Raw genomic sequence first — 56326 nt, 5'->3', positions numbered from 1 at the left:
AATAACGGTGAAAAAGTCGCCTTTAGCGGCGGGGAATTTCAGCTGAATGCCGATAAAGACGGCAATGTTGTTTCACTGTCAGGCGAAGCGCAAAGCGGCCTGGTGGATGCCGTCAACGAATATAACCAGAAAGTCCAGATTACTTTTAATAACCTGAAAACCGACGGTTCCAGCACCCTGGCCAGCTTCGGCGAGCGTATTGGCAACCAGACGCTGTCGCTGGAAAAAATGACGGTATCGGTAGAAGGTAAAGAGATGGCCGTGCTGGAAGGCATGGTGATCGACGGTAAGTCCGATCTCGTCAACGACGGCAAAACCATCAATAGCCAGCTGGATTACTCGCTGAACAGCCTTAAAGTGCAGAATCAGGATCTGGGTAGCGGCAAGCTGACGCTGAAAGTGGGACAGATCGATGGCGAAGCCTGGCACCAGTTTAGCCGCCAGTATAACGCTCAGACTCAGGCGCTGATGACGCAACCCGAGGTGGTGCAAAATCCTGAGCTTTATCAGGAGAAAGTAACCGAAGCGTTCTTTGGCGCCCTGCCGCTGCTGATGAAGGGCGAACCGGTGATTACCATCGCGCCGTTAAGCTGGAAGAATGCTAAAGGCGAGACCGCGCTGAACCTCTCCTTGTTCCTGAAAGATCCGGCCGCAACCACTGAAGAATCGCAAACGCTGACTCAGGAAGTGGATCGTTCCGTTAAATCTCTCGATGCGAAGCTGACGATCCCGATGGATATGGCCGTTGAGTTTATGACCCAGGTCGCCAGACTGGAAGGTTATCAGCAGGAAGATGCCGATAAGCTGGCGAATCAACAAGTCAAAGGGTTAGCCGCGATGGGGCAAATGTTCCGCATCACCACGTTGCAGGATAATACCATCGCCACCAACCTACAGTATGCCAATGGTCAGGTAACGCTCAACGGGCAAAAAATGACGCTGGAAGAGTTTGTCGGCATGTTTGGTATGCCTGCGCTCTCCGTGCCGGACGCTCCGGCTATTCCTCAGCAGTAAGTTTTCTGTACGTCCCGCGCCCGGCGGGACTTTCCCGTCGGGCCGCTATTCAAACACCTGCCCCGCCACGCTATTTTTGCGTCACCAGACGAGCGGAAATGGTCTGGCTGCGCGAGTGGCTCTCTTCATGACCAATCCGTTGCAGGATGCGCTCCGCAAGGGTATAGCCAATTTCGCGGGCTGGCGTGCTGGCCCAGATAATCGGCAGATCGTCCAGCGCGTTTTCCGCCACATCAGCAAACGCCGCCAGCGAGATCTGTTGTTCAAAATAGCGATCAACGCCAATTTCACCACTCTGCCGCCCCGCTTTCATCAGGCCAAACCATGCTCCCATCGCAATGGTTTCGTTGTAGCACACCACTGCGCTGATGGTCGGGTTATGCCGCAGTAATGCGGTAATGGCTTCGGCGGCCTGCTTCTGGCTGGATGCGCACTCCAGCACCCAGTCGCTGTGAAAAGGCAACCCAAACTTCAGCAGCGTCGCGCAATAGCCGCCGACGCGCTCCGCGCGCGTTAATGAGGAGCTTTGCCCTCCCAGCCACGCGATCCGCTGATGCCCAAGGCGAATCAGATGTTCCGTCAGTAGCTGCGCCGCCTGCATGTTATCCGGCCGGACAGTATCCACCTCTTCCAGATAACTGGCGCGCGAGGCAAACACCACCGGAATCCCTTTTTCTTCTGCCCGTTCCCAGAGCGCATCGCTGTTACCCGCCGCTCCGGCGATCACCACGCCATCCACACCCTGATTAAGGAGCATAGCGAAACGCTGACTCAGCTGTTCGCCATCCTGACCGCCGTGCAACAAAAAGACCATGCGCCCCTGCGCTTCCAGCGCCTCTGTCAACCCGGCCGTGAGTTCCGCATAAAAAGGCGCAGACAGATCGCGCACAATCAGCCCGATGACGCCGCTCTGCCCACCGCGAAGCGCCGATGCCTGGCGGTTACGCACAAAGCCCAGCTGTTCAATCGCCGCGTTAACCCGCTCGCCGGTGGCTGACGAAATCCGCCCTTTGCCACTGAGCACTAATGAGACGGTACTGACGGAGACGCCAGCCGCCAACGCGACATCATGGATGGTGGTTTTTTTGGCTATAGCCATGAAAAAAGAAAGCTCCCTGATAACGTGACAGATAAAACGTTTTATCAATCACTTATATTTATACGCTTTATTATCGTTCGATAATGTGATTTGCGCCGCACTAAAATTAGGTAAAACGTTTTATCTTCTCGCTCAAATAATTGACCACAGCCTTCTTTTTCACGAGGAGTCGTTAGATGACGACGAAGACAACACCAAAAATAACATTATGGGAATTTTTCCAGCAGTTGGGTAAAACGTTTATGCTGCCCGTGGCGCTGCTCTCTTTCTGCGGGATCATGCTGGGGATCGGCAGCTCGTTAAGCAGCCACGATGTCGTCACCCTGCTCCCGGCGCTGGGCAACCCGGTGCTACAGGCCATCTTTACCTGGATGAGTAAAGTCGGCTCGTTCGCTTTTAGCTTCCTCCCGGTGATGTTTTGTATCGCGATTCCGCTCGGTCTGGCGCGTGAAAACAAAGGCGTCGCCGCGTTTGCCGGTTTCGTCGGTTACGCCGTAATGAACCTTGCCGTGAACTTCTGGTTAACGGCGAAAGGCATTCTGCCGACGACTGACGCCGCCATTCTGAAAGCCAATAACGTACAGAATATTCTCGGGATTCAGTCTATCGACACGGGGATTCTGGGGGCGGTGATCGCCGGTATCGTTGTCTGGATGCTGCATGAACGTTTCCACAATATTCGTCTGCCCGATGCGCTGGCTTTCTTTGGCGGTACGCGTTTCGTGCCGATCGTCTCTTCCGTGGTGATGGGACTGGTCGGGCTGGTCATTCCGCTGGTATGGCCTGTTTTTGCAATGGGCATCAGCGGTCTGGGCCACATTATCAATAGCGCGGGTGATTTCGGTCCGATGATCTTTGGTACGGGTGAGCGCCTGCTGCTGCCGTTCGGCCTGCACCACATTCTGGTCGCGTTAATTCGCTTTACCGAAGCGGGCGGTACGCAGGAAGTCTGCGGCCATAGCGTGAGCGGCGCGTTGACCATTTTCCAGGCGCAACTGAGCTGCCCGACAACGCACGGCTTCTCTGAAAGTGCGACCCGCTTCCTGTCTCAGGGTAAAATGCCTGCCTTCCTCGGCGGCTTGCCGGGCGCCGCGTTGGCGATGTACCACTGTGCGCGTCCTGAAAACCGTCACAAAATTAAGGGGCTGCTGATTTCTGGTCTTATCGCCTGTGTCGTTGGCGGTACCACAGAGCCGCTGGAATTCCTGTTCCTGTTCGTCGCGCCTGTGCTGTATGTGATTCACGCCCTGCTGACAGGTCTGGGATTCACCATCATGGCGATCCTCGGCGTCACCATCGGCAACACCGACGGCAACATCATCGACTTTGTGGTATTCGGGGTCCTGCACGGTCTGTCAACCCAGTGGTATCTGGTTCCGGTGGTCGCCGCCGTCTGGTTCGCGGTGTACTACGTCATCTTCCGTTTCGCCATTACGCGCTTTAATCTGAAAACGCCGGGCCGCGATACCGAAATCGCCAGCAATATTGAAAAAGTCATGGCGGGCACGCCAGGGAAATCAGGCTATAACGTCCCGGCGATTCTGGCCGCGCTTGGCGGCAGTGAAAATATCGTCAGCCTGGATAACTGCATTACCCGTCTACGCCTGTCGGTGAAGGATATGTCGCTTGTGAATGTACAGGCGCTGAAGGACAATCGCGCTATCGGCGTAGTACAGCTGAATCAACATAACTTACAAGTGGTTATTGGCCCTCAGGTACAGTCCGTTAAGGATGAAATGGCGGGTCTGATGAACACGGTTGAGGCATAAGGACAACGATATGTTCGATTTTTCAAAGGTGGTGGATCGTCACGGTACGTGGTGCACGCAGTGGGATTATGTCGCCGATCGCTTTGGCGCCCCTGACCTGCTTCCGTTTACGATCTCGGATATGGATTTCGCTACCGCGCCGTGCATCCTGGAGGCCATCAACCAACGTCTGGCGCACGGCGTGCTGGGTTACAGCCGCTGGAAAAACGATGAGTTTTTAGGGGCGATCGCCCACTGGTTCGCAACCCGTCACCACACCACGGTCGACCCGCAGTCGATCGTGTACGGCCCCTCCGTGATCTACATGGTGTCGGAGCTGATCCGCCAGTGGTCATCCGTCGGTGAAGGGGTGGTGATTCACACCCCCGCTTACGATGCGTTCTATAACGCCATCGAAGGCAACCAGCGTACCGTTATGCCGGTTACGCTACAGAAAAACGCGGACGGCTGGCACTGCGATATGGCCGCGCTGGAAGCGGTGCTCGCCCGGCCAGAGAGTAAAATTCTCCTGCTGTGCAGCCCGCAGAACCCTACCGGAAAGGTATGGACGCGCGATGAACTGGAGACGATGGCTGAGCTATGCCATCGTCACGGCGTGCGGGTCATCTCCGATGAAATCCACATGGATATGGTATGGGGCGCGCAGCCGCATATCCCCTGGAGCAATGTAGCGCGTGGTCGTTGGGCGCTGCTGACCTCCGGGTCAAAAAGCTTCAACATTCCGGCGCTGACCGGCGCCTACGGGTTCATCGGCGATGAGGAAAGCCGCAATCGTTACCTCAGCGTATTGAAGGGGCGTGACGGGCTGTCGTCACCCGCCGTTCTGGCGCTTAGCGCGCACATTGCCGCTTATCAACAGGGCGCGCCGTGGCTGGATGCCCTGCGCGAGTATCTTGCTGATAACCTGAATTATATCGCGCATGCGTTAAACACCGCGTTCCCGACGCTAAACTGGCAGGTTCCGCAATCGACCTATCTGGCCTGGATTGATCTGCGAGCGCTGAATATTGACGACCACGCCTTACAGGATGCGCTGATTCATCAGCAGAAAGTGGCCATCATGCCCGGGTATACTTATGGCGAAGAAGGTCGCGGGTTTGTTCGTCTAAATGCCGGTTGTCCACGTTCGAAACTCGAAAAAGGCGTTAACGGCCTGATCAACGCGATCCGCGCTATACGCTGACAATGATTGCGCAATAAAATTATTTATTGCGCAACATAGATTTTACGCCCGTTTTATTTTTATAATGGCGAGCACTTTTATATTAAAAAAGAGTGCGACCATGATTGATACTTCCCTTCCGTTAACTGACGTTCATCGCCACCTTGATGGCAACATTCGTGCCCAAACTATTCTTGATCTTGGCCGCCAGTTCAATTTAGCCCTTCCGGCACAAACGCTTGACGCGCTCATTCCGCATGTGCAGATCACTTCAACGGAGCCTGACCTGGTCAGTTTTCTGGCAAAGCTCGACTGGGGCGTTAAAGTTCTGGCGTCGCTGGATGCCTGTCGTCGCGTGGCCTTTGAAAATATTGAAGATGCCGCCCGCAACGGCCTGCATTATGTCGAACTGCGTTTTTCTCCGGGTTATATGGCGATGACGCACCAGTTGCCTGTTGCAGGCGTGGTCGAAGCGGTCATCGCTGGCGTACGTGAAGGGTGCCAGACTTTTGGCGTTGAAGCTCGTCTGATCGGCATCATGAGCCGTACTTTCGGCGAGGCGGCCTGTCAGCAGGAACTGGAAGCGCTGCTGGCGCACCGCGATCACATTACTGCGCTTGACTTAGCGGGCGATGAACTTGGCTTTCCGGGCAGTCTGTTCCTCTCTCACTTTAACCGCGCGCGTGATGCGGGCTGGCATATTACCGTACATGCTGGCGAAGCGGCGGGACCGGAGAGCATCTGGCAGGCCATTCGCGAACTGGGCGCCGAGCGTATCGGTCATGGCGTGAAGGCCGTGGAAGATCGCGCGCTGATGGATTTTCTGGTCGAGCAGCGAATCGGTATCGAATCCTGTCTGACGTCTAATATCCAGACCAGCACCGTTGCCTCGCTGGCTGCACATCCGCTGAAAACGTTCCTTGAGCATGGCGTGCAGGCAAGTTTGAATACGGATGATCCCGCGGTACAGGGTGTGGATATTATTCACGAATACACGGTAGCGGCGCCGGCGGCAGGATTAACCCGCGAGCAGATTCGTCAGGCGCAGATCAATGGTCTGGAAATGGCGTTTTTAAGCGAAGCGGAAAAACGCACATTGCGTGAGAAAGTCGCTGCGGTTTAAGCACGCAACGCCTGATGGCGCTGCGCTTATCAGTCCTGTAACGACACAACCGTAGGCCGGATAAGGCGTTTACGCCGCCATCCGGCAACACCCGGCGCCAGAAGAGTACACCGTCATCACGCGAGGCACAGCGTAGAGCGATGCTTCGCTGATTCAATCCCCAGCTCAATCAACTCCATAATCTGGATCGCCTGGCTCGCCGGAACCGGGTTTTCACCGTTGCCATTCAGCGCGTCACGGATGCCCGCATAATAAGCCGGATAATTACCCGGCACCGTCAGCCAGGTCTCTTCCACACGGTCTTCGCCTTCCACGCGCGTCAACACGCCGTCACGCATGTCGTAACCCCAGTCTTCCTGCGGCAGTCGCTCACCGTTTTTCAGCCGCTCCTCTTGTGGATCGAGGCCATATTTCACGTAACTGCCGCGCGAGCCATGCACGATATAACGTGCTGATTCTGCCGCTGCCAGCATCGTACCGTGCAGAATCACCCGACGCTGCGGGTAGGATAATATCGCGTGGAAATAATCCGTCGACTGCGCGCCAGGACGAAGCTGCGCCAGATCCACCGTCATGCTGACCGGCAAACCGAACAGATTGATCGCCTGATCCAGCAGATGCGGCGCCAGATCGTACCAGATACCGCTGCCAGGGCCGCCCTGTTCGCGCCAGCGATCGCGTACCTGCGGGCGGAAACGGTCGAAATGGGATTCAAAGTAAGCCACTTCCCCCAGAACGCCATCGGCCAGCAATCCTTTCAACGTCAGGAAATCACTGTCCCAACGGCGGTTATGGAACACAGAAAGCACGCGTCCCAGGCTGCGCGCCAGGGCGTCGAGTTCACGGGCTTGTGACAGTGTCACGGTAAAGGGTTTATCCACAACCACATGTTTTCCCGCTTCAAGCGCGGCTTTCGCCAACGGAAAATGGGTGTCGTTGGGCGTAGGAATGACGATAAGGTCGATATTCGGATCGTTAAAAAGATGCTTAGGCTCTGAGACAACCGCCACAGAAGGCCAGTCCGCCTTCACTTTTGTTTCATCACTACTGGAAACCACCGCCAGTTCCAGACCCGGCGTCCCTACGATTAAGGGCGCATGGAAAGTCTTGCTGGCATAACCATAACCAATTAGCCCTACCCGGATGTTGTCACTCATGTCTTTGCCTCTCATGTCAGAACGGGGTCATTTCACACTATCCCTTAACCACTCACAATAGTTTAATAACCGCCAGGTTATAAAGGTTGTTGCTTAACTTAAGTCAAACATCAGTGACTTCGGGCTCTCCTGCGGCGAAAAAGTCGCTGAAATCGTTCCCGACACCCTTGCCGTCTTATTTATTGATGAGTAACATTTGCATCCTGTGTTTATGGATAAATCAAAGCAAAAAAATGTCGTCAGTAATGAATCGCCTTATTGAATTAACCGGTTGGATTGTTCTCGTTGTCTCAGTGATCCTCTTAGGCGTCGCCAGCCATATCGATAATTACCAGCCCCCTGAACCGACGGCCTCCGTTCAGAAAAAATAAGCGTGTCCTGGCCAGTTGCGGCATAGCGGCATATCGTCAGAAATGGTTTCGGTTTACAGCCAGAAAAATCAGGAAAAGATGAAAAGCGGCAAAAAAAGCGAAATATGCCGTCTGCTGGCCGCACGCTTATTGCCAGTTGTCATGAAGCGCGTTACCCTTCCGGCAGGTGCTCTGCTCACCTGATTCATGACACGTAAGAATACGCTTATTTACCCTTGCGCGCCGATTATTCTTTTCGGTGTCGTTTTGTTTATTTTTATATTCACTACTCCGTTGGTGTTATTTGTTTAATATGGATCGCTATTTATGACAGTTCAGGATTATTTATTAAAATTCCGCAAAATCAGTTCGCTTGAGAGCCTGGAAAAACTGTTTGATCACCTTAACTACACCCTCTCTGACGATCGGGAGATCATCAATATGTATCGCGCCGCAGATCATCGTCGCGCGGAGCTGGTCTCGGGCGGTCGTCTGTATGATGTCGGTCAGGTGCCAAAATCAGTCTGGCATTACGTACAATAAAGAAAGTAGCGATCGGCGTTAAAAGCTTTATAATACTGGCCCCAAAATGAAATAGTCTGCCTGTTCGCGCTGGCAAATCTGGAGAAGATATGACCACAACACCGGCACAACGCATCGGGGGCTGGTTGCTTGGCCCACTGGCCTGGCTGTTAGTCGCGTTACTGAGCGCCTCGCTCGCGTTATTGCTCTATGCTACTGCGCTGGCTACGCCGCAGACATTCCATATGCTCAGTGAGCAAAGTACCGGCAACCTGTTGTTGTGGGGCGTTTCGTTTATTACCGCCATCGCAATGTGGTATTACACCTTATGGTTGACCATCGCCTTCTTCAAGCGCCGCCACTGCGTGCCTAAACATTATATTATCTGGCTGCTGGTGTCGGTCTTGCTGGCAATTAAAGCCTTTGCCTTTTCGCCAGTCTCAGACGCGTTTGCGGTTCGCCAGCTGTTGTTCCCGTTACTGGCGGCCGCGCTGATCGTACCCTATTTCAAACGCTCGGCGCGCGTTAAAGCAACGTTTGTGAACCCGTAATACCCTTACAGTTAACCTGTTGTCGCCTGCTGTAGATTGACAGATAATAGGCGGCTTTTTTATTTCAGGCCGAAAAATGACTGATTACCTGCTGCTCTTTGTCGGAACTGTGCTGGTCAATAACTTTGTACTGGTCAAGTTTCTGGGTCTTTGCCCGTTTATGGGGGTTTCCAAAAAGCTGGAAACCGCAATGGGTATGGGGCTCGCCACCACGTTTGTGATGACGCTGGCGTCTATCTGCGCCTGGCTGATTGACACCTGGATTTTGATTCCGCTCGATCTCATCTACCTGCGAACGCTGGCGTTTATTCTGGTCATCGCGGTGGTAGTGCAATTTACTGAGATGGTGGTGCGTAAAACCAGTCCGGCATTGTACCGCCTGCTGGGGATCTTCCTGCCGCTCATCACCACCAACTGCGCGGTGCTCGGCGTGGCGCTGTTGAACATTAACCTCGGTCATAATTTTTTGCAGTCGGCGTTGTACGGTTTCTCCGCCGCCGTCGGCTTCTCTCTGGTGATGGTGCTGTTCGCGGCGATTCGCGAGCGCCTCGCCGTGGCAGACGTCCCTGCCCCTTTTCGCGGTAACGCGATTGCACTGATTACCGCAGGTTTAATGTCTCTGGCCTTTATGGGCTTTAGTGGTTTGGTGAAGTTGTAATGAATGCTATCTGGATTGCCGTAGTCGCCGTGAGCCTGCTGGGCCTGGCATTCGGCGCCATCCTGGGGTACGCCTCCCGCCGGTTTGCCGTGGAAGACGATCCCGTAGTCGAAAAAATCGACGAAATTTTACCGCAGAGCCAGTGTGGGCAGTGCGGCTATCCTGGCTGCCGCCCTTATGCTGAAGCCATCGGTAGTCAGGGTGAAAAAATTAACCGCTGTGCGCCAGGCGGCGAAGCGGTGATGTTGAAAATCGCAACGTTACTGAACGTCGATCCGCAACCTATCGATGGTGATGAACAGGAAGTTGCGCCAGTGCGTATGCTGGCGGTCATCGATGAAAACAATTGCATCGGCTGCACTAAATGTATTCAGGCATGCCCGGTGGATGCCATTGTGGGCGCCACGCGCGCGATGCATACGGTCATGAGCGATCTCTGCACCGGCTGTAACCTGTGCGTTGACCCGTGCCCGACGCAATGCATTGAATTACGCCCGGTAGCGGAAACACCTGACAGTTGGAAGTGGGATTTGAACACCATCCCCGTTCGTATCATTCCCGTGGAACAACATGCTTAAGTTATTCTCTGCATTCAGAAAAGATAAAATCTGGGATTTCGATGGCGGCATTCATCCGCCGGAAATGAAAACCCAGTCAAACGGTACGCCTCTGCGACAGGTTCCACTGGCGCCGCGCTTTATCATTCCTCTTAAGCAGCATATTGGCGCTGAGGGCGAGCTGTGCGTTAACGTGGGCGATCGCGTCCTGCGAGGCCAGCCGCTGACCCGTGGTCGCGGCCGCATGCTGCCCGTCCATGCGCCGACGTCCGGGAAAGTTATCGCGATTGAGCCCCACTCTACCGCGCACCCGTCGGCCCTGGCTGAGCTTAGCGTGATGATTGATGCCGATGGCGAAGATCGCTGGATCGAACGCGACGGCTGGGCGGATTATCAGCGCCGCAGCCGCGAAGAGCTAATTACCCGAATTCACCAGTTCGGCGTTGCCGGGCTCGGCGGCGCGGGGTTCCCGACCGGCGTCAAATTACAGGGCGGCGGCGATAAGATTGAAACGCTGATCATCAACGCGGCGGAGTGTGAACCCTATATCACCGCTGATGACCGCTTAATGCAGGATTGCGCCGCGCAGGTGGTGGAAGGCATCCGTATCCTTGCCCATATTCTGCAACCGCGTGAGGTCCTGATAGGTATCGAAGATAACAAGCCGCAGGCCATTTCAATGCTGCGTGCCGTTCTGGCCGATGCGCATGATATCGCGTTACGCGTTATCCCAACGAAATACCCTTCCGGCGGCGCAAAACAACTTACCCAGATCCTGACCGGGAAACAGGTTCCGCACGGTGGTCGCTCTTCTGATATCGGCGTGCTGATGCAAAACGTTGGTACGGCTTATGCCGTCAAACGCGCAGTGATTGACGGGGAACCGATCACCGAGCGCGTTGTGACCTTGACCGGAGAGTCCGTCAGCCGTCCCGGTAACGTCTGGGCCAGGCTGGGGACGCCTGTCAGCCACCTGCTTAATGATGCGGGCTTCTGTTCTTCAGCCGATCAAATGGTGATTATGGGCGGCCCGCTGATGGGCTTTACCCTGCCCTGGCTTGATGTTCCCGTCGTGAAGATCACTAACTGCCTTCTCGCGCCTTCCGCTACGGAAATGGGCGAAACGCCGGAAGAGCAAGGTTGTATCCGCTGTAGCGCCTGTGCCGATGCCTGTCCCGCCGATTTGTTGCCCCAACAGTTGTACTGGTTCAGCAAAGGCCAACAGCACGATAAAGCCACCGCGCATAACATTGCCGACTGCATTGAGTGCGGCGCTTGCGCCTGGGTATGCCCCAGCAGCATTCCGCTTGTGCAGTATTTCCGTCAGGAAAAAGCGGAGATTTACGCGATCGCGCAAGAAGAAAAACGCGCGGCTGAAGCGAAAGCGCGTTTCGAGGCCAGACAGGCGCGACTGGAGCGTGAGAAAGCCGCACGCCTTGAGCGCCATAAAAATGCGGCCGCACAACCTGCGGCAAAAGATCAGGATGCCATCGCCGCAGCGCTGGCGCGCGTAAAAGAGAAACAGGCACAGGCGACTCAGCCTGTTGTCATCAACGCGGGAGAGAAGCCGGATAACAGCGCGGTTATTGCTGCCCGTGAAGCGCGTAAAGCGCAGGCGCGCGCCAGACAGACGGAGAACGCCGCTGCGGAACCCGCCGAGCCGGTCGACCCGCGCAAAGCCGCCGTCGAAGCGGCAATTGCCCGCGCCAAAGCACGCAAGCAGGAACAGCAGGCCGCTGCGGAACCTACCGAACCGGTCGACCCGCGTAAAGCCGCTGTCGAAGCGGCAATTGCCCGCGCCAAAGCGCGCAAGCAGGAACAGCAGGCCGCTGCGGAACCCGCCGAACCGGTCGACCCGCGCAAAGCCGCTGTCGAAGCAGCAATTGCCCGCGCCAAAGCGCGCAAGCAGGAACAGCAGGCCGCTGCGGAACCCGCCGAACCGGTCGACCCGCGTAAAGCCGCCGTCGCAGCGGCGATTGCCCGCGTTCAGGCAAAAAAAGCAGCACAGCAGCAGGTTGTTAACGAGGAATAAATGGTATTCAGAATCGCAAGCTCGCCTTATACCCATAACCAGCGCCAGACATCGCGTATCATGATGCTGGTGTTAATCGCCGCGCTGCCGGGGATTGCCACCCAGCTATGGTTTTTCGGTTGGGGCACATTGTTCCAGATTATACTGGCCGCAGTCAGCGCGCTGGCCGCAGAAGCCGCCGTGCTTCAACTGCGTAAACAGCCAATCGCCGCTATCTTAAAAGACAATTCAGCATTGCTGACCGGTTTACTGCTCGCTGTGAGCATACCGCCTCTCGCTCCGTGGTGGATGGTGGTATTAGGCACCGTATTTGCCGTCATTATCGCCAAGCAGCTTTACGGCGGTCTGGGGCAAAACCCATTCAACCCAGCGATGATTGGTTATGTTGTTTTGTTGATTTCATTCCCGGTACAGATGACAAGCTGGCTCCCGCCGCATGACATCGCCGCAACGGCGCCAGGCCTTCTGGATGCGTTGCAGGTCATCTTCACCGGACACACCGCCAGCGGCGGCGACATGAATACGTTACGCATGGGCATTGACGGCATCAGCCAGGCTACGCCGCTCGATACGTTCAAAACCTCGTTACATGCCGGGCACGCCGTTGAACAGATTATGCAGTACCCTATCTACAGCGGCATGCTGGCCGGTGCGGGCTGGCAGTGGGTAAACATCGCCTGGCTTATTGGCGGCGTGTGGCTGCTCTGGCAAAAAGCGATCCGCTGGCACATTCCGGTCAGCTTTTTAGTGACGCTGGCTGTCTGCTCCACTCTGGGATGGGCATTCGCCGGGGATTCACTGGCGTCTCCGCAGTTGCATCTGCTTTCTGGCGCGACAATGCTGGGCGCGTTCTTTATTCTGACCGATCCCGTCACCGCCTCGACAACCAATCGTGGTCGTCTGATTTTTGGCGCGCTGGCGGGTTTGTTAGTGTGGTTGATTCGCAGTTTCGGGGGATACCCGGACGGTGTGGCGTTCGCCGTACTGCTGGCGAATATCACGGTGCCTTTGATTGATTACTACACCCGACCTCGCGTCTACGGGCATCGCTAAGGACACCCCATGCTGAAAACGATTCGTAAACACGGTATCACGCTGGCGCTGTTTGCCGCAGGCTCGACGGGGCTGACGGCGGCCATTAACCTGGTCACTAAATCGACGATTGCCGAGCAGGCGGTTCTCCAGCAAAAAGCGTTATTTGATCAGGTTCTGCCTGCCGATCGCTACAATAATACCTTGCAGGACAGCTGCTTTCTGGTGAATGCTCCGGCGCTGGGCAAAGGTACGCACCGCATCTATATCGCCCGTCAGGACGATAAGCCCGTCGCCGCCATTCTTGAAGCCACGGCGCCGGACGGCTATTCTGGCGCCATACAGCTCCTGGTTGGCGCTGATTTCAGCGGCACTGTGCTGGGTGCACGCGTGACAGAACATCATGAGACGCCTGGCCTGGGCGATAAAATTGAGCTGCGCTTATCCGACTGGATCACCCACTTCAGCGGGAAGACGATCGGCGCTGAGAACGATGCTCACTGGGCAGTGAAAAAAGACGGCGGTGATTTTGACCAGTTTACCGGCGCAACCATTACCCCTCGGGCAGTGGTCAACGCGGTGAAGCGTGCGGGCCTGTACGCGCAGACCTTACCGGCGCAACTTCCTCAACTTACCGCCTGTGGAGAATAAACCATGAGCGAAATTAAAGACGTTATCGTTCAGGGCTTGTGGAAAAACAACTCAGCGCTTGTACAGCTGCTTGGCATGTGCCCGCTACTGGCAGTGACCTCCACCGCCACGAACGCATTAGGCCTCGGCCTCGCCACCACGCTGGTGTTGACGCTGACCAACCTGACAATTTCCGCCCTGCGCCGCTGGACGCCAGCGGAAATCCGCATCCCAATCTACGTAATGATCATCGCGTCCGTGGTCAGTGCAGTACAGATGCTGATCAACGCTTATGCCTTCGGCTTGTATCAGTCGCTGGGGATCTTCATTCCACTGATTGTGACCAACTGCATCGTTGTGGGGCGCGCAGAGGCTTTTGCCGCGAAAAAAGGCCCGGCGCTGTCCGCGCTGGACGGTTTTTCCATTGGCATGGGGGCGACCGGTGCCATGTTTGTCCTCGGCTCCATGCGTGAAATCATCGGCAATGGCACGTTGTTTGATGGCGCTGACGGTCTGCTGGGCGACTGGGCGAAAGTGCTGCGCGTGGAGATTTTTCATACCGACTCGCCTTTCCTGCTGGCGATGCTGCCGCCCGGCGCTTTTATTGGCCTGGGGCTGATGCTGGCCGTGAAGTACCTTATTGACGAGAAAATGAAAAAACGCCGCGCCGAAGCCGTTGCCGCTGAGCTTCCGTCAGGTGAAACAGGGAATGTGTAATGAACAAAACAAAACGACTGGAAATATTAACGCGCCTGCGTGACAACAATCCACACCCCACAACGGAGTTAAATTTCACCTCGCCGTTTGAGCTACTCATCGCCGTATTGCTGTCAGCACAGGCCACGGACGTCAGCGTGAATAAAGCGACCGCAAAACTTTATCCCGTCGCCAATACCCCGGCGGCTATGCTGGAGCTTGGCGTCGAGGGCGTAAAGTCGTATATCAAGACTATCGGCCTGTTCAACAGCAAAGCGGAGAATGTGATTAAGACCTGCCGGATGTTGCTTGAACTGCACAATGGCAAGGTTCCAGAGGATCGGGCGGCTCTGGAAGCGCTGCCCGGCGTCGGGCGTAAAACAGCTAACGTGGTGCTCAATACCGCATTTGGCTGGCCAACTATCGCTGTCGATACGCATATTTTCCGCGTCTGTAACCGGACACAGTTCGCCCCCGGTAAAAACGTCGAGCAGGTGGAAGAAAAACTGCTCAAGGTCGTTCCAGCGGAATTTAAAGTCGATTGCCACCACTGGTTAATTCTGCATGGCCGCTACACCTGCATTGCCCGTAAACCACGCTGCGGCTCCTGCATTATTGAAGATCTTTGCGAATACAAAGAGAAAGTCGATATCTGATGCGCCAGGGGCGACGCCGTACGCCCCGACGCATAACAATTTGTTATCCACTTCGGCTCACCTGTTTACCCGACTATGATACCGGCCCGCTTCGCTTTCTTAATGCAATGTTCTTTTGATTTAACACTTCACCAGGTTAATCGTTTTTTTAGAAACTGAAATTTCTATCTATACGTGATCCAGATCACGTTGATAACTTCGTGTAAAATTTTTTATCAAATACGGTTAAAATTACAACCAGATGACCTGATGATGCCTTTTCAATACAAAACATTACACTGGCTATTTTTCAGATAATGGCCTATATCACTACTTTAAACCTCAAATAGCAGAACATATCGCCACCATCCGCTTTTTCGCCCATCCCTGTAGTGTAAAAAACTGCCATTTTACAAATGAAGAAATTTAACGCTACATAACATTTCTCAGTCCCGATGATTCCACCACGCAAGATATATGTAACAGAATATTACAAACCCCTTGTATGGAAGGGAAAGATAGTGAACATTACTTGCCGTTTCCCCTCCCACTATAACAATCGGACGGATGAACTTGACTCATCACGCGCCAGAACACCCCCGTTAATATGGGATGTAAAAAAAGAGGTAAAAGTGTCTACTGCAAACAATAAACCAACTGAAAGCGTCAGTTTGAACGCTTTCAAACAACCGAAATCGTTCTATCTCATTTTCTCTATTGAGTTATGGGAGCGTTTTGGTTATTACGGCCTGCAAGGAATTATGGCCGTCTACCTGGTTAAACAACTGGGTATGTCAGAAGCGGATTCCATCACCCTTTTCTCTTCCTTTAGCGCCCTGGTGTATGGTCTGGTCGCCATTGGCGGCTGGTTAGGGGATAAAGTTCTGGGCACCAAACGCGTCATTATGCTGGGTGCTATCGTACTGGCGATTGGTTATGGCCTGGTCGCCTGGTCCGGTCATGATGTTGCGATCGTCTATATGGGGATGGCGACCATCGCCGTAGGTAACGGTCTGTTCAAAGCGAACCCGTCTTCTCTGCTGTCGACCTGCTATGCCAAAGATGACCCGCGTCTGGACGGTGCATTCACCATGTACTACATGTCCATCAACATCGGTTCCTTCTTCTCTATGCTGGCGACGCCGTGGCTTGCCGCAAAATTCGGCTGGAGTGTGGCGTTTGCCCTGAGCTTCGTCGGTATGCTCATCACGGTGGTTAACTTCCTGTTCTGCCGCAGTTGGGTTAAAGATTACGGCTCAAAACCAGACTTCGAAGCGGTACATTTCGGTAAATTGCTGGCGACTATCGCAGGCGTTATCGTGCTGATCGCTATCGCGACCTGGCTGCTGCACAACCAGGGCATTGCACGTATGGTTCTGGGCGTGATCGCTCTGGGTATCGTGATTATCTTTGGTAAAGAAGCGTTCGCGATGCAGGGCGCGGCACGTCGTAAAATGATCGTCGCATTCATCCTGATGCTGGAAGCGATTATCTTCTTTGTGCTGTACAGCCAGATGCCGACGTCACTGAACTTCTTCGCAATCCGTAACGTTGAACACACAATCCTCGGTATCGCGGTTGAACCGGAGCAGTATCAGGCGCTGAACCCGTTCTGGATCATCATTGGTAGCCCGATTCTGGCGGCCATCTATAACAAGATGGGTGATACGCTGCCGATGCCGACTAAATTCGCTATCGGTATGGTTCTGTGCTCTGGCGCGTTCCTCGTTCTGCCGCTGGGCGCGAAATTCGCTACAGATGCAGGCATTGTGTCTGTTAACTGGCTCATCCTCAGCTACGGTCTGCAAAGTATCGGTGAGCTGATGATCTCCGGCCTGGGTCTGGCAATGGTTGCCCAGCTGGTTCCGCAGCGTCTGATGGGCTTCATCATGGGTAGCTGGTTCCTGACTACGGCGGGCGCCAACCTGATTGGTGGCTACGTGGCTGGCATGATGGCGGTGCCGGAAAACGTTACTGACCCGCTGATGTCTCTGGAAGTTTACGGTCGCGTATTCCTGCAAATCGGTGTCGCCACTGCGGTTATCGCCGCGCTGATGCTTATCACCGCGCCGAAACTGAATCGTATGACTCAGGATGATGAAGAAAACGCGAAGGCCGCCAAAACCGCTACCGCGTAATTTTCAGGGAAACTGATATTCAGGCCGCTAACGTGCGTTAGCGGCTTTTTTTTTGCCTGATGCCGCACTACCATACGTTAAACCTCAGCAAAAAGGAGTTACCGATGAAACTGTTCTACAAACCGGGCGCCTGTTCTCTTGCTTCTCACATCACCCTGCGGGAAAGCGGTATTGATTTCACGCTGGATGGCGTTGATCTGGCGAAAAAGCGTCTGGAAAACGGCGATGATTATTTCGCGGTAAACCCAAAAGGACAGGTTCCGGCTCTGCTGCTGGACGATGGCACCTTACTGACCGAAGGCGTTGCGATTATGCAATATCTGGCAGATAGCGTGCCCGATCGTCAGCTGTTGGCACCGACAGGCACCATCTCCCGCTACAAAACGCTGGAATGGCTCAACTATATTGCCACGGAGTTGCACAAAGGTTTTACGCCACTCTTCCGCCCGGATACGCCAGAGGAATATAAACCGATTGTCCGTGCGCAGCTGGAGAAAAAATTGCACTACGTGAATGACGCGCTCCAGGAAGGCCTGTGTCTTTGCGGCCAGCGTTTCACGATCGCAGATGCCTACCTTTTTACCGTGTTGCGTTGGGCGAAAGCGGTGAAGCTGAATATGGAAGGATTAAGCCATATCGACGTTTATATGGCGCGGGTCGCTGAACGCCCCTGCGTGGCGGCGGCGCTGAAGGCGGAAGGTTTGAACTAATGGTTGTTGCGCCGGATGGCGGCTACGCCTTATCCGGCCTACAGAACACCCCGTAGGCCCGGTTAGCGTTAGCGCCACCTGGCACTTTGCCGGATGGCGGCTGCGCCTTATCCGGCCTACAGAACAACCCGTAGGCCCGGTTAGCGTTAGCGCCACCGGGCACTTTGCCGGATGGCGGCTGCGCCTTAATCCGGCCTACAGAACAACCCGTAGGCCCGGTAAGCGTTAGCGCCACCGGGCGCTTCGGTAAAACTCACAGCTGCGTCGCGCTGAAATAGTGTTCAGGTTTAGCAATGCGATCCTGCGCGGCCACCACCTGCAACTCGTATTCCTGCATATTTTTCGTGGCGATCATAATTTCATATACCGCCGCAGTAACGTGTTCAAGCGCTTGCTGCAACGTTGCGCCCTGCAACAGTTTTACCAGCAACAAACCGCTGGTCACATCCCCGACACCCACCGGCTGACACATCCCGAAATCAACAAGCGGACGGCTAATATGCCAGGCTTCATCCGCCGTCACCAGCAACATCTCAAAGCGGTCGGGGCTGTATCCTGCCCGGGCGAGATGTTTAACCAGCACGACTTGCGGCCCTTCAGCAATCAGCTCCCTGGCAGCCAGTACGGCTTCATTAACATTATTGACCGCATGTTCACAGAGAATTTCCAGCTCCACCAGATTGGGCGCGATAATGTCGCTGGCCGGGAGCGCATGGCGAACGAGGAACTCAGCGACGCCAGGCGCCACGATGCACCCTTTTTCAGGATGACCCATAACCGGATCGCAGAAATATTTCGCCTGTGGATTCGCCGCTTTTACTTTACGGACAATCCCCAGAATATGCTCACCCTGCTCTGCGGAACCCAGATAGCCGCTAAGAACCGCATCGCACGTCTGAAGTTTATCGATATCCGCAATACCCTGAACAATTTCAGTCAAATGTTCGGGCGGCATAACGCAACCGGTCCATTTGCCATACTGCGTGTGGTTAGAAAACTGAACGGTATTCAGCGGCCAGACATTCGCGCCAAGGCGGCGCATCGGAAATTCAGCAGCACTGTTGCCCGCATGGCCGAACACAACATGCGACTGGATGGCGAGGATATTCTTCATGTTTACCATAACCCTAAAATAATAAAGGGGCGTGGTTTCCCACGCCCCTGCTGACTTTTTATTATTTCCAGCAAATCAGACAGTAATTCTTTTTACCGCGGCGCAACAGCGTGTAGCGCCCGAATAAAATGTCGCTGTCCTGGAAGAAATATTCCGGGTCTGACTGTTTTTCACCGTTGATGGTCACCGCATTAGAGGCGATGGTTTTACGTGCCTGACCACGAGACGGTTGCAGTTCGGAATCCACCAGCGCCTGCATCAGATCGGCGCCTTTTTCCATCTCGATCATCGGCACGCCATCCTGAGCCAGTTGTTCGAAATCGGCTTCGCTGAGATCGCTCAGATTACCGTTGAACAGGCTTTCAGTGATACGTTTCGCCGCAACCAGACCTTCTTCGCCATGCACCAGGCGCGTGACCTGCTCTGCCAGCACATACTGGGCACGCGGCGCTTTACCGCTGTGCTTATCTTCTTCTTCCAGCGCATTGATCTCGGCAATGTCCATGAAGGTGAAGAATTTCAGGAAGCGGTACACGTCAGCATCTGCGGTGTTGATCCAGAACTGGTAGAACTTGTACGGACTGGTCTTTTTCGGATCCAGCCATACCGCGCCGCCTTCGGTTTTACCGAACTTGGTGCCATCCGCTTTGGTGATCAGCGGTACGGTCAGACCGAACACCTGGTTCTGATGCAGACGACGGGTCAGATCGATACCGGAGGTGATGTTGCCCCACTGGTCAGAGCCGCCGATTTGCAGCGTAACGCCGTGCAGTTTATTCAGGCAGGCAAAGTCATAACCCTGCAACAGGTTATAGGAGAACTCGGTAAAGGAGATACCCTGATCGTCACGGTTCAGACGTTGCTTCACCGCTTCTTTGTTGATCATCTGATTGACGGAGAAGTGCTTGCCGATGTCGCGCAGGAAGGTCAGCACATTCATGCCGCCAAACCAGTCGTAGTTATTCGCGGCAATGGCGGAATTGTCACCACAGTCAAAATCGAGGAACGGTGCAACCTGCTTGCGGATTTTATCCACCCACTCCTGCACAGTATCTTCGGTGTTCAGTTTACGCTCAGCGGCTTTAAAGCTCGGGTCGCCAATCAGACCGGTCGCGCCGCCTACCAGCGCAACAGGCTTGTGACCTGCCTGCTGGAAGCGTTTCAGGCATAACAATGGAACAAGATGCCCCAAATGCAAGCTGTCAGCGGTAGGGTCGAAGCCGCAATAGAGCGCGATTGGGCCTTGCGCCAGTCGCTCTGCTAACGCTTCCTCGTCCGTTACCTGGGCCACCAGCCCCCGCTCTTGCAATTGTTTAATCAAGTTACTGCTTGCCATCAAAATCTCCATGTATAAAACGACTGCACCTTTGCCGGTACACGACTTTTCGCCAGACGCGAAAGGTATATAGAATAAAGCGCTGACGCACGCAGCGCTAGCGCTTAACACAACAAATTTCGGGGTTTAAGGAGCAAGCCGGTCAATTTTCCACGCGTTGTTTTCGCGCTGGTATAAAAAGCGGTCGTGTAAACGGTGTTCGCCGCCCTGCCAGAACTCCATCTGTTCAATATTGACACGGAATCCGCCCCAGAAGCTGGGCAACGGGACTTCCCCTTGCTGGAACTTCTGCTTCAGCTCAAGGAATTTGCTTTCCAGAATGCCGCGCGCAGAGATTCGGCTGGATTGTTTAGACACCCAGGCGCCAATCTGGCTGTCGCGCGGGCGGCTGTGGAAGTATTTCACCACTTCAAGCGTGGAAAGGCGTTCCGCTTTGCCAGTCACCATCACCTGCCGTTCCAGCATATGCCACGGGAACAACAGACTGATGCGCGGATTATTTTCGAGGTGATGCGCCTTACGGCTGCCCAGGTTGGTGTAAAACACCATCCCTTTTTCATCGTAATGTTTAAGCAGCACAATGCGTTGATAAGGCTGACCGTTTTCATCGACGGTGGCGACCACCATCGCGGTCGGGTCCGCCAGTCTGGCATCACATGCCTGACCCAGCCAGCGTTCGAAAAGGGTTAACGGTTCAGCGGGAAGATCGTTGCGACGCAGGCCGCCTCTGGTGTATTCACGGCGCAGATGCGCGATTTGCTGCAATTCGTCGTTATCAGACATGGTGTTCGCTACGGATTGTCAGTGGGTGGCGCTATTGTGCGCCGCCCAGGTGAAAATCTCAACGCTTCGGGTTTTGTAACTGGCAGTTATTCAGCACAATTCTGTCGCGTTTATAGACCGTTGCGCCATCGCCTTTTGACCAAAAGACGTAGATGCCGTCCGTGTAACGTGCTCCCGACGCAGACATGCCCTGTTTGAGGTTCAGCAGTTTATTGTCGTAAACAAAATTCACCTCTTGCCGGGTATTGTTCATTTTTACGGTAAGCGGTTTTTCATCACACTGATATTCCAGCGTGTCCGTTTGCATACGCTCAAGCAATTGGTTGTAGACGCTACAACCGCTCAGGAGCACAGGCAGACATACAATGAGCAGTTTTTTCATAGACATATCCCGAAGACTTTCCTGGTCCGAAGGGCAAATACGCCCTTCCTAACCCTTTCAGTTTAACGGCAGACAGGCCCGGAAAAATTCAGTTAACTCTGAGTTCGCGGGTTCGCCGGGAAAATGGCCCCCAGAATGCTGGATTCTGTGGCCCCCGTCACCGAAGGGAGGTTCCCCGGCAACCCGGCGAGCGTGCGCCACGCCAGCCAGGCAAACGCCAGCGCTTCCATATCATCGCCACTGATCCCGGCTTCATCCGTGCTGGTAACTTCCGTACCCGGCAGCAACCCGGCCAGACGCGCCATCAGCAAAGGGTTACGACTCCCGCCGCCGCACACCATCAGCCGCTCGCAGCCGCCGCTTAACAGAACCTGTTCAGAAATTGTCACCGCGGTCAGCTCAGCCAGCGTTGCCTGAATATCGCGGGGAGCGAGGCCAGGAAAGGCCGAAAGGTGGCGTTCTATCCAGCCATAGTTGAAATACTCACGCCCGGTGCTTTTCGGCGCGGGCGCTGAAAAATAGGGATCGCTCAACATATTTTGCAGCAGCGGAATTATCACTTTCCCTTCGCTGGCCCATTGCGCGTCTTTATCATAAGGCTTAGCGCACTGCCGCCAGATCCAGGCATCCATGAGCATATTGCCTGGCCCGGTATCGTACCCTCTTACCGGTTGACCCGGTATGAGCAAAGACAGGTTGGCGATACCGCCAATGTTCAGCACCATCCGACGCTCTGTCGGGTGCGCCAGCAACGCCTGGTGAAACGCGGGAACCAGCGGCGCGCCTTGCCCGCCCAGCGCAATATCGCGACGACGAAAATCACCGACAACCGTTATCCCGGTTCGCGCGACAATTTGGTTGTTATCACCGATTTGTAAGGTATGCGGCGCAGCGCCGGTAGGTTCATGCCAGACCGTCTGACCATGACAGCCGATGGCGACAATATCCCGCGGCCGCAGTTTTTCCTGCGCCAGTAGCGCGTTCACCGCGTCGGCAAAAAGCTGCCCGAGCTGCGTATCCAACTGGCCAAACTGGGAAAGCGTGAGTTGTTGCCCCTGGCAAATATCCAGAATGGCTTGTTTAAGATGAACGGGGATGGGCCAGGTCAGGCTCGCCTGCTGTGCGACCATCGTTTCATCAATTGCCGCCAGCACAACATCGACGCCATCAAGGCTGGTTCCAGACATAACGCCGATAAAACGGCCCGATTTCATACATCTTCCTTTTAGCGTGTTAAGCATGATTTTAGCGTTACCACTCAACCACAAAGTTTCCGCTAATACCATGCTTCATTAAGCATTTTTACCCTTCGATGCAGACGCTGACACTCTGTTCTGATAAATCTCATGGATGATTCGTTTATACTTGGTTAACCCAAATCTGATTATGATTTTCACATTGTTCCAGCAGAACATGTGCCTTTACGGTCGTATATGCCATATAATTTAACCATGAGGGATGCTTTGTGGCGTTTCATGGTGAACAGGAGATTTATAGATGATTAAACGTGTGCTGATCGTTTCACTGATGGGCTTATCTTTAGCGGGTTGTGTGAATAACGATAGCCTGTCCGGTGATGTCTATACCGCGTCCGAGGCGAAACAAGTGCAGAATGTCACATACGGCACTGTCGTTAACGTCCGTCCGGTGCAAATCCAGGGCGGTGATGACTCCAACGTGATCGGCGCTATCGGTGGTGCAGTGCTCGGTGGTTTCCTCGGTAATACCATCGGTGGCGGGACGGGTCGTTCACTGGCGACGGCCGCTGGCGCAGTCGCTGGCGGCGTAGCGGGACAAGGCGTCCAGGGCGCGATGAACAAAACTCAGGGTGTGGAACTGGAAATCCGTAAGGATGACGGCAACACCATTATGGTGGTACAGAAACAGGGCGATACCCGTTTCTCCGCAGGTCAGCGTGTTGTTCTGGCCAGCAACGGCAGCCAGGTTACTGTTTCTCCGCGCTAATCCAACAGACGTGTGGTCAGCCTCTGGCCACACGCCTTTCTTCTGCTCTTAGTTCTGAGACTGCAACTCAATAATATTGTGCTCAAGTTTCGCAATCAGCTTAATTAACAGCTCAAGTTCCTGCGGCGAAATCCCTTCCAGAATCTCTCCACGCGTTTTATTGATCACGGCTTCCATCTCTGTGATGAGCGGTTCCGCCTTCTCCGTCAGCTTAATTCGCTTGGCGCGACGATCGCTGGCGCAGGTTTGTCGTGAGATAAGCCCTTTGTCTTCAAGCTGATCCAGCGTACGCACCAGAGACGGTTGTTCAATGCCAATCGCTTTGGCTAACTGTATTTGCGACTGATCCGGCGGAAGTTGGTGAATATTATGCAGCGTTACCCAGTGTGTCTGCGTCAACTCCAGAGGTTTCAGGCGATGGTCAATCAGAGCACGCCAAATGCGCACCAACCGTGCCAGATCAGAACCTAGTGGCGATTCCAATTTCATCTCCTTATAATTAGCTTGCTAAGATATTATACTGATTTTAGAATAGTGTGCAGCATTTATATGCTCAAAACAAATGTATTGCTAAATTTGCTTACAGGTAGACATTTTTTCAGACATTATGCGGAAAAGACGTGCTGTACCTCGGTTTTTACTAAACCTATAGCAACGCTGTTTAACGCAAAGGATTCTTGCTTGTGACGTTTATACCCACTGCAACAGGATTGCCCCTACAAGATCTGGTGATCGGCGCATCTGTCTATTTCCCTCCGCTTTTCAAAGCATTCGCGCTTGGATTTGTTATCTGGCTGCTGGCGCATCGCCTGCTACGCGACTGGATTTACTCGGGTGAAATCTGGCACCCCCTGCTGATGGATCTGTCGATATTTGCACTTTGCGTGTGCCTGAGCCTTATTTTGCTGATTGCGTGGTGATTATGTCGCTTAAAACAATGAAATACTTTTCAACGATTGTGGTTGCGGCCATCGCGGTTCTGGCCGGTTGGTGGCTATGGAATTACTACATGCAGTCTCCGTGGACGCGCGACGGTAAAGTACGGGCGGAACAGGTGAGCATTACGCCTCAGGTCTCCGGCAGCATCACCAAACTCAATATAAAAGATAACCAGTTCGTGAATGCAGGCGATCTGCTCTTTTCTATCGATAAGACCCCTTTTCACATCGCTGAGCTTAATGCGCAGGCAGAACTGGCTAAAGCCCGCTCCGATTTAGCGAAAGCCAATAATGAAGCCAACCGGCGTCGCCATTTATCACAAAATTACATCTCTGCCGAAGATATGGACACCGCAAACCTGAACGTTAAAGCGATGCAGGCCAGCGTCGAAGCGGCGGAAGCGTCATTAAAACAGGCGCAATGGCAATTAGCCCAGACCGACGTTCGCGCGCCGGTCGCGGGCTGGGTGACAAACCTCTCAACGCGCACGGGGGATTACGCCTCCACCGGCCAACCGCTGTTTGCGCTGGTCGACAGCCACTCGTTCTACGTCATGGGATATTTCGAAGAGACGAAACTGCGCCATATTCGCGAAGGCGCTCCGGCGCAGATCACCCTCTACAGCGGCAACGTAAAGTTACAGGGTCACGTATCCAGTATTGGCCGGGCGATTTATGATCAAAGCGTGGAGAGCGATTCCGGCCTGGTCCCTGACATTAAACCTAACGTTCCCTGGGTTCGTCTGGCGCAGCGCGTGCCGGTGCGTATCGAATTTGATGCGTTACCCCATGATGTCACGCTGGTTTCGGGCACAACATGCAGCGTGGCTATCGGTCAGCGCTAATGAAGCTCCCTCACCTGACCTGGCGCGATACGCCCTGGTTCAAAGCAACCTCTGGGCAATGGCGCTATGCATTGCGCAATACCCTCGCCATGTGCCTGGCGCTGACGTTCGCCTACTACATCAACCTGGATGAGCCATACTGGGCGATGACCTCTGCCGCCGTGGTAAGTTTTCCGACGGTAGGCGGCGTGATCAGTAAAAGTCTGGGGCGTATTGCCGGGAGTTTACTTGGCGCCACCGCCGCGCTCATCATCGCAGGTCACACGCTAAACGAACCCTGGCTCTTTTTATTAAGCATGGCGGCCTGGATTGGCTTTTGCACCTGGGCCTGCGCCCATTTCACCAATAACGTCGCCTACGCCTTCCAGCTGGCGGGTTACACGGCCGCCATCATCGCCTTTCCCATGGTCAACATCATCGAGGTCACTCAGTTGTGGGATATCGCCCAGGCCAGGGTCTGCGAGGTGATCGTCGGTATTCTTTGCGGCGGCATGATGATGATGATCCTCCCCAGCACCTCTGACGGCACGGCGCTGTTGACCGCGCTGAAAAATATGCACGCACGGTTGCTGGAGCACGCCAGCCTGCTCTGGCAGCCGGAAACCACCGATGCGATACGTTCTGCCCATGAAGGGGTTATCGGCCAAATTCTGACGATGAACCTGCTGCGCATTCAGGCATTCTGGAGTCACTACCGTTTTCGTCGCCAGAACGCGCTGCTTAACGCTCTGCTGCATCAGCAGCTTCGCCTGACCAGCGTCATTTCCAGCCTCCGCAGGATGTTGCTGAACTGGCCCAACCCGCCGGAGCAGACCCGCGATGTGATTGAACAACTGTTGACCGCGCTGGCTAATCCGCGTACCGACAGTTATACCGTCGCGCGCATTATTGCCCCGCTACATCCGAAAAACCGACAGGATTACCGCCACGTCGCCTTCTGGCAGCGATTGCGCTATTTCTGCCAGCTCTACTTACACAACAGCCATCAGCTACGGTTGCTGGAAAACGGCGCCGCAGTCGATGAGATCAAAGTAACGCACAGCCCCGGTCTGGCTCGCCATACGGACAACGCCGAAGCGATATGGAGCGGATTGCGCACATTTACCACCCTCATGGTGATTGGCGCGTGGAGTATCGGTTCACAATGGGAATCCGGTTCAGGGGCGTTAACGCTGGCGGCCATCAGCTGCGTACTCTATTCCGCCGTCGCCACGCCGTTTAAATCACTCTCTTTATTGATGCGCACGCTGATTCTGCTCTCGTTGTTCAGCTTCGTCGTCAAATTCGGTTTGATGGTGCAGATAACCGATCTCTGGCAGTTTTTTCTGTTTCTGTTTCCTTTGCTGGCCACGATGCAACTGCTGAAGCTGCAAATGCCGAAACTCGCCGGGCTTTGGGGGCAGTTGATCGTTTTTATGGGATCGTTTATCGCCGTCACCAATCCCCCCGTGTATGACTTTGCTGATTTTCTTAATGACAATACGGCTAAAATTGCCGGGGTCGCGCTGTCGTGGCTGGCGTTTGCGATCCTGCGTCCGGGTTCGGATGCCCGCAAAAGCCGTCGCCATATCCGCGCATTGCGCAGAGATTTTGTCGATCAGCTCAGTCGTCATCCATCACACAGCGAGAATGAGTTTGAATCGCTGACCTATCATCACGTCAGTCAACTCAGCAATAGCCAGGATGCGCTGGCGCGACGCTGGCTGTTACGCTGGGGAGTGGTACTGCTGAATTGTTCACATGTGGTGTGGCAACTGCGTGCCTGGGAAACCCGCTCCGACCCGCTTTCGCGCGTCCGGGATATCTGTATTGCCTTGTTGCGCGACGTGATGAGCGAGCGCGGCGTGCAGCAACGGCCGCTGGCGACCACGCTCCAGGAGCTACAGCGTATTTGCAACGCGCTGTCGCATCATCATCAACCTGCGGCTCAGGAACTGGCGGCGCTCATCTGGCGATTACACTGCTCGCTGTCGCAGCTTGAGCAAGCGCCGCCGCAGGGTTCACTGACATCCTGACTATTTGATGACGCCGCAGGCGTAACGCTCGCCACCACCGCCAAGCGGTTTCGGCTGATCGGACATGTTATCGCCGCCGACGTGGATCATCAGCGCTTTATCTTTGATTTCATCAAGAGATTTCAGGCGCGGCGCAGTAACAGGCGTGGTGGCTATCCCGTCATTATTGACCACCAGCACGGGAAGATCGCCCATATGCCCGGCGCCTTCCGGCCCCTCGTGCTTCCCGGTATTGTGCGGGTCGAAATGCCCGCCCGCCGCTTCTGCCGCCGAGGCTTTACCCTCTTTAATCGCAGGCTGGCAACTGCCGTTAGCATGGATATGAAAACCATGCTCACCCGGCGGCAGCGCTTTCAGATCGGGAGTAAACTCCAGCCCTTTATCCGTTTCGGCAATAGTTACGCTGCCAATCGACTGCCCGACGCCTTGCGAAGTCACCAGATTCATCGTCACTTCTTCACTGGCGGCCTGTGCACCCGCACAGGCCAGCAGGGTTAACATTGCCAGACTCAAACGCTTCATAAGACCTCCGTCAAATGTGTTTACCCGGTTAAGTGTAAACCAGTGACACAATTTTGAACGGAAAGCCGAAAACGGAGCATTACGGCACGTCGTAACCTAGCGCCGCCTTGCGGATACGGAACCATTGCTGACGCGACATCGTCAGAGACTCTGCCTCAATCGCTGCGCGTACGCGCTCAATTTTACCGGAGCCGATAATCGGCAACGGCTGAGACGGCAGGCGTAAAATCCACGCATATACCACCTGCTCAATCGTGGTCGCGTTCAGCTCTTCCGCAATCGCAGCAAGTTCGTTGCGCAGCGGCGCGAATTCATCATCATTAAACAGACGACCGCCGCCAAGACAGGACCACGCCATCGGTCGAATACGCAGTTGCTGTAGCTGATCCAGCGTGCCGTCCAGTAGCAGTGGCTGATGAACCGGTGAAATCTCAACCTGGTTCGTGGCAAGGGTAAACGGCAGACGCGATTGCAGCAGCGTAAACTGGGCCGGGGTAAAGTTAGAGACGCCAAAGTGGCGCACTTTTCCGCTCTGGTGGAGATGCTGGAATGCTTCCGCGACGTCGTCCGCATCCATTAACGGGTCGGGACGATGGATGAGCAGCAGATCAAGACGGTCGGTCGCCAGATTTTTCAGGGACTGCTCAGCGCTGGCGATAATGTGGTCGCGGTCAGTGATGTAATGGCCGAGTACATTTTCAGCCCGGGCGGTCGTGGCGATACCACACTTCGTTACGATCTGCATCCGCTCACGCAGGTGCGGCGCCAGTTTCAACGCTTCGCCAAACGCGGCCTCACATTGATAACCGCCGTAGATATCCGCATGGTCAACGGTCGTGACGCCCAAATCAAGATGCTCTTCAATAAAGCTGACCAGCTGACGCGCAGACATATTCCAGTCCATCAGACGCCAGTAACCCATCACGAAGCGCGAAAATTCCGGGCCTTGCGGGGCAATAGTGATACGCTGAACCATAACCGCTTCCTCATATATAGATGTTTAGCGAGTATACGCAATTACGGTTTCAAAAGAGTGAGGGTTGTTGAGGTTCTTCCTGCGGGTTCGGTTTGTTTGCGCGTAATTTGCGCATAAGACGCTGACGACAAAGCCGCAACACGTCCTGCTTCTCGGCGTCGCTCATTTTTTGCCAGTTGAAACGCTCATCCCGACTGCGCAGACAGCCGCGACAAAATCCGCGCTCATCCGACTGACAGATCCCCCGGCACGGGCTTGGAACGGGAAAAAACTCTAACTGCTCGGCCACACTCTCTCCTCAACGAAAGCACTTATGCTTATTGAAGACGCTAACTGGCTTTCTGGCAACCTGACTTGCATTAGACCGATTGGTCTATTACACTCAGCGGCATGAACAAACAGACTGAACATGACACCCGCGAACATCTTCTGGCTACCGGCGAGCAGCTTTGTATGCAGCGTGGCTTCACCGGAATGGGATTGAGCGAGCTGCTCAAAACCGCCGAAGTGCCGAAGGGGTCGTTTTATCACTATTTTCGTTCCAAAGAAGCGTTTGGCGTCGCCATGCTGGAACGGCATTACGCCGGATATCATCAGCGGCTGGCAACGCATTTTGACGCCGGAGCGGGCAACTATCGTGACCGCATTCTGGCTTACTATCAGGAAACCCTGAATCAGTTTTGCCAGCAAGGCACTATCAGCGGCTGTTTGACCGTAAAGCTGTCCGCCGAAGTGTGCGATCTCTCAGAAGATATGCGCACTGCGATGGACAAAGGCGCGCGGCATATTATTACGCTGTTAGCGCAAGCGCTGGAAAAAGGACGCGAAGCCCGCTGTCTCTCTTTTGCTGGCGAGCCGCTGCAACAGGCGCAGATCCTGTATGCGTTGTGGCTAGGCGCGAATCTGCACGCCAAAATTTCGCGCAGTGCCGCCCCGTTTGAAAGCGCGCTGGCACATGTAAAAACGATTATCGCAACGCCTGCGGCTTAACGGGCGTTTTTATTTTCCTTATCACTAGACGACCGGTCTACTTATACCAGGAGCCATTATGTCATCTGAGAAACTGTTTACCCCGCTGAAAGTGGGCGCAATTACGGCAGCAAACCGTGTGTTCATGGCCCCTCTGACGCGTTTGCGCAGCATTGAACCGGGCGACATTCCCACCCCGTTAATGGCCGAGTATTATCGTCAACGCGCCAGCGCCGGGCTAATCATCAGTGAAGCGACGCAGATCTCCGCACAGGCGAAAGGCTATGCGGGCGCACCGGGTCTGCACAGCGCGGAACAGATCGAGGCATGGAAAAAAATTACCGCTGGCGTTCATGCCAAACAGGGGCACATTGCTGTTCAACTCTGGCATACCGGTCGAATTTCTCATTCCAGCCTGCAACCCGGCGGCCAGCCCCCTGTCTCCTCGTCTGCGATCGGCGCTGGCACCCGTACCTCGCTGCGCGATGAAAACGGCCAGGCCATTCGTGTCGACACCTCAATGCCGCGCGCGCTGGAAACCGACGAGATCCCAGGCATCGTCAACGATTTCCGTCAGGCTATCGCCAATGCGCGTGAAGCCGGTTTCGACCTGGTAGAACTGCATTCCGCCCACGGCTATCTGCTGCACCAGTTCCTTTCCCCGACGTCAAACCATCGTACTGATCAGTACGGCGGCAGCGTTGAGAACCGCGCGCGTCTGGTGCTGGAAGTCGTCGATGCCGGTATTCAGGAATGGGGGGCAGATCGAATTGGTATTCGTGTTTCCCCTATCGGCACATTCCAGAATGTCGACAATGGCCCGAATGAAGAAGCCGATGCGCTCTATCTGATTGAGGAACTGGGTAAACGCGGCATTGCCTATCTGCACATGTCCGAACCTGACTGGGCTGGCGGCGAACCGTATACTGACGCCTTCCGTGAGAAAGTTCGCGCCCGCTTCCACGGCCCAATCATTGGCGCAGGCGCCTATACGCCGGAAAAAGCGGAAGACCTGCTCAATAAGGGCCTGATCGACGCCGTCGCGTTTGGCCGGGCGTATATCGCTAACCCGGACCTGGTAGCTCGTCTGCAACGCAAAGCAGAACTGAACCCACAACGCGCAGAAAGCTTCTACGGCGGCGGCGCTGAAGGTTACACAGACTATCCTACCCTGTAATCCTGCGTTGGTAGCGGCGTAAAAACGCCGCTATACTAGAACAACATTTTGAATGTATTGACCATTCAGCACTTTTGAGGGGAAAAAGATGCGTTTACTTCATACCATGCTGCGTGTTGGCGACTTGCAGCGTTCCATCGAATTCTACACCAACGTACTGGGCATGAAGCTGCTGCGCACCAGCGAAAACCCGGAATACAAATACTCTCTGGCATTCGTGGGTTACGGCCCGGAAAGCGAAGAAGCGGTGATCGAGTTAACTTACAACTGGGGCGTTGATAAGTACGAGCTGGGCACGGCCTATGGCCATATCGCCCTGAGCGTCGACAATGCTGCCGAAGCCTGCGAGCGCATTCGCCAGAACGGCGGTAACGTCACGCGTGAAGCGGGTCCGGTAAAAGGTGGCTCCACCGTCATCGCGTTTGTTGAAGATCCTGATGGCTACAAAATTGAGCTGATTGAAGCCAAAGACGCCGGTCGCGGTCTGGGCAACTAATCTCCCGCCGGGCGCAGACTCTCCTGTGCCCGTTGTTTTACTGCATCTCAGCGTAAAATTTGCCATAATGCGCGCTGCAATTTTCCGTATTAAGAGATCCAGATGTCCGATAACGCTCAACTTTCCGGTCTGTGCGACCGTTTTCGTGGTTTTTATCCTGTCGTCATTGATGTCGAAACGGCGGGATTCAATGCCAAAACCGATGCGCTGCTTGAGGTTGCCGCCATCACGCTGAAAATGGATGAACAAGGCTGGCTGATGCCGGACACGACGCTGCATTTCCATGTTGAGCCGTTCGAAGGCGCAAACTTACAGCCTGAAGCGCTTGCCTTTAACGGAATCGATCCTTCTAACCCGCTGCGCGGCGCGGTCAGCGAGTACGATGCGCTGCATGCTATTTTCAAAATGGTGCGCAAGGGAATTAAAGACAGCGGTTGCAATCGTGCGATCATGGTGGCCCATAACGCCACGTTCGATCACAGTTTTATGATGGCCGCCGCTGAGCGCGCTTCGCTGAAACGTAACCCCTTCCACCCCTTCGTGACCTTTGACACTGCGGCCCTGAGCGGCCTGGCGCTGGGACAGACCGTGCTGTCAAAAGCGTGTCTGGCGGCGGGAATGGAGTTTGATGGAACGCAGGCGCACTCTGCGCTATACGACACCGAACGAACGGCCGTTCTGTTTTGCGAAATCGTTAACCGCTGGAAGCGTCTTGGCGGCTGGCCGTTGCCAGTACCAGAAGAGGCATAATCGTGTCGGGTGGCGATGCCCGCGCGTCCTGATAAGCGACGCGCCATCAGGCAACCGCGTTTTCAGCAAAAAAAAAGCGACCAGATGGTCGCTTTTTTATTTCGGCTGAATTACTCAGCGTCAGGCTCTTCGGTTTTGTATTTTGCCGCAGTCTCTTTGATCAACTGCTGCAACTCACCGCGCTGGTACATTTCAATTAAGATATCGCAGCCGCCAACCAGCTCACCGTCCACCCACAGTTGCGGGAAGGTCGGCCAGTTTGCATATTTCGGCAGCTCGGCGCGGATGTCCGGGTTTTGCAGAATATCGACATAGGCAAAACGTTCACCACAGGCAGAAAGCGCCTGAACAGCCTGTGCGGAAAAACCGCAGCTTGGCAGTTTTGGAGAGCCTTTCATGTACAGGAGAATCGGGTTTTCAGCGATCTGGCGCTGGATTTTTTCGATAGTGGTGCTCATTGTCTTGCTTCCTTAAACTTCTTTACGGCAGTAGTCTGACATTGTAGCGGGTCAGGCTGGCAACGGAAAATAACATTTTCATCACGCTTTACTATTTTATCGTCTGAAGCCTGAAGTTGCATTCTAAATATCTCTTATCCACTTAAACAGTATGGAATTGTTTATCTGTTGACCCGTTTCCGCTTTTGTTGCTGCTTTTTTTTGCACTCAATAACGAAACGCGATTTTAGATGACAAAAGCTATTAACTTCCGGGGATTTTATAGATTAGAATCGATGCGTTTTGTAAATCATACGCAGGCATGAATTCGACCTGCCCTTAACCAGAGGATTGCTCAGTGGCGCGGATAAACCGGATCTCGATCACGCTCTGTGCTTTGCTTTTTACCACGCTCCCTTTTACGTCAATGGCGCATGCCTCCCGGCAAGCCAGGGCGACGCCTGCCGCGCATGTCACGAAAACGGCAGATAAGCAGAAGAACACCGCGACCAGCAAGAAAAAAACGAAGACTGCAAAAAAAGCCGTGAGTAAAACCCAAAGTAAAACGGCCTCCACATCGAAAAAACGCATTGCCTCCCCTGCGAAAACCAGCAAAACTGCAAGCCGTCGTAGCAAACCCGCCACCACACAAACCGCCGCCGTAACCTGGACGGAAAAATGTACGCCGCGCAAGGGTCGTAAGCCGCATTGTGTCAAAGTAAAAGGCGCCCCGCTTGCCATTGCCGATGCGCATAAAGCGAAAATGCAGAAAGCCACCAACACGGCGATGAATAAATTAATGAATCAGATTGGCAAACCGTATCGTTGGGGCGGAACGTCTCCACGAACCGGTTTTGATTGCAGCGGTCTGGTTTATTACGCGTATAAGGATCTGGTGAAATTCCGCATCCCGCGTACTGCAAATGAAATGTACCATTTGCGTGATGCCGCGCCGATTGAACGTGGCGAACTGAAAAATGGCGATCTCGTGTTCTTCCGTACTCAGGGTCGCGGTACTGCCGATCACGTTGGCGTTTACGTTGGCAACGGCAAATTTATTCAGTCTCCGCGCAGCGGTCAGGAAATACAGATTACCTCTCTTAGCGAAGATTACTGGCAGCGCCATTACGTGGGCGCACGCCGGGTCATGACGCCGAAAACCATTCGATAAAACGTTACCCTGTAGTATGGCTACAGGGTAAGTTCTTCTTTTGTATCACCTTTCAATTTGCTACCCTATCCTTACGTACAATAAGGTTATTGTGCGCACCTAATATAAATATAAGGAGAGAAGCAATGTCGTTTGAATTACCTGCATTACCGTATGCCAAAGATGCTCTTGCACCACACATTTCTGCTGAGACGCTGGAATATCATTACGGCAAACATCATCAGACCTATGTGACCAACCTTAACAACCTGATCAAAGGCACGCCGTTTGAGGGGAAATCACTGGAAGAGATCGTTCGCAGCGCTGAAGGCGGCGTCTTCAATAACGCGGCACAGGTCTGGAACCACACCTTCTACTGGAACTGCCTGGCGCCTGATGCTGGCGGCGAACCAACGGGTAAACTGGCTGACGCCATTGTCGCGTCCTTCGGCAGCTTTGCCGATTTCAAAGCGCAGTTCACCGACGCCGCAATTAAGAACTTCGGTTCCGGCTGGACCTGGCTGGTTAAAGGGACGGATGGGAAACTGGCTATCGTCTCTACGTCGAATGCCGGTACGCCGCTGACCACCGACGCCACGCCGTTGATGACCGTGGATGTGTGGGAACATGCCTACTATATCGACTACCGCAATGCCCGTCCTGGCTACCTGGAGCACTTCTGGGCGCTGGTAAACTGGGAGTTTGTGGCGAAAAACTTCGCGGCATAAAGAGAATAACGCAGAAGGGAGTCCCTTCTGCGTTTTAATGCTGCGCTTAGTTCGCCACGCAAACGTCTTCAGGCTGTCTGCGCGCAGAGACAAAGACCAGCAACAGCGCAAGCCCTGCCACAATCGCCCCCATCACCGGTACGAAGCTGTAGCCCAAACCACCGGAAATCACTGCGCCCCCCGCCGCTGCGCCAAGCGCATTACCGAGATTAAAGGCACCGATATTGACCGATGAAGAGAGGCCTGGCGCTTCGCTGGCAACCCGCATAACGCGCATTTGTAAAGGCGGAACCACCGCGAATGTCGCCGCCCCCCATACCACCATGCTGATAGCGGCGCCCACTTCGTTGCGCGCCAGGAACGGGATCGCCAGCATAATCACCATCAGCAGCAGCAAAAATCCTTTCAGGGTGCCGTTAACCGAACGATCCGCCAGTTTTCCCCCCAGATAGTTGCCGATAGAAAAGCCAACGCCAATCAGTACCAGCATACCGGTAACGAAAGCAGGCGTTGCATGCGTAATGCTGTGCAGCACTGGGGCGATATAGGTATAGAGTGTAAACATCGCGCCTGCGCCCAGAACGGTGGTCAGTAATGCCGATAACACCTGTGGTCGCAACAGCACCGCCAGCTCTTTGCGCACCTCAGGGCGCTCTCCCGCCCCGCCTTTCGGCAACGAGAAAAAGAGGCTAATCATTGAAATTACGCCCAGCCCCGCCGTCGCCATGAAGGACATACGCCAGCCAATGGTTTCCCCCAGCCAGGTCGCCGCAGGAACACCGCCAATATTGGCGATTGTCAGCCCCATAAACATGGTGGCGACCGCGCTGGCCTGTTTATGTTTGGGGACGACGCTGGCCGCCACCACCGACCCCAGACCGAAGAAAGCGCCGTGATTCAGGCTGGTCAGAATCCGCGACAGCATCAACGTAGTGTAATCCGGCGAGATGGCCGACAGCACATTTCCGAGGGTAAAAATCGCCATCAAAAAAATAAGCGCATTACGACGTGCGCGATGGGAAAGCAGCAGCGTCATCAACGGCGCGCCGACCATCACACCAACGGCATACGCGCTGATTAGCATTCCGGCCGCAGGAATCGAGACATCCACGCCGCGAGCGATAACGGGCAACAAGCCCATAGGAGAGAACTCGGTGGTTCCAATACCAAATGCGCCAATTGCCAGCGCCAGTAAGGGATAATTTATTTTCATACATCGACTCCGCAGCTTCGTGCCGTCACGGGGCACGCAAAAGAGTCAAAAGCATGACATCAATCACAAAACTAATAAAGTAAGCAAAATAGCAAAAGACTTTTACGATTTGGTTAAAAATGAGGAAGAAGAGAGAGGAAAGACAGAGGGAGAATGCTCTCCCTCAGAGGTAAATCAGTTCAGTGCGGCAGTCAGACCGCCCGCGACAATCAGGCCCAGCACAATAATGGTGGTCACTAACGAAAATTTCAGATCGGTGCTCATCAAGTTTTCTCCTTTTTATTCCCACACAAAAAGTGATATTGCGCATTTTTACACACTTGAATGCAAAAATCTCCCATGATTTATATTGATAAGCGCTTTTAACTCTTCCCCTTTTCGTCAAGATCAGACAAAATTCCACGCTTACTTGATTAGCGTACCGGCCATTGCCCCCTTCCTGATGTTCCGTGTCGTTTTCCCGGCGTGCCGCAACCCTGACGTTGCGATCAAGGTGTGTAAAGGCAAACGTTTACTTACAGTATTTTCAGGAGTTCAGGATATGGTCTGGAGTGAGATGTAATGGCAACAATTAAAGATGTGGCGAAGCGAGCAAACGTTTCCACTACAACCGTATCACACGTAATTAACAAAACGCGCTTCGTTGCGGAAGAGACGCGCAACGCGGTATGGGCAGCCATTAAAGAGTTGCACTACTCTCCCAGCGCGGTTGCCCGCAGCCTGAAGGTTAACCACACCAAATCGATTGGTTTGCTGGCGACCAGCAGCGAAGCCGCCTATTTTGCTGAAATTATCGAAGCCGTTGAAAAGAACTGCTTCCAGAAAGGATATACGCTGATTCTGGGCAACGCCTGGAACAACCTGGAAAAACAGCGCGCGTACCTCTCCATGATGGCGCAAAAACGCGTGGATGGCCTGCTGGTCATGTGTTCCGAATACCCTGAGTCCCTGCTCTCTATGCTTGAAGAGTATCGCCATATCCCGATGGTGGTGATGGACTGGGGCGAAGCCAAAGCGGACTTTACCGACACGGTCATTGATAACGCCTTTGCAGGCGGCTATATGGCCGGTCGTTATCTGGTTGAACGCGGCCACCGTGAAATTGGCGTGATTCCCGGCCCGATGGAACGCAACACCGGCGCAGGTCGTCTGGCTGGCTTTATGAAAGCGATGGAAGAAGCGTTGATAAACGTGCCGGAAAACTGGATCGTTCAGGGTGATTTCGAGCCGGAATCAGGCTACCGCGCGATGCAGCAAATGATCTCCCAGTCTCACCGCCCGACGGCCGTATTCTGCGGTGGCGACATTATGGCGATGGGCGCGTTGTGCGCCGCTGACGAGATGGGGCTGCGCGTACCGCAGGATATCTCGGTCATCGGCTACGACAACGTGCGCAACGCGCGTTACTTTACGCCTGCGCTGACGACGATTCACCAGCCGAAAGATTCTCTGGGTGAAACGGCCTTCAATATGCTGCTTGACCGTATCGTCAATAAACGCGAAGAGTCGCAGTCCATTGAGGTGCATCCGCGTCTGATTGAGCGGCGCTCTGTCGCCGATGGTCCGTTCCGCGACTATCGCCGTTAATCCCCTTCTGCGGGAGCCTCTTCCGGCTCCCGTAACCACTCTTTATTCAGCGTTTCGCTGTCGCCCAGATAGTCCAGTAGCCAGGCCAGCGCGGGCGACGTGTCGTTCTGCTGCCACGTCAGACAGCACGCCGCATCAGGAAACGGATTCTCAAGCTGTAGCGCCACCCATTTCCCGCTGTCGATCCACGGCTTAGCAAAGTGGGTCGGCACCATTCCCACACACAGTCCCGCGGAAAGGCAGGTCGCTGAAGATTCCCAGTCCGGCACCACCACGCGTTTTTGGTTATCCAGCAGCCAGGTGATGCGCTTCGGAAGCGTACGCGAGGTATCCTCCCGGACCAGCGACGGCCAGTTGCGCAACGTGTCGTCACTGAGCGGGCCAGCCATTGACGCCAGCGGATGATGGCGGGCGACCACGCAGCTCCAGCTCAGCATCCCCATATCGCGAAAGGTGTAGCGTCCTCCAACCGGAATGGCCTGCGTCGCGCCGATAGCCAGCTCCACGCGCCCGTCCGACAGCGCATCCCAGACGCCGTTAAATACTTCCTGAAATACCAGCAATTCCACATCATCAAAATGACGATAGAAATCAACAATCATCTGCCGGGTGCGCTCCGGCTTAACAATATTGTCGACCGCAATCGCCAGTTGCCCCCGCCAGCCGTTGGCTATCTGCTGGCACTGCTGCCGGGTGATCTGCATTTTTTTGATAACAGAGCGCCCTTCCTTTAAAAACCATGCCCCGGCGGGGGTCAGTTCAACGTCCCGATGGCGTCGTTCGAAAAGCGGCACCGCCAACCACTCCTCCAGTTGACGGACGGTGTAGCTCACCGCAGAAGGCACGCGGTGCAACTCCTGCGCCGCAGAACTAAAGCTGCCATTACGGGCAACGGCATCAACCACTTCGAGTGAATATTCTGACCACATATTCTGCCTGCAAAAATTTTGAATCCAGTAGCCAAATATTAGCGTTTCACAAGCAGAATTTCACTCCCTACACTCAGCGGCAATGTCTTACTTCTGGAAAAGAGAAACAATTATGCAACCCGGAAAAGGTTTTTTAGTCTGGCTGGCGGGTCTCAGCGTGCTGGGCTTTCTGGCAACAGATATGTATCTGCCCGCGTTCGCGGCAATTCAGGCCGACCTGCAAACACCGGCGGCGGCTGTCAGCGCCAGTCTCAGTCTGTTCCTGGCCGGTTTCGCCGTCGCGCAACTGCTGTGGGGGCCGCTGTCAGACCGTTACGGGCGTAAACCCATTTTGCTGCTGGGTCTCTCCATCTTTGCGCTGGGCAGTCTGGGGATGATGTGGGTCGAAAGCGCTACCGGGCTGCTGGTACTGCGTTTTATTCAGGCGGTGGGGGTTTGTGCCGCTACGGTGATCTGGCAGGCGCTGGTGACGGATTATTATCCAACGCAAAAAATTAATCGCATCTTCGCCACCATTATGCCGCTGGTCGGTTTATCGCCCGCCCTTGCGCCTTTACTCGGCAGTTGGATCCTGACGCATTTTTCCTGGCAGGCCATTTTTGCCACGCTGTTCATCATTACGCTGATATTGATGCTGCCCGCCTTACGCTTAAAGCCAACAACAAAAGCACATAACCACAGCCAGGAAAAACTGACCTTCGCCAACCTGCTGCGTTCACAAACTTATCGCGGCAACGTCCTGATTTACGCCGCCTGCTCCGCCAGCTTTTTTGCCTGGCTGACGGGTTCCCCGTTTATCCTCAGCGAAATGGGCTATAGCCCGGCGGTGATTGGTCTGAGCTATGTACCGCAGACCATCGCGTTCCTGGTGGGCGGTTACGGTTGCCGCGCGGCGCTGCAAAAATGGCAGGGTCAACAGCTGTTGCCCTGGTTACTGGTTCTCTATGCGCTGAGCGTGGTCGCCACCTGGGGCGCCAGCTTCATCAGCCATGTTTCGCTGACGGAGATCCTGATTCCATTCTGTGTGATGGCTATCGCGAACGGCGCGATCTACCCTATCGTGGTCGCCCAGGCGCTGCGCCCCTTCCCGCAAGCGACCGGACGCGCAGCAGCCTTACAGAACACGCTGCAACTGGGTCTGTGTTTCCTGGCAAGCCTGGTCGTTTCGTGGCTGATCAGCACGCCGCTGCTTACCACCACCAGCGTAATGCTGTCGACGGTGGCTCTGGCGGCGCTGGGATACTGGCTGCAACTTCAGGCGCAGGAACCGGCTACGCGCGCAGCAAACACCGAAGTTGCGCACAGCGAATCTCACTAAAAATGTTCAACAACAGGTAATTAGCTCGCTAACAATTTTCGGTTGTATCATCGAATTTTGAGGCCTATACTAAATTTCGGTTGTTAATATTACGATAATTATTATGCGTTAACGGGAACCGGAGCGTTCCCGTTTCACCACGGATGGCCTTTTCGGTAAGGGTTCCTCCCTTCCTCTGTTCTACGTCGGATAATAGACTCGCGGAATTATTCCGTGAGATTTCTCACAAAGCCCAAAAAGCGTCTACGCTGTTTTAAGGTTCTGATCACCGACCAAGTGATGGAGAAGCTATGAGTTCATCGTGTATAGAAGAAGTCAGCGTACCAGATGATGACTGGTATCGTATCACCAACGAATTGCTGGGCCGTGCGGGTATCGCCATCAATGGCACTGCCCCGGCGGATATTCGTGTTAAAAACCCCGATTTTTTCAAACGTGTATTACAGGAAGGATCGCTGGGGTTAGGTGAAAGTTATATGGATGGCTGGTGGGAATGCGATCGACTGGACATGTTTTTTAGTAAAGTCTTACGAGCCGGGCTCGAAAACCAACTCCCCCACCATTTCAAAGATACGCTGCGTATCGCGGGCGCACGCCTGTTCAACTTACAAAGTAAAAAACGCGCCTGGATAGTCGGGAAAGAACATTACGATCTCGGCAACGATCTTTTCTCCCGCATGCTCGACCCGTATATGCAATATTCCTGCGCTTACTGGAAAGATGCCGACACACTGGAATCCGCCCAGCAAGCGAAGCTGAAGCTCATTTGTGAAAAATTACAGTTGCAGCCGGGTATGCGCGTGCTGGATATCGGATGTGGCTGGGGTGGCTTGTCCCAGTTTATGGCGTCCAATTATGACGTCAGCGTCGTTGGCGTCACGATTTCCGCCGAGCAGCAAAAGATGGCCCAGGAACGTTGCGCAGGTCTGGACGTTTCTATTCGGCTACAGGATTACCGCGACCTTAACGATCAGTTTGATCGCATTGTGTCCGTTGGTATGTTTGAACACGTCGGGCCGAAGAACTATAAAACCTATTTTGAAGTGGTCGACCGTAATTTGAAACCGGACGGTATTTTCCTGCTCCACACTATCGGTTCCAAAAAGACGGATAATAATGTCGACCCGTGGATCAATAAGTATATTTTTCCGAACGGGTGTCTGCCGTCTGTTCGACAGATTGCGAATGCCAGCGAATCGCATTTCGTGATGGAAGACTGGCACAACTTTGGCGCAGATTACGACACCACCCTGATGGCCTGGTATTCTCGCTTTATCAACGGCTGGCCGGAAATTGCAGATAATTACACCGAACGGTTTAAACGCATGTTCAGTTATTATCTGAATGCATGCGCCGGGGCGTTTCGCGCCCGTGATATACAGCTATGGCAGGTGGTTTTTTCTCGCGGCGTCGAACACGGCCTGCGTATTCCCCGCTAATCCTGATAACCCCCGCGCTGCGGGGGTTTTTACGTCGGGTTACGCGTCGCCTGCATGCAGGTTCGCCGCGCTTTCCCGTGCCGCCAGCACGCGCTCGACGGTGTCAACAACCGCCTGGGTTTGCGGATCAATTTCGATATTGACGCGAGCACCCAGTTTTTTCTTACCCAGCGTGGTGCGTTCCAGCGTTTCCGGGATCAGATGAACGCAAAAGCGCGTTGGCGTCACTTCCCCTACCGTCAGACTGATGCCATCGATGCCGATGAATCCCTTATACAGGATATATTTCATCAGCTGCGGGTCCTGAACTTTAAACCAGACCTGACGATTATTCTCAGAGGTCAGAATTTTCGAAATTTCAGCCGTGGTCATAATGTGACCCGACATTAAATGCCCGCCAATCTCATCGCTGAATTTCGCCGCACGCTCCACGTTAACGAGATCGCCAACGCTCAGATCGCCAAGATTGGTAATGCGTAACGTCTCTTTCATCAGGTCAAAGCTGATCTGATTACCGTTTATTTCAGTGACGGTCAGGCAACAGCCGTTGTGCGCCACCGATGCGCCCGTCTCCAGCGCGTCCAGCATGTGTTCAGGTAATTCCACGACATGCGTGCGGAAATTCGGTTTTTCATCAATCGACACCAGTTTCGCGGTGCCCTGCACAATACCTGTAAACATACCTGCAACTCCTGAAATCAGTTAATACATCTCTGCCCAGCACAATAGCAGGTGGAAAATCAGGTTGCCAGCAAAGCGCTAAAAGCACCTGTTTTTTCACTGGAGAATTACGTATTCCTCGCTACAATAGACTGAAATTTCCCCTGCATCTTCTTCTTGCTGCCATTTAAGGCGGCTTTTTTAGTCTCTCAAATAACAACAAATAATGGTGTATACGTGCAAAAGTATATCAGTGAAGCGCGTCAGTTATTGGCTCTGGCAATACCGGTGATTCTTGCGCAAATCGCCCAAACCGCGATGGGATTCGTCGATACCGTGATGGCTGGTGGGTACAGCGCCACGGATATGGCTGCCGTCGCTATCGGCACATCCATCTGGCTGCCCGCCATTCTGTTTGGTCATGGGTTGTTACTGGCTCTGACCCCGGTTATCGCGCAGCTCAACGGCTCTGGCCGCCGCGAACGCATCGCTCACCAGGTGCGACAAGGCTTCTGGCTGGCGGGCTGTGTGTCCGTTCTCATTATGTTTGTGCTATGGAATGCCGGATACATTATTCGTTCTATGCATAACATTGATCCTGCGCTGGCGGATAAAGCCGTGGGCTATCTTCGCGCGCTCCTGTGGGGCGCGCCGGGATACCTGTTCTTTCAGGTTGCGCGTAACCAGTGCGAAGGTCTGGCAAAAACCAAACCCGGCATGGTCATGGGCTTCCTTGGCCTGCTGGTCAACATTCCGGTGAACTATATATTCATCTATGGCCACTTCGGTATGCCGGAACTCGGCGGCGTGGGCTGCGGCGTTGCCACGGCGGCGGTCTATTGGGTGATGTTTATCGCGATGGCCTCGTATGTGAAACGTGCGCGTTCAATGCGCGATATCCGCAACGAGCGCGGATTCAGCAAGCCGGATACGGCGGTCGTGAAACGTCTGGTACAGCTAGGTTTGCCGATCGCCCTGGCGCTGTTTTTTGAAGTCACCCTGTTTGCCGTGGTGGCGCTGTTGGTTTCACCGCTGGGTATTGTGGATGTCGCAGGCCACCAGATTGCCCTGAACTTCAGTTCGCTGATGTTCGTATTGCCGATGTCGCTGGCGGCTGCGGTTACCATCCGCGTGGGCTATCGACTTGGCCAGGGCTCAACGCTGGATGCCCAGACAGCCGCCAGAACCGGACTGGGCGTCGGGGTTTGCATGGCCGTTATCACCGCAATTTTTACCGTGACGTTACGTGAGCCTATCGCCCTGCTCTATAACGACAATCCTGAAGTGGTCACGCTCGCCGCGCAACTGATGCTGCTGGCGGCGGTGTATCAAATTTCCGATTCGATCCAGGTTATCGGCAGCGGTATTTTGCGTGGTTATAAAGATACGCGGTCGATTTTCTTTATTACCTTTACAGCTTACTGGGTGCTGGGATTACCGAGCGGTTATATCCTCGCGCTGACCGATCTGGTGGTGGATCGCATGGGACCGGCCGGGTTCTGGATGGGCTTTATTATCGGCCTGACGTCTGCGGCTATTATGATGATGCTGCGTATGCGATACCTGCAACGCCAGTCATCAGCGATTATTTTGCAGCGCGCTGCGCGATAAATCAGCAATAGCCGCCGGACGGCGGCTATTCTCTCGACATTTTGCGCGTTTCCTCTGCAATCGAGTGAAATCAGGAAGAAAATTACGTTTTCCCTCTTGCCTCATTCCGGCTCTGCCGCTAATATTCGTTCCCGTTGTCATCTGCAACATTGCGTTCATAGCTCAGTTGGTTAGAGCACCACCTTGACATGGTGGGGGTCGTTGGTTCGAGTCCAATTGAACGCACCATCCTGCGTCTGTAGCTCAGTTGGTTAGAGCACCACCTTGACATGGTGGGGGTCGATGGTTCGAGTCCATTCAGACGCACCATTCTTTATCCACACAGCACACTGTTCACACAGCACATTGTTCCCACAAATCTTTCCTGAATTCATGGTTTGACCGTTGTACAGACCAACAACCGCAACTGTCCCTTCACGCCTGCTGCCCTGATATTAATTATCTTACTGATTTTATTCTATTTAATAACCTGAAATTGCCGCTAACGGCAGCGCGCTCGCACGACTAAAAATGTAAATGATAATCATTATTGTGTTGCAAATGAGAAATATTGCTAATAAGTTATTTCACGCAATTTCTCTTTTAACAATGGCAAGTGATTAATATCATGATAAAAAAGGCATATAAATTATCGCTTTTGAGTTCGCTTATTGCAGGGAGTCTGGCGATTCCTGCGGTACAGGCTGACGACATCAAAACAGCGGCAAACCAGAAAGCAGAACAAACAAACGCCAGTAACCCACCGGAGAAACAGGCTGCCCGCGACAAAGAAATAAACAGCGGCGAAACCATGGTCGTGACGGCCAAAGAACAGACGCTCCAGGCCCCCGGCGTCTCTATCATTGACAGCGAAGCCATTAAAAAACGGCCAATACAGCGCGACGTCGCTGAGATCATTCGCACCATGCCGGGCGTCAATCTCACCGGGAACTCTAACAGCGGACAACGCGGGAATAACCGCCAGATTGATATCCGCGGCATGGGGCCGGAGAACACTCTGATTCTGATTGACGGTATGCCTGTCTCCAGCCGCAACTCGGTGCGCTATGGCTGGAGCGATGAGCGCGATACCCGTGGCGACACCAACTGGGTGCCGCCAGAAATGATCGAGCGCATTGAGGTCATCCGTGGCCCGGCCGCCGCGATGTACGGCAGTGGCGCAATGGGCGGGGTCGTCAATATCATCACCAAACCGGCGACGGACGAATGGCACGGCAGTTTAAATACCTATTACAACTTTCCACAGCACAAATCCGAAGGCAGCACCAAACGCTATAACGGCAGTTTAAGCGGCGCGCTGGCGGATAATCTGACCCTGCGAGTCTACGGTAACTGGAATAAAACGCAGGCTGATGCCCAGGATATCAACGAAAACCACACGACCCCGCGTATCGGTTCTTATGCCGGTAGCTACCCCGCTGGCCGTGAAGGTTTTATCAATAAAGACATCAATTCAGCTCTGCGCTGGGAATTTATGCCGATGCAGGCGCTGGAACTGGGGGCCGGCTACAGTCGCCACGGCAACCTGTATGCCGGTGATACGCAAAACACCAACAGCAACGCGCTGGTAAAAAAATATTATGGCAAAGAAACAAACGTTCTCTACCGCCAGACGCTCAGCCTGAAATATACCGGCGCCTGGGACAGCGGCGTCACCACCAATAACTATGTGCAGTTTGAAAAAACGCGTAATACCCGCCTCAATGAAGGCCTCTCTGGCGGCATCTCGGGGATTTTCAGCCCGTCAAATGAAGGGTTCTCGACCATTTCGTTGTATGACACCAACCTGCACTCGGAAGTGAATATCCCGCTTGACCTGTGGGTTAGCCAGACGCTGACCTTTGGCGCGGAATTTAACTACCAGGCGATGAAAGATCCGTCGTCGAATACCGAATCCACCACCGGCGGAGGCTCGGTTCCGGGGATTGCCGATACCGGGCGCAGCAAATACAGCTCAGCGGATATTTACGGCATCTTTGCGGAAGATAACCTTGAACTGACGGACAGCACCCGTCTGACCCCAGCCATTCGCTTCAACCACCAGAGTATTAGCGGCAGTAACTGGAGTCCGTCACTGAACCTCTCCCAGGAACTGGGCGGCGACTTCACGTTAAAACTGGGTATTGCCCGCGCATGGAAAGCACCAAACCTGTATCAGACCAACCCCAACTACCTGTTATTCAGTAAAGGCCAGGGATGCTACGGCGGCGGCGCCTGCTATCTGCAAGGCAACCGCGATCTGAAAGCAGAAACCAGCGTCAATAAAGAGGTAGGGATTGAATATAATCATGATGAAGTGCAGGCCGGGCTGACCTGGTATCGCAACGACTACCATGACAAGATTGCAGCCGGTGACTCGGTTGCGGGCAAAGCCACCTCCGCAAATATTTATCAATGGGAAAACGTGCCAAAAGCCGTCGTTCAGGGGCTGGAAGGGACGTTCAATTTCCCGCTCGCCGATACGCTGAAGATGAAAAATAACTTCACCTATATCATCGAGAACAAGAATAAGAAGAGTGGAGATTACCTGTCGGTTATTCCCAAATACACCATCAACTCAACGCTGGAGTGGCAGGCCGCCAACGATCTGTCGGTGCAGGGTACGCTGACGTGGTACGGCCGCCAGAAACCGAAAAAATACACTTATCAAGGGAACCCCACTTCGGGCAGCGAAACCCGACAGGTATCGCCTTATGCGCTGGTGGGCATGAGTGCGACTTACGCGGTGACGAAATATGTGGATGTGACCGCAGGGATCGATAACCTGTTCGACAAGCGCCACTTCCGTGAAGGGAATGCCCAGACCACCGGTAACGCCACCACGGGCGCGTATCTGTGGGGAGCTGGTGCGAACACCTATAACGAACCTGGACGCACCTACTACATGCAGGTGGGGCTGCACTTCTGACGACCACCAGACACGCATCATAGCGTAATGGCTAAGGGCGGCTTCCCGCCGCCCTCTTCACTCACTGCCCGGTTAATCGCAGCGCGCTGCCCCGGGAGTCTCCTCCGCGCTCATATTCAGTAACGCGCTCTGAAAAGAGGCGGTGAACATCGGCCCGTGCGTCAACCCCGGGTAATTCCACCAGGCAACCGCAAGCCCGTCTTTTTGCAGGGCGGAAACGGCGTCGCGGGTTTTATTCAGGATATCGGAAACCGGAGTCTGCGCGTTTTTCCCCGGTGAAGCGGAACCTTCCATGAAAAATAAACGCTTATGGCAATTTTTCGCGGCATCCATTGTGGTTAACCGGGTTAACAACGAGGAATTGTCTCTTCCCAGCGATGGGCTGGCGCTGTAGTAAAACCGAAAAAATGACGACGACAGCCACGAATCAAGGACGAATAAGCCGCCGTAGGAGTGTCCCCATACGCCGCGTCGTTCAGGATCGATGTTGAGTCCTTGTTCCGTTTGCGGCGCGATACGCGTCTCCAGCAGTCGACGGAAGTCCCCACTGCCGCCACCCGGTCGACGGTAGCGCCCCTTCGCCCCGCTTTTCACTTCCAGCGCGGGCGTATAATCATAGGCTCTGCCGTTCAGATCAAAGGGTAAGTGGGTCTGGTAGCCGATGGCGACAATAACGGGGGGCGTTTTTTCCGCCAGTTGTTTCAGCAAGTCCTCCGTCAGGCGGTCCATCACCGCGTTGCCATCCAGCATATACAGAACCGGATAACCCGACGCTGGCGGCGTTTTATCAGGAATGCCGGTCCAGACCTTGTAATGCCTTTTTCCGTCGGCGGAGTCGAAATTTTCAACCCTGAAATGGTAAAACGCGGAACCCCGATCGGCGATATTCGGCCCCAGCGGCTCCATATCCGGCCTGGCATACCCTTTCGCGCCATACAGCAAAGTAATACAAGAGATCGCTAAAAACGGCGCCATGCGACGACGCCCGTTTCGATACTCACGGCCATACATCTCTTCGTTATTCCTTTTTTTACAGGTGAAATTCAGATTTTTACAACATTACATACAGTTACCCGAAAGGCTCTGCGGGTCAAGTAAACCGTTACGGCCTTCATTCACATTTAAAATTCTGGTGAATGTACTTTAATCACTTATTTCGCAAAACAATATAAGTTTGTGCAAAGTCTCACAGTAACCTATTTTTATGCACGTTATAGTGGCGATAACAGCAAATAAACAAGGTCTCTATTCGTTATGAAAAACATCTTTACACTGACATTCCTCGCGCTAAGCTGCCTTTCCACGCACGCTATAGCCAGTGAAAAACTTGCCGGTAATGAAATTCTCGCCGTTCAGAAAGGCGGTGTCCCGGATAAGATTTATGAAAACAACAAGCCTCATTTAAGAATTGCGACCTATAACATCGGCAAAAATGAAGCGTCCGAAAATGTAGCTGATTTCACGTCGCTTAATGCCGCTATCAAAAAAATTGCAGCCGATATCATTGCGGTTCCAGAGGTTGATAATAAAACCGCAAGAAGCCAAAAGATTGATCAATTGAAAACGATCGCTGATGCAAATAACTATCACTATGCCTTTGGTAAGGCGCTGGATTTTGACGGTGGTGAATACGGGCTCGGCATTTTATCGAAATACAAAATTCAGCATACTCAGGTTATCAATTTACCCTCAGGCGATGCAGAACAACGGGTAGCATTACTGGCGCAAATTGAGGTTCCGGGTTTCGATACGCCGGTACTGGTCATGGTTACCCACCTTGACTGGCAAAAAGATCCCACCATGCGAATTGAGCAAGTCCGCCATCTGCTGGATGTCAGTATTGGCGATGCGTCATCCGATTTTAAAGATATCGCCTCTTCAATAAAAATTCTGGCTGGCGATTTCAACTCTACCCGTGACGAACAGCCGTTAAAAGAAATTGGCTATTTCTTTAATCCGGTTGAGAAACAGGGGACGGATTATCGTACATGGCCTGCGGTTAACCCGGCGATTGATATTGACCACATCTTCACTTTCAAGGGGCAAAAATGGGATGTGAAGAAGATAGACATTCCGCATAACTCCCCTGCTTTCACCTGGTCGTCGGCAAGCGATCATCTCCCCTTTATCGCGGATATGGAACTCACCGAGCAGTAACCTATTGGCAGGGATGGCGGGATTTCCGCTTTCCCTGCTGGCAACCGCACCGATCGCCAATAGCGCAAGGTGCATCAATCACAGATTTTGCCCTATACTGGAAAGCTGGCAAACACTGAACTAAACAGGTGATTGATGGATATTGATCTCGACAATCTGGTCTTTGACGGGCTGGAGGAAGCGCAAGAGCGTAACGCTGAACGTGTGGAAGACGCAGATAAAAAAGCCCAGGCGGTTATTGCGGATGATGATTGCGGCGATGCCTGCAAAATATAACGACAGAACCGGCGTAATGCCGGTTTTTTTATTCAGGATTAAGCCGCAGAAAGCGCGCAGATTTCGTTCCAGTATGCCTCGCGCGTTTGTCGATGTTCAGCGTTCTGTTTTATCACGGAACCACTCCGGATCAATGTTGGCGATATCCACGCCATACAGGCTGGCGACAGGAAGAACAGACTCAACAATACGCTGAAGATGAGGCTCCGCATCGTACTGTCGGGTCTGTGGACGTGCTTTCACCACAGTATGCCAAAGACGTTTAAACCCATTCATCTTCTCCGCCCCTCTGTCTGTATGCTGGATGCGTTTTATTGCAGCGCATTCGCGTGAAAAAATGAAATACGAAATCCTGCCATCCTTGTGCATTTATTGCATTAGACCATCCCATCTTAATTCACCGACCATTAACATCTGTTTTACTAATATCTTTTTGTATATAGATAAGAATCTTTTCTTATTTGGTGACGACGGCGAGTTGTGGGAGCGTAAAAAGACAAACCCAATCATGTCGCGAATGCAGCGGCCTTTTTGACCGCGACATGAATTATTTAGCGTCTCTACAGGGATATCAAAGAAGATGATGGCAACGACAATTCACAGCACTAAAAAAACATTACTGGCATTAAGTGCGCTATTCGCATCCGGTATTGCCGTATTACCCGCCCAGGCCGATCAACTGGCGGATATTAAAGCCGCCGGCGTAGTGAAAGTGGCCACGTTCGATGCGAACCCGCCGTTTGGCTCCGTCGATCCGCAAACGCATAAAATCGTTGGTTACGACGTTGATTTTGCTGAAGCGCTGGCCAAATCGTTGGGAGTCAAACTAGAACTGGTCGCCACCAACCCAGCCAACCGTATCCCGTTACTGCAATCGGGTAAGGCCGATCTGATCGTCGCGGATATTACCATCACCCCGGAGCGCGCCCAGGTTATCGACTTTTCCGTTCCCTATTTTGTCACCGGGCAACAATTCCTGGTTCCGGCGACCTCCCCCGACAAGCTGGATGAGTACAGCCGCGCGCGAATTGGCGCGGTGAAAGGAACAACGGGGGAACAGGCGCTGCACCAGCGTTTCCCGCAATCCCGCGTGCTGGCCTATGATGATATCCCGCTGGCGCTGACTGCGCTGCGTAATGGCAACGTTCAGGCGATCACCCAGGACAGCACCATTCTGGCGGGCCTGTTAAGCGGGGCGCCGGACAAAGCCAACTTTAAAATCCTACCCGACCTGCTGAGTAAAGAGGAAATCGGCGTCGGGGTGAAAAAAGGCGAACCCGCGTTGTTAAAGGCGGTGAACGATGAACTGCTGAAGCTCGAGTCCACCGGACAGGCGGCCAAAATCTATGACGTCTGGTTCGGCCCCGAAACCAAAAATCCACAGCCGCGCGCCTTTAAAATAGAAGCGAAGTAATATGCTCTCAGGTTTGTTTACCCGCTCCGCAGCTTCGGCTGCGGATTTTACGCATTTGCGTCAGGCGCGCGTTGAACTGCGCGATGTGATCAAACAGTACGACGGGCACCGGGTATTAAACGGTGTCAATCTGACGGTGGAACCCGGAGAAGTCGTTACCATCCTTGGGCCATCCGGTTCGGGAAAATCCACGCTTATTCGACTCATCAACCAGCTTGAGTCATTAAGCGGCGGCGATATTTTTATCGATGATAAGCCCATTGGTCAGCTCAAGGGCGCAGCGCTGCGCCAGTTACGCAGCCGCATTGGATTCGTATTCCAGCAATTCAACCTTTACGCCCATCTGACGGCGCAGCAGAACATTACGCTGGCGCTGGAATATGTGCATGGCTGGAATAAAGAGGCCGCCAAACAGCGAGCCCGCGAATTGCTGGATCAGGTGGGTCTGGCTGAAAAAGCCGACGCATTTGCCGCCCAGCTCTCTGGTGGACAGCAGCAGCGCGTCGCCATTGCCCGCGCGCTGGCCTCCTCTCCGCAAATTATCCTTTTTGATGAGCCAACATCCGCGCTGGACCCGGAAATGATCGGCGAAGTCTTACAGGTCATGAAGAATCTTGCCCACAGCGGGATCACCATGATCGTCGTTACGCACGAGATGCACTTCGCTCGCGAAATTGCCGACCGTGTCGTGTTTATCGATGGCGGCGATATTCTGGAAGTCGCCTCGCCTGAAGCATTTTTTACCCGTCCGCAGCACCCCAGAACCCAGCGCTTCCTGAAGAAAGTGCTCGATCCGTTACACCAGGAGTCATCGTTATAATGCTTACTCTGGACTGGCAGGGGGTGCTGAGCGGGCAACCTCTGCAATGGGTCATCTCGGGTTTTTTGACCACGCTCTGGGTCACGCTGGCAGGCGTTTTGCTATCGACACTGCTGGCGATTATCCTGCTCGCGCTACGTCTCTCCGGCAACGCATTCGGTCGCCGTCTGGTCGCCGCCTGGGTCTCGCTGTTTCGCAATACGCCTCTGCTTGTGCAGTTGATGTTCTGGTACTTCGCAGCGTGGAATTTTCTGCCCCGTGACGTGATTGATTTCGTTAATACCGATCATTTTTGGTCGATCCTGCCTGGCGATGTCTGGTGGCTGACGCCAGAATTTCTCTGCTCCGCATGGGGGCTGGGGGTATTCACATCGGCCTTCCTGGTTGAGGAGATCGCCTCGGGGTTGCAGGCGGTATCCGCCGGGCAGCGAGAGGCCGCTGTATCGCAAGGTTTTTCCGCATGGACGACCCTCCGCCATATTCTGCTCCCCCAGGGGCTGGCAAACGCCTGGCAACCCATCGTGGGACAATACCTTAATCTGATGAAACTCTCATCGCTTGCCAGCGGTATCGGCTTTGCCGAACTGACCTATCAGGTGCGACAAATTGAAAGCTATAACGCCCATGCTCTGGAAGCCTTTGCCGTCGGCACCGCGCTCTATTTGCTGACCGGCATTGTATTGGGTCTGCTACTGGCGCGGCTAAACCCCGCCCCGGCCAAAAGAGTGAAACCCAAAACGCGTATTTTCAGCATCAGGAGTCCACACCATGATCGCTAATATTTCGGTCATTACCGACAATCTGGATTACCTGCTGTGGGGACGCGCTGCTGATGGTCAACCCGGCGGCGTGCTCCTCACATTGTTGATGGCGCTGGGTGCTGGCGTGCTGGCGCTTCCCGGCGGGGTGGTTCTCGCCTGTCTTGCCTGGCGATTTCCGGGCGTTATCCGTAATGGGCTGTTTCTCTGGGCAGAATTTATTCGCGGCATTCCGCTGATCTTCGTGATCTTCTGGATGTGGTATTTGCTGCCAATGCTTACCGGAAGCGATCTTCCCGGCGCCGTTACCGTCACGCTGGCGCTGGCCTGGTTTACTGCGGCATCGGTGATGCACTCCGTTTATGCCGGCATAAACGCGCTTCCTGCCGGGCAGTACGACGCCTCGGTAGTGCAGGGATTTCGCCCGTTTCAGGCATTATGGCTCATTCTGCTTCCCCAGGTGCTACGCAATGTAATGCCGTCATTGACCGGCATTTTTATCGGCCTGCTGAAAGACACGTCGCTGGCGTTTATCGTTAATGTTCCTGAACTGACTACCGTCGCCGGTCAGGTGAATAACCGGGTACAGATTTACCCGGCGGCCATTTTTATCTTTACCGGACTGGTCTATTACCTGCTCTGTTTTGGCCTGGAGAGATTCACCCGTCGACGATTCGCCATCCGATAAACGGCTCAACACTCAACAAACTGATGTTGTTCGTTGAGGCGATATTTTACCCCGGCGCGTATGTTGTTCTCGCCTTCAATGGCAACGGCGAAACGGGTACGTTCGCCATCGTGATACGCCAGCGCGGCACAGCCGCCGGGCCCCAGTATCAGGGAGTCAACGTGCCCGGTGCTGGCGATGACCGCATTGTCACCGCTGGTAACGAGATGAACATTCTCTCCGCTGTTGGCAATTCTGGCATTGGCGCCAAAGCTGACAACCTGCGCCAGATCGCCATTGCTGGCAATATTGCTCCTGTCACCCAGCGTGCTGATGCGCACCCGCATTCCCGCACTGGCAATACGACTCCCGTCACCGGCGCAGCTTACGCGGGTTGAGTTCCCTGCCACCGCCACCCGCGCGCGATCGCCGGAACAACCTATATGCGTGTTGTAGCCTGCACTGCCAATGCGCGCGCAGTACCCCGCGCTGGCAATCTGCGAAGCGTACCCCACGCTGGCAATTTTGACGTTATCGCCCGCACATCCCAGATGAACGTTATCGTCCGCGCAGGCAATGTGTTCGCTATTACCGTGGTGCGACTGCGCACTCACCAGGCTGTCCATCGCGCTGATATCCTGACGCGCAAAGCTCTCCTCATCCAGCCAGCGCGACCAGGCATATTCCACCAGGCTATTTGCCCAGTCGAGATAGCCTTCACTGCTCAGCGCCCGATGCACGTCGGCGTAGCTGCCGCCATTCGGAAAGCGACGGACAAACCAACGATAGATGACGGGCCCGACTCGCCAGGTACGTAAATCCTCTCGCGTAATGATCATCCGTTAGTGCCGATGATAGCCATCAACCATGCAGCGGAAGGTCTCACCGGGCGTACGACCTGTCGTGCAAAGGTAAAGATGACCGAAGATAAAAAAGAGACTAACGATCGCCAGCGCGAAATGCGCCTGCAACAGCCAGTAACGCACGCCGGGGAACAGATCGCCCGCCGCCTGCGGATAAAGCGACAGTAGTCCGGTTATCAGCAACAGCGGCACCAGGCCGTACATCACCCCGAGATAAGCGGCCTGCTGTAACGGGTTGAATTTAGACTGCGTGGTGGCGGGAAACGGATGTTCCTCACCCTGCATAATGCCGAACAGATAGAAGCGGGTCTGCTTCATCGCCCGGCCAATCCAGCCCTCGCGGCGAATAATATAATGGTGTCCGTTGCCGCCCAGCATGTTGATCAAAACAAAACCCAGCCAACACGCCAGCAGCAGAAAACCGCAGATCTCATGCACCGTCAGCAGGCTCTTCATCACCGACGCGCCAACCAGCGAGAAATGATTGATCAGCCCGCTGCCGAGCAGGAGCACAAACAGTAGCGCGTTCGACCAGTGCCACAATCTCACCGCTTTGGAGTACAGGTAAACCTTTTCACCGTGACCGGCCGCGGCTTTGTTGGCGGCGCGAAACCGAAGCATGGCATGCAGCCCCAACACCAGCCACATCGCTGCCAGCATCAGTCCGGCGATGACTAACCAGACAGGCCAGTATTCGGGAGAAAACACGGGGACATAGTTCGCCAGTTGGGCATGGAACTGTTCAGCATTCTGCGACGCGTTCATACATTTTCCTTTTTAATCAAATGTTGACCGAACCGGCGATACAGATGCGGTTTTCCGGCGCCTGAGAGTTGGTGTTGATAGAATTTGTTCTCCTTCAGCCAGGTCTGAATTTCCGGGCTGTCTTCACGACCAAAAATCAATGCGTGCTCCGGGCAAGCATTCACGCAAATCGGCGGGAACCCCTTTGCCAGGCGAGATTCGGCGCAAAAGTCGCATTTATCCGCCACTTTGGTTTGTGGATTGAGATAACGCACCTGATACGGACAAGCGCCTATACAGTAGCTACAGCCGATACAGCGCGATTCATCTACCCGCACAATACCGCGCTCATCACGCCAGGAGGCGCCGGTCGGGCAAACATCAATACAGGGCGCATCTTCACAGTGCTGGCAGGACTGGCGAAAATAGTGATAAACGGTTTCGTTTTCATTATCCGAAACAGGAATATGCGCGATGGATAAACGACTGCCCTGAGCCGGAACATGGTTGGTCTTGCGACACGCCCGGGCGCAGAGATTGCAGCCGTTACACCGGGATTCGTCATGAATCATGGCATAACGCACCGCTTTGCTATTCTTCGTGTTCGCTAACAAATTTTGGCCGGGCCCGCTGAAAAAAATCACCGTCCCCATACCAAGCACAAATTTTCGTCGAGTGAAGGACATCTGGTTATCCTCTAATCCGGTGGCAGCGATCGCCCACGCTTTCCATGACATCACCCTGAACAATCAGGGATTCTGAAACTGCTCAACCTCAAGCCATTCGCATAAGCCATATGCCTTGCCGTAGCTCATAAAACGTTCGCTAAACAGATACGGCACATCGTTGGACGACGCCACACGGCGAATATCCGCGTAATCCGGGTGCGTGTCGATCGCGGCAAGGGCTGTCTCTATTTGCTGCGGCGCAAAGCGGTATGGCGGTTGTTCCAGCATGGCGACCTTGTAGGGTCGCGGATAGGTCTGGCAATCAAAACGCACCGCCTGTGCGATAGCCCGGCAAATATCGTTCTCCACCACCTGCACACACATGTCGGCATAGTTAGCGGTCATGGTTTGCGTCGAGTAGTAATAATCATCCTGAGCACCCTGCACGCAGGCGATATCCGCCCCTGTCTCGCTCTGAAGCAGCGTCTCCAGCAGCGGCGTTAACGCCTCTTCCTCCACTGAATACGGCGGTTGCAGGAAAAGCGCGCGAGCCACCAACTGACCTGAAGCAGAATGCTGGCGGATGAACTCCGCCATGATCTCTGCCGGACTCGCGGGAGGCGCTGGTTCATCCACTCGCCTTTCATGCTGATGTAAGCCTTGCAGCCACTGCCGCTTTTCAATATCCACCTCAGGCGTGGAGTGTTCACCCTCTGAATGACTCATCTCACCTTCCTTACGCTGGCAGCAGATTCTGCGCGGCCAGATCGGCGGCGACATCCTCAAGACCGAGGCGATGCAACGTTTCTCGCGTCGGGCATCCCAGTTCAGGGTCCCAGCCCATCTCGGTATAAAAGAGCGTCAGGGATTCACGCATATCGTCGCGATCCATTTTGTCAGTCCCTTCAGTGAACACCGGAATGTTGGGGTCCTTGTCAAAAACCCACGAACAGATGAGATCGTGTTCATTGCGCATATCTTTGGTCTGCATCAGTTTGACGGTATAGGCGCGATGGAGCGTGAAGATACGTTCTGCGGCTAAATCAAGGCTCGCCTGGGTGGTTTCATCCCCGGTCACCGCCTGGAAAAATTTCGCTTCCAGGTCCAGATCCCCACGATAATTTCGGCTCTTCAACGGCGAAACGGTCATCGGCCAGACCCAGTTGCACAGCGTCACGGCGTTATGCAGGCAAACTTTGAGCAGCGTCCATTTGGCATACTTGATTTTCGCCGCGTTGATCGGCGTGTAATTTTTAGTCTCGTCGTAGGCGTCTTCAGAACCAAACAATTCCGCCGCGACCTCTCGCTGTAGCTTCAGCGGTAAACCAGAACCAATAAAGTTGATGTGGGTGTGGGTCATGCAGTCACGGTTAAACATGCAGTTGGTAATTGCCCCCACCTGCGCCGACGCTTCGTTAGCATGGTGTACCGGATAGCCAAACGGCGACCACAGTTTGTTTTTATCGTACGCCCAGTATTCCTCACCCAGATTCCAGCGCTCGGCAATGGCGTATGAACCATCCGCAAGATGGCTCAACTCTCCTTTGCGATGCGCCAGGCGATAGTAGAAATCCTTGATAAAGTTGGGATCGCCCGCTTCCAGTTGATCCCAGCGGATCTCCGCATATTCCTCAGCCGGAAGCACGCGCTTGAACACGCCTTTGCTGTAGCAATACGTGAAGTCACGGTGCAACTGCCCGTAGTTACACCAGATACCGTAGTCGTCAAACAGGTTCAGGCCGATCAGATTGCCGATAACGCGGCCATCGTCCTTGTCGTCAAAATCTTTCGGGCCGTGCGGGAAGATCGTGGTATGGACAAAGTTTGCCACGCAGGTATTCCCCCCGGTGCTCGGTACGCCAAAATCCTTTACCCG

59 protein-coding genes, 2 tRNA genes and 1 pseudogene (2 of these 62 running past the window's edge) are annotated in these 56326 nt (G+C 54.0%); 39 read left to right on the top strand and 23 right to left on the bottom strand.

From position 1 onward, the window contains the following. Positions 1-1014: the 3' portion of a YdgA family protein gene (locus OGV67_RS13540; protein WP_200003687.1), read on the top strand. The gene continues 495 nt to the left of window position 1, outside the view; only the last 1014 of its 1509 coding nucleotides appear in the window; its start codon lies beyond the left edge, outside the window; the stop codon is at positions 1012-1014. Positions 1015-1084: 70 nt separating this feature from the next. Here OGV67_RS13540 and OGV67_RS13535 read toward each other — a convergent pair whose 3' ends face one another. After that, positions 1085-2113: a Mal regulon transcriptional regulator MalI gene (locus tag OGV67_RS13535; RefSeq protein ID WP_286465632.1), complete on the bottom strand. Its 1029-nt coding sequence runs from the start codon at positions 2111-2113 to the stop codon at positions 1085-1087. 176 nt (positions 2114-2289) lie between these two features. Here OGV67_RS13535 and malX point away from each other — a divergent pair, with 176 nt between their 5' ends. From malX to add, 3 genes are all read left to right on the top strand, one after another. After that, positions 2290-3882 (top strand): maltose/glucose-specific PTS transporter subunit IIBC, encoded by a 1593-nt coding sequence (gene malX, locus OGV67_RS13530; protein ID WP_115614817.1) that lies wholly within the window; start codon positions 2290-2292, stop codon positions 3880-3882. A gap of 10 nt (positions 3883-3892) precedes the next feature. Continuing rightward, a complete protein-coding gene (locus OGV67_RS13525; RefSeq protein WP_200003686.1) occupies positions 3893-5065 on the top strand; it encodes a MalY/PatB family protein in 1173 nt (390 codons plus the stop codon). 100 nt (positions 5066-5165) lie between these two features. Next, positions 5166-6167, top strand: coding sequence for an adenosine deaminase (gene add / locus OGV67_RS13520; protein ID WP_115614819.1), 1002 nt, complete (start codon positions 5166-5168; stop codon positions 6165-6167). A gap of 116 nt (positions 6168-6283) precedes the next feature. Here the strand turns inward: add and OGV67_RS13515 are convergent, their stop codons facing one another. Then, complete coding sequence (locus tag OGV67_RS13515; RefSeq protein WP_286465629.1) at positions 6284-7324, bottom strand: oxidoreductase; 1041 nt, start codon at positions 7322-7324, stop codon at positions 6284-6286. Positions 7325-7569: 245 nt separating this feature from the next. On the opposite strand from OGV67_RS13515, the gene blr reads away from it, so the two are divergent. From blr to gstA, 12 genes are all read left to right on the top strand, one after another. Beyond that, positions 7570-7695 carry a division septum protein Blr gene (blr, locus tag OGV67_RS13510; RefSeq protein WP_048902389.1) on the top strand — a complete coding sequence of 42 codons (126 nt, stop codon included), beginning with the start codon at positions 7570-7572 and terminating at the stop codon, positions 7693-7695. A 306-nt stretch (positions 7696-8001) separates the two neighbouring features. Next, the gene (gene ydgT, locus OGV67_RS13505) at positions 8002-8217 is read left to right on the top strand and encodes a transcription modulator YdgT (protein WP_024130361.1); all 216 of its coding nucleotides are present in this window, start codon (positions 8002-8004) and stop codon (positions 8215-8217) included. An 89-nt stretch (positions 8218-8306) separates the two neighbouring features. Continuing rightward, a complete protein-coding gene (locus OGV67_RS13500; RefSeq protein WP_012132511.1) occupies positions 8307-8747 on the top strand; it encodes a DUF2569 domain-containing protein in 441 nt (146 codons plus the stop codon). A 76-nt stretch (positions 8748-8823) separates the two neighbouring features. Beyond that, positions 8824-9405, top strand: a complete 582-nt coding sequence (gene rsxA, locus OGV67_RS13495) for an electron transport complex subunit RsxA (protein WP_005121199.1) — start codon at positions 8824-8826, stop codon at positions 9403-9405. Next, positions 9405-9983 carry an electron transport complex subunit RsxB gene (gene rsxB, locus OGV67_RS13490; protein WP_012132512.1) on the top strand — a complete coding sequence of 193 codons (579 nt, stop codon included), beginning with the start codon at positions 9405-9407 and terminating at the stop codon, positions 9981-9983. The genes rsxA and rsxB overlap by 1 nt, the downstream gene beginning before the upstream one ends. Then, positions 9976-11994, top strand: a complete 2019-nt coding sequence (gene rsxC / locus OGV67_RS13485) for an electron transport complex subunit RsxC (RefSeq protein WP_115614821.1) — start codon at positions 9976-9978, stop codon at positions 11992-11994. The genes rsxB and rsxC overlap by 8 nt, the downstream gene beginning before the upstream one ends. After that, entirely contained in the window at positions 11995-13047 is a 1053-nt protein-coding gene (gene rsxD / locus OGV67_RS13480) for an electron transport complex subunit RsxD (RefSeq protein WP_012132514.1), read from the top strand. 9 nt (positions 13048-13056) lie between these two features. Further along, positions 13057-13677: an electron transport complex subunit RsxG gene (gene rsxG / locus OGV67_RS13475; protein ID WP_071258158.1), complete on the top strand. Its 621-nt coding sequence runs from the start codon at positions 13057-13059 to the stop codon at positions 13675-13677. Between the two features lie 3 nt (positions 13678-13680). Beyond that, a complete protein-coding gene (locus OGV67_RS13470; RefSeq protein ID WP_012132516.1) occupies positions 13681-14373 on the top strand; it encodes an electron transport complex subunit E in 693 nt (230 codons plus the stop codon). Then, the gene (nth, locus tag OGV67_RS13465) at positions 14373-15008 is read left to right on the top strand and encodes an endonuclease III (protein ID WP_115614822.1); all 636 of its coding nucleotides are present in this window, start codon (positions 14373-14375) and stop codon (positions 15006-15008) included. Before OGV67_RS13470 ends, nth begins: the two co-directional genes overlap by 1 nt. Before the next feature lie 611 nt (positions 15009-15619). Further along, positions 15620-17125, top strand: coding sequence for a dipeptide/tripeptide permease DtpA (dtpA, locus tag OGV67_RS13460; RefSeq protein ID WP_024130362.1), 1506 nt, complete (start codon positions 15620-15622; stop codon positions 17123-17125). 104 nt (positions 17126-17229) lie between these two features. After that, on the top strand, positions 17230-17835 hold the full coding sequence (gene gstA / locus OGV67_RS13455) for a glutathione transferase GstA (protein ID WP_049008483.1): 606 nt from the start codon (positions 17230-17232) through the stop codon (positions 17833-17835). A 253-nt stretch (positions 17836-18088) separates the two neighbouring features. Here gstA and pdxY read toward each other — a convergent pair whose 3' ends face one another. From pdxY to anmK, 5 genes are all read right to left on the bottom strand, one after another. Next, complete coding sequence (pdxY, locus tag OGV67_RS13450) at positions 18089-18949, bottom strand: pyridoxal kinase PdxY (protein ID WP_286465623.1); 861 nt, start codon at positions 18947-18949, stop codon at positions 18089-18091. 61 nt (positions 18950-19010) lie between these two features. Next, positions 19011-20285 carry a tyrosine--tRNA ligase gene (gene tyrS / locus OGV67_RS13445; RefSeq protein WP_047457251.1) on the bottom strand — a complete coding sequence of 425 codons (1275 nt, stop codon included), beginning with the start codon at positions 20283-20285 and terminating at the stop codon, positions 19011-19013. A 126-nt stretch (positions 20286-20411) separates the two neighbouring features. After that, positions 20412-21068 (bottom strand): pyridoxamine 5'-phosphate oxidase, encoded by a 657-nt coding sequence (gene pdxH / locus OGV67_RS13440; RefSeq protein ID WP_012132522.1) that lies wholly within the window; start codon positions 21066-21068, stop codon positions 20412-20414. A gap of 58 nt (positions 21069-21126) precedes the next feature. Continuing rightward, complete coding sequence (mliC, locus tag OGV67_RS13435) at positions 21127-21456, bottom strand: C-type lysozyme inhibitor (protein ID WP_012132523.1); 330 nt, start codon at positions 21454-21456, stop codon at positions 21127-21129. Between the two features lie 86 nt (positions 21457-21542). Further along, the gene (gene anmK / locus OGV67_RS13430) at positions 21543-22664 is read right to left on the bottom strand and encodes an anhydro-N-acetylmuramic acid kinase (protein WP_058669075.1); all 1122 of its coding nucleotides are present in this window, start codon (positions 22662-22664) and stop codon (positions 21543-21545) included. 283 nt (positions 22665-22947) lie between these two features. On the opposite strand from anmK, the gene slyB reads away from it, so the two are divergent. Next, positions 22948-23415, top strand: a complete 468-nt coding sequence (gene slyB, locus OGV67_RS13425; protein ID WP_012132525.1) for an outer membrane lipoprotein SlyB — start codon at positions 22948-22950, stop codon at positions 23413-23415. Positions 23416-23463: 48 nt separating this feature from the next. On the opposite strand, the gene slyA is transcribed toward slyB, so the two are convergent. Next, the gene (slyA, locus tag OGV67_RS13420; RefSeq protein WP_012132526.1) at positions 23464-23904 is read right to left on the bottom strand and encodes a transcriptional regulator SlyA; all 441 of its coding nucleotides are present in this window, start codon (positions 23902-23904) and stop codon (positions 23464-23466) included. Between the two features lie 194 nt (positions 23905-24098). Here slyA and OGV67_RS13415 point away from each other — a divergent pair, with 194 nt between their 5' ends. The 3 genes and pseudogenes from OGV67_RS13415 (at position 24099) to OGV67_RS13405 (ending at position 27238) form a co-directional block, all read left to right on the top strand. Further along, entirely contained in the window at positions 24099-24335 is a 237-nt protein-coding gene (locus OGV67_RS13415; RefSeq protein ID WP_012132527.1) for a DUF1656 domain-containing protein, read from the top strand. A 2-nt stretch (positions 24336-24337) separates the two neighbouring features. Next, complete coding sequence (locus OGV67_RS13410; protein ID WP_115609337.1) at positions 24338-25198, top strand: efflux RND transporter periplasmic adaptor subunit; 861 nt, start codon at positions 24338-24340, stop codon at positions 25196-25198. Further along, a pseudogene (locus OGV67_RS13405) lies at positions 25198-27238 on the top strand (FUSC family protein). Before OGV67_RS13410 ends, OGV67_RS13405 begins: the two are co-directional and overlap by 1 nt. Here the strand turns inward: OGV67_RS13405 and sodC are convergent. The 3 genes from sodC to OGV67_RS13390 all read right to left on the bottom strand — a co-directional run bounded on the left by sodC (position 27214) and on the right by OGV67_RS13390 (position 29000). After that, complete coding sequence (sodC, locus tag OGV67_RS13400) at positions 27214-27735, bottom strand: superoxide dismutase [Cu-Zn] SodC (protein ID WP_012132530.1); 522 nt, start codon at positions 27733-27735, stop codon at positions 27214-27216. The pseudogene OGV67_RS13405 and the gene sodC sit on opposite strands and share 25 nt — an antisense overlap. A 79-nt stretch (positions 27736-27814) precedes the next feature. Next, positions 27815-28711, bottom strand: a complete 897-nt coding sequence (locus tag OGV67_RS13395) for an aldo/keto reductase (RefSeq protein WP_200003685.1) — start codon at positions 28709-28711, stop codon at positions 27815-27817. Between the two features lie 49 nt (positions 28712-28760). Then, entirely contained in the window at positions 28761-29000 is a 240-nt protein-coding gene (locus OGV67_RS13390) for a DUF1289 domain-containing protein (RefSeq protein ID WP_012132532.1), read from the bottom strand. Positions 29001-29101: 101 nt separating this feature from the next. Here OGV67_RS13390 and OGV67_RS13385 point away from each other — a divergent pair, with 101 nt between their 5' ends. The 4 genes from OGV67_RS13385 to rnt all read left to right on the top strand — a co-directional run bounded on the left by OGV67_RS13385 (position 29102) and on the right by rnt (position 32103). After that, positions 29102-29701 carry a TetR/AcrR family transcriptional regulator gene (locus OGV67_RS13385; protein ID WP_110494291.1) on the top strand — a complete coding sequence of 200 codons (600 nt, stop codon included), beginning with the start codon at positions 29102-29104 and terminating at the stop codon, positions 29699-29701. 58 nt (positions 29702-29759) lie between these two features. Further along, positions 29760-30857 carry an alkene reductase gene (locus tag OGV67_RS13380; RefSeq protein ID WP_115614826.1) on the top strand — a complete coding sequence of 366 codons (1098 nt, stop codon included), beginning with the start codon at positions 29760-29762 and terminating at the stop codon, positions 30855-30857. A gap of 88 nt (positions 30858-30945) precedes the next feature. After that, complete coding sequence (gene gloA / locus OGV67_RS13375; RefSeq protein ID WP_024130371.1) at positions 30946-31353, top strand: lactoylglutathione lyase; 408 nt, start codon at positions 30946-30948, stop codon at positions 31351-31353. A 102-nt stretch (positions 31354-31455) separates the two neighbouring features. Then, positions 31456-32103: a ribonuclease T gene (gene rnt, locus OGV67_RS13370; protein ID WP_012132536.1), complete on the top strand. Its 648-nt coding sequence runs from the start codon at positions 31456-31458 to the stop codon at positions 32101-32103. 110 nt (positions 32104-32213) lie between these two features. Here rnt and grxD read toward each other — a convergent pair whose 3' ends face one another. After that, positions 32214-32561, bottom strand: a complete 348-nt coding sequence (gene grxD / locus OGV67_RS13365; RefSeq protein ID WP_003832760.1) for a monothiol glutaredoxin 4 — start codon at positions 32559-32561, stop codon at positions 32214-32216. A gap of 337 nt (positions 32562-32898) precedes the next feature. Between grxD and OGV67_RS13360 the strand changes: the two genes are divergently transcribed. Together OGV67_RS13360 and sodB are read left to right on the top strand one after the other, a co-directional pair. Beyond that, on the top strand, positions 32899-33711 hold the full coding sequence (locus OGV67_RS13360) for a C40 family peptidase (protein WP_024130372.1): 813 nt from the start codon (positions 32899-32901) through the stop codon (positions 33709-33711). A gap of 125 nt (positions 33712-33836) precedes the next feature. Next, positions 33837-34418 (top strand): superoxide dismutase [Fe], encoded by a 582-nt coding sequence (sodB, locus tag OGV67_RS13355; protein WP_058669061.1) that lies wholly within the window; start codon positions 33837-33839, stop codon positions 34416-34418. Positions 34419-34464: 46 nt separating this feature from the next. Here the strand turns inward: sodB and OGV67_RS13350 are convergent, their stop codons facing one another. Beyond that, complete coding sequence (locus OGV67_RS13350) at positions 34465-35631, bottom strand: MFS transporter (RefSeq protein ID WP_012132541.1); 1167 nt, start codon at positions 35629-35631, stop codon at positions 34465-34467. Positions 35632-35805: 174 nt separating this feature from the next. Further along, the gene (gene cydH, locus OGV67_RS13345; RefSeq protein ID WP_096753851.1) at positions 35806-35895 is read right to left on the bottom strand and encodes a cytochrome bd-I accessory subunit CydH; all 90 of its coding nucleotides are present in this window, start codon (positions 35893-35895) and stop codon (positions 35806-35808) included. Between the two features lie 297 nt (positions 35896-36192). On the opposite strand from cydH, the gene purR reads away from it, so the two are divergent. Next, positions 36193-37218: an HTH-type transcriptional repressor PurR gene (purR, locus tag OGV67_RS13340; RefSeq protein WP_012132544.1), complete on the top strand. Its 1026-nt coding sequence runs from the start codon at positions 36193-36195 to the stop codon at positions 37216-37218. On the opposite strand, the gene punR is transcribed toward purR, so the two are convergent. Next, a complete protein-coding gene (punR, locus tag OGV67_RS13335; RefSeq protein WP_012132545.1) occupies positions 37215-38147 on the bottom strand; it encodes a DNA-binding transcriptional activator PunR in 933 nt (310 codons plus the stop codon). The genes purR and punR overlap by 4 nt on opposite strands. A gap of 112 nt (positions 38148-38259) precedes the next feature. Here punR and punC point away from each other — a divergent pair, with 112 nt between their 5' ends. Continuing rightward, on the top strand, positions 38260-39465 hold the full coding sequence (gene punC, locus OGV67_RS13330) for a purine nucleoside transporter PunC (RefSeq protein WP_115614828.1): 1206 nt from the start codon (positions 38260-38262) through the stop codon (positions 39463-39465). A gap of 290 nt (positions 39466-39755) precedes the next feature. Then, positions 39756-40904, top strand: a complete 1149-nt coding sequence (gene cfa, locus OGV67_RS13325; protein WP_012132548.1) for a cyclopropane fatty acyl phospholipid synthase — start codon at positions 39756-39758, stop codon at positions 40902-40904. A 39-nt stretch (positions 40905-40943) separates the two neighbouring features. On the opposite strand, the gene OGV67_RS13320 is transcribed toward cfa, so the two are convergent. Next, a complete protein-coding gene (locus OGV67_RS13320; RefSeq protein ID WP_012132549.1) occupies positions 40944-41585 on the bottom strand; it encodes a riboflavin synthase in 642 nt (213 codons plus the stop codon). A 216-nt stretch (positions 41586-41801) separates the two neighbouring features. Here OGV67_RS13320 and mdtK point away from each other — a divergent pair, with 216 nt between their 5' ends. From mdtK to OGV67_RS13300, 4 genes are all read left to right on the top strand, one after another. Then, on the top strand, positions 41802-43175 hold the full coding sequence (mdtK, locus tag OGV67_RS13315) for a multidrug efflux MATE transporter MdtK (protein ID WP_047457282.1): 1374 nt from the start codon (positions 41802-41804) through the stop codon (positions 43173-43175). 151 nt (positions 43176-43326) lie between these two features. Continuing rightward, positions 43327-43403: transfer RNA gene (locus OGV67_RS13310), tRNA-Val, on the top strand. A gap of 4 nt (positions 43404-43407) precedes the next feature. Further along, positions 43408-43484, top strand: a tRNA-Val gene (locus OGV67_RS13305). 298 nt (positions 43485-43782) lie between these two features. After that, the gene (locus tag OGV67_RS13300; RefSeq protein WP_286465620.1) at positions 43783-46083 is read left to right on the top strand and encodes a TonB-dependent siderophore receptor; all 2301 of its coding nucleotides are present in this window, start codon (positions 43783-43785) and stop codon (positions 46081-46083) included. A gap of 72 nt (positions 46084-46155) precedes the next feature. On the opposite strand, the gene OGV67_RS13295 is transcribed toward OGV67_RS13300, so the two are convergent. Continuing rightward, positions 46156-47094, bottom strand: coding sequence for an alpha/beta hydrolase (locus OGV67_RS13295; protein ID WP_115614829.1), 939 nt, complete (start codon positions 47092-47094; stop codon positions 46156-46158). Between the two features lie 243 nt (positions 47095-47337). Here OGV67_RS13295 and OGV67_RS13290 point away from each other — a divergent pair, with 243 nt between their 5' ends. Both OGV67_RS13290 and OGV67_RS13285 read left to right on the top strand, forming a co-directional pair. Continuing rightward, the gene (locus tag OGV67_RS13290) at positions 47338-48240 is read left to right on the top strand and encodes an endonuclease/exonuclease/phosphatase family protein (protein ID WP_110494299.1); all 903 of its coding nucleotides are present in this window, start codon (positions 47338-47340) and stop codon (positions 48238-48240) included. Positions 48241-48375: 135 nt separating this feature from the next. Beyond that, positions 48376-48516 carry a hypothetical protein gene (locus OGV67_RS13285; protein ID WP_096753850.1) on the top strand — a complete coding sequence of 47 codons (141 nt, stop codon included), beginning with the start codon at positions 48376-48378 and terminating at the stop codon, positions 48514-48516. 96 nt (positions 48517-48612) lie between these two features. Here the strand turns inward: OGV67_RS13285 and OGV67_RS13280 are convergent, their stop codons facing one another. Then, on the bottom strand, positions 48613-48792 hold the full coding sequence (locus OGV67_RS13280; protein WP_024130375.1) for a hypothetical protein: 180 nt from the start codon (positions 48790-48792) through the stop codon (positions 48613-48615). A gap of 304 nt (positions 48793-49096) precedes the next feature. On the opposite strand from OGV67_RS13280, the gene OGV67_RS13275 reads away from it, so the two are divergent. Genes OGV67_RS13275 through OGV67_RS13260 form a run of 4 tightly spaced genes read left to right on the top strand, consistent with a single transcriptional unit; the run spans position 49097 to position 52196 of the window. Then, positions 49097-49930 carry an ABC transporter substrate-binding protein gene (locus tag OGV67_RS13275; RefSeq protein WP_286465619.1) on the top strand — a complete coding sequence of 278 codons (834 nt, stop codon included), beginning with the start codon at positions 49097-49099 and terminating at the stop codon, positions 49928-49930. Between the two features lies 1 nt (position 49931). Beyond that, positions 49932-50750 carry an amino acid ABC transporter ATP-binding protein gene (locus OGV67_RS13270; protein ID WP_047457295.1) on the top strand — a complete coding sequence of 273 codons (819 nt, stop codon included), beginning with the start codon at positions 49932-49934 and terminating at the stop codon, positions 50748-50750. Further along, positions 50750-51529 (top strand): amino acid ABC transporter permease, encoded by a 780-nt coding sequence (locus OGV67_RS13265; protein ID WP_047457298.1) that lies wholly within the window; start codon positions 50750-50752, stop codon positions 51527-51529. Before OGV67_RS13270 ends, OGV67_RS13265 begins: the two co-directional genes overlap by 1 nt. Then, positions 51519-52196 carry an amino acid ABC transporter permease gene (locus tag OGV67_RS13260; RefSeq protein WP_012132563.1) on the top strand — a complete coding sequence of 226 codons (678 nt, stop codon included), beginning with the start codon at positions 51519-51521 and terminating at the stop codon, positions 52194-52196. The genes OGV67_RS13265 and OGV67_RS13260 overlap by 11 nt, the downstream gene beginning before the upstream one ends. Positions 52197-52201: 5 nt before the next feature. On the opposite strand, the gene ydhT is transcribed toward OGV67_RS13260, so the two are convergent. From ydhT to OGV67_RS13235, 5 genes are all read right to left on the bottom strand, one after another. Then, on the bottom strand, positions 52202-53014 hold the full coding sequence (gene ydhT, locus OGV67_RS13255) for a protein YdhT (RefSeq protein WP_047457302.1): 813 nt from the start codon (positions 53012-53014) through the stop codon (positions 52202-52204). Between the two features lie 3 nt (positions 53015-53017). Continuing rightward, a complete protein-coding gene (phsC, locus tag OGV67_RS13250; protein WP_115614831.1) occupies positions 53018-53803 on the bottom strand; it encodes a thiosulfate reductase cytochrome B subunit in 786 nt (261 codons plus the stop codon). Then, positions 53800-54468 carry a 4Fe-4S dicluster domain-containing protein gene (locus OGV67_RS13245; RefSeq protein ID WP_112002436.1) on the bottom strand — a complete coding sequence of 223 codons (669 nt, stop codon included), beginning with the start codon at positions 54466-54468 and terminating at the stop codon, positions 53800-53802. Before OGV67_RS13245 ends, phsC begins: the two co-directional genes overlap by 4 nt. A gap of 63 nt (positions 54469-54531) precedes the next feature. After that, on the bottom strand, positions 54532-55176 hold the full coding sequence (locus tag OGV67_RS13240; RefSeq protein ID WP_058669052.1) for a YdhW family putative oxidoreductase system protein: 645 nt from the start codon (positions 55174-55176) through the stop codon (positions 54532-54534). A 10-nt stretch (positions 55177-55186) separates the two neighbouring features. Continuing rightward, a protein-coding gene (locus tag OGV67_RS13235; protein WP_115614832.1) for an aldehyde ferredoxin oxidoreductase crosses the window boundary here: on the bottom strand, positions 55187-56326 show its 3' portion. The gene runs 963 nt beyond the window's last position; 1140 of the gene's 2103 nt are visible here — the last part of the coding sequence; its start codon lies beyond the right edge, outside the window; its stop codon occupies positions 55187-55189.

The organism is Citrobacter sp. CK188 (assembly GCF_030333525.1).
GTDB classification, from domain to species: Bacteria; Pseudomonadota; Gammaproteobacteria; order Enterobacterales; family Enterobacteriaceae; genus Citrobacter_B; species Citrobacter_B koseri.
Note: the sequence above shows the minus strand (reverse complement) of the source record. Positions and strands in the feature narration are given on the sequence as shown.

Coding starts and splice junctions, on each gene's coding strand:
- OGV67_RS13535 (WP_286465632.1), bottom strand. CDS start 2,113: ATGGCTATAGCCAAAAAAACCACCATCCATGATGTCGCGTTGGCGGCT.
- slyB (WP_012132525.1), top strand. CDS start 22,948: ATGATTAAACGTGTGCTGATCGTTTCACTGATGGGCTTATCTTTAGCG.
- OGV67_RS13410 (WP_115609337.1), top strand. CDS start 24,338: ATGTCGCTTAAAACAATGAAATACTTTTCAACGATTGTGGTTGCGGCC.
- blr (WP_048902389.1), top strand. CDS start 7,570: ATGAATCGCCTTATTGAATTAACCGGTTGGATTGTTCTCGTTGTCTCA.
- OGV67_RS13280 (WP_024130375.1), bottom strand. CDS start 48,792: ATGAATGGGTTTAAACGTCTTTGGCATACTGTGGTGAAAGCACGTCCA.
- phsC (WP_115614831.1), bottom strand. CDS start 53,803: ATGAACGCGTCGCAGAATGCTGAACAGTTCCATGCCCAACTGGCGAAC.
- pdxH (WP_012132522.1), bottom strand. CDS start 21,068: ATGTCTGATAACGACGAATTGCAGCAAATCGCGCATCTGCGCCGTGAA.
- mliC (WP_012132523.1), bottom strand. CDS start 21,456: ATGTCTATGAAAAAACTGCTCATTGTATGTCTGCCTGTGCTCCTGAGC.
- OGV67_RS13285 (WP_096753850.1), top strand. CDS start 48,376: ATGGATATTGATCTCGACAATCTGGTCTTTGACGGGCTGGAGGAAGCG.
- OGV67_RS13515 (WP_286465629.1), bottom strand. CDS start 7,324: ATGAGTGACAACATCCGGGTAGGGCTAATTGGTTATGGTTATGCCAGC.
- gloA (WP_024130371.1), top strand. CDS start 30,946: ATGCGTTTACTTCATACCATGCTGCGTGTTGGCGACTTGCAGCGTTCC.
- ydgT (WP_024130361.1), top strand. CDS start 8,002: ATGACAGTTCAGGATTATTTATTAAAATTCCGCAAAATCAGTTCGCTT.
- OGV67_RS13350 (WP_012132541.1), bottom strand. CDS start 35,631: ATGAAAATAAATTATCCCTTACTGGCGCTGGCAATTGGCGCATTTGGT.
- pdxY (WP_286465623.1), bottom strand. CDS start 18,949: ATGAAGAATATCCTCGCCATCCAGTCGCATGTTGTGTTCGGCCATGCG.
- rsxA (WP_005121199.1), top strand. CDS start 8,824: ATGACTGATTACCTGCTGCTCTTTGTCGGAACTGTGCTGGTCAATAAC.
- cydH (WP_096753851.1), bottom strand. CDS start 35,895: ATGAGCACCGATCTGAAATTTTCGTTAGTGACCACCATTATTGTGCTG.
- OGV67_RS13290 (WP_110494299.1), top strand. CDS start 47,338: ATGAAAAACATCTTTACACTGACATTCCTCGCGCTAAGCTGCCTTTCC.
- rnt (WP_012132536.1), top strand. CDS start 31,456: ATGTCCGATAACGCTCAACTTTCCGGTCTGTGCGACCGTTTTCGTGGT.
- OGV67_RS13385 (WP_110494291.1), top strand. CDS start 29,102: ATGAACAAACAGACTGAACATGACACCCGCGAACATCTTCTGGCTACC.
- OGV67_RS13470 (WP_012132516.1), top strand. CDS start 13,681: ATGAGCGAAATTAAAGACGTTATCGTTCAGGGCTTGTGGAAAAACAAC.
- ydhT (WP_047457302.1), bottom strand. CDS start 53,014: ATGATCATTACGCGAGAGGATTTACGTACCTGGCGAGTCGGGCCCGTC.
- OGV67_RS13245 (WP_112002436.1), bottom strand. CDS start 54,468: ATGTCCTTCACTCGACGAAAATTTGTGCTTGGTATGGGGACGGTGATT.
- punR (WP_012132545.1), bottom strand. CDS start 38,147: ATGTGGTCAGAATATTCACTCGAAGTGGTTGATGCCGTTGCCCGTAAT.
- sodB (WP_058669061.1), top strand. CDS start 33,837: ATGTCGTTTGAATTACCTGCATTACCGTATGCCAAAGATGCTCTTGCA.
- add (WP_115614819.1), top strand. CDS start 5,166: ATGATTGATACTTCCCTTCCGTTAACTGACGTTCATCGCCACCTTGAT.
- punC (WP_115614828.1), top strand. CDS start 38,260: ATGCAACCCGGAAAAGGTTTTTTAGTCTGGCTGGCGGGTCTCAGCGTG.
- purR (WP_012132544.1), top strand. CDS start 36,193: ATGGCAACAATTAAAGATGTGGCGAAGCGAGCAAACGTTTCCACTACA.
- grxD (WP_003832760.1), bottom strand. CDS start 32,561: ATGAGCACCACTATCGAAAAAATCCAGCGCCAGATCGCTGAAAACCCG.
- OGV67_RS13500 (WP_012132511.1), top strand. CDS start 8,307: ATGACCACAACACCGGCACAACGCATCGGGGGCTGGTTGCTTGGCCCA.
- OGV67_RS13395 (WP_200003685.1), bottom strand. CDS start 28,711: ATGGTTCAGCGTATCACTATTGCCCCGCAAGGCCCGGAATTTTCGCGC.
- sodC (WP_012132530.1), bottom strand. CDS start 27,735: ATGAAGCGTTTGAGTCTGGCAATGTTAACCCTGCTGGCCTGTGCGGGT.
- OGV67_RS13240 (WP_058669052.1), bottom strand. CDS start 55,176: ATGAGTCATTCAGAGGGTGAACACTCCACGCCTGAGGTGGATATTGAA.
- rsxB (WP_012132512.1), top strand. CDS start 9,405: ATGAATGCTATCTGGATTGCCGTAGTCGCCGTGAGCCTGCTGGGCCTG.
- OGV67_RS13275 (WP_286465619.1), top strand. CDS start 49,097: ATGATGGCAACGACAATTCACAGCACTAAAAAAACATTACTGGCATTA.
- slyA (WP_012132526.1), bottom strand. CDS start 23,904: ATGAAATTGGAATCGCCACTAGGTTCTGATCTGGCACGGTTGGTGCGC.
- gstA (WP_049008483.1), top strand. CDS start 17,230: ATGAAACTGTTCTACAAACCGGGCGCCTGTTCTCTTGCTTCTCACATC.
- OGV67_RS13320 (WP_012132549.1), bottom strand. CDS start 41,585: ATGTTTACAGGTATTGTGCAGGGCACCGCGAAACTGGTGTCGATTGAT.
- malX (WP_115614817.1), top strand. CDS start 2,290: ATGACGACGAAGACAACACCAAAAATAACATTATGGGAATTTTTCCAG.
- OGV67_RS13300 (WP_286465620.1), top strand. CDS start 43,783: ATGATAAAAAAGGCATATAAATTATCGCTTTTGAGTTCGCTTATTGCA.
- rsxD (WP_012132514.1), top strand. CDS start 11,995: ATGGTATTCAGAATCGCAAGCTCGCCTTATACCCATAACCAGCGCCAG.
- rsxC (WP_115614821.1), top strand. CDS start 9,976: ATGCTTAAGTTATTCTCTGCATTCAGAAAAGATAAAATCTGGGATTTC.
- rsxG (WP_071258158.1), top strand. CDS start 13,057: ATGCTGAAAACGATTCGTAAACACGGTATCACGCTGGCGCTGTTTGCC.
- OGV67_RS13260 (WP_012132563.1), top strand. CDS start 51,519: ATGATCGCTAATATTTCGGTCATTACCGACAATCTGGATTACCTGCTG.
- OGV67_RS13295 (WP_115614829.1), bottom strand. CDS start 47,094: ATGTATGGCCGTGAGTATCGAAACGGGCGTCGTCGCATGGCGCCGTTT.
- tyrS (WP_047457251.1), bottom strand. CDS start 20,285: ATGGCAAGCAGTAACTTGATTAAACAATTGCAAGAGCGGGGGCTGGTG.
- OGV67_RS13265 (WP_047457298.1), top strand. CDS start 50,750: ATGCTTACTCTGGACTGGCAGGGGGTGCTGAGCGGGCAACCTCTGCAA.
- cfa (WP_012132548.1), top strand. CDS start 39,756: ATGAGTTCATCGTGTATAGAAGAAGTCAGCGTACCAGATGATGACTGG.
- OGV67_RS13525 (WP_200003686.1), top strand. CDS start 3,893: ATGTTCGATTTTTCAAAGGTGGTGGATCGTCACGGTACGTGGTGCACG.
- anmK (WP_058669075.1), bottom strand. CDS start 22,664: ATGAAATCGGGCCGTTTTATCGGCGTTATGTCTGGAACCAGCCTTGAT.
- nth (WP_115614822.1), top strand. CDS start 14,373: ATGAACAAAACAAAACGACTGGAAATATTAACGCGCCTGCGTGACAAC.
- OGV67_RS13380 (WP_115614826.1), top strand. CDS start 29,760: ATGTCATCTGAGAAACTGTTTACCCCGCTGAAAGTGGGCGCAATTACG.
- OGV67_RS13270 (WP_047457295.1), top strand. CDS start 49,932: ATGCTCTCAGGTTTGTTTACCCGCTCCGCAGCTTCGGCTGCGGATTTT.